Annotated in this window: 52 protein-coding genes (2 of these 52 only partly in view); 9 read left to right on the top strand and 43 right to left on the bottom strand. The window is 63.5% G+C overall.

Annotation, left to right across the window (positions count from 1 at the left end; translation table 11 throughout):
• Positions 1–1,615, top strand: the 3' portion of a protein-coding gene (locus JJC00_RS19290; RefSeq protein ID WP_200467572.1) for an FAD-binding oxidoreductase. Its footprint begins 149 nt before the window's first position; 1,615 of the gene's 1,764 nt are visible here — the last part of the coding sequence; the start codon falls outside the window, past its left edge; it ends in the stop codon at positions 1,613–1,615.
• Between the two features lie 31 nt (positions 1,616–1,646).
• On the opposite strand, the gene JJC00_RS19285 is transcribed toward JJC00_RS19290, so the two are convergent.
• The gene (locus tag JJC00_RS19285) at positions 1,647–2,420 is read right to left on the bottom strand and encodes a helix-turn-helix transcriptional regulator (RefSeq protein WP_200467571.1); all 774 of its coding nucleotides are present in this window, start codon (positions 2,418–2,420) and stop codon (positions 1,647–1,649) included.
• Positions 2,421–2,527: 107 nt separating this feature from the next.
• On the opposite strand from JJC00_RS19285, the gene JJC00_RS19280 reads away from it, so the two are divergent.
• On the top strand, positions 2,528–3,607 hold the full coding sequence (locus JJC00_RS19280) for a quinone oxidoreductase family protein (protein WP_200467570.1): 1,080 nt from the start codon (positions 2,528–2,530) through the stop codon (positions 3,605–3,607).
• A 127-nt stretch (positions 3,608–3,734) separates the two neighbouring features.
• Here the strand turns inward: JJC00_RS19280 and JJC00_RS19275 are convergent, their stop codons facing one another.
• The 14 genes from JJC00_RS19275 to JJC00_RS19210 form a co-directional block, all read right to left on the bottom strand.
• On the bottom strand, positions 3,735–4,439 hold the full coding sequence (locus tag JJC00_RS19275) for an ABC transporter ATP-binding protein (RefSeq protein WP_200467569.1): 705 nt from the start codon (positions 4,437–4,439) through the stop codon (positions 3,735–3,737).
• Between the two features lie 7 nt (positions 4,440–4,446).
• Positions 4,447–5,727 (bottom strand): lipoprotein-releasing ABC transporter permease subunit, encoded by a 1,281-nt coding sequence (locus tag JJC00_RS19270; RefSeq protein ID WP_200467568.1) that lies wholly within the window; start codon positions 5,725–5,727, stop codon positions 4,447–4,449.
• Between the two features lie 73 nt (positions 5,728–5,800).
• A complete protein-coding gene (gene proS, locus JJC00_RS19265) occupies positions 5,801–7,120 on the bottom strand; it encodes a proline--tRNA ligase (protein WP_200467567.1) in 1,320 nt (439 codons plus the stop codon).
• Positions 7,121–7,268: 148 nt separating this feature from the next.
• Positions 7,269–8,831 carry a copper resistance CopC/CopD family protein gene (locus tag JJC00_RS19260; protein WP_200467566.1) on the bottom strand — a complete coding sequence of 521 codons (1,563 nt, stop codon included), beginning with the start codon at positions 8,829–8,831 and terminating at the stop codon, positions 7,269–7,271.
• Entirely contained in the window at positions 8,831–9,349 is a 519-nt protein-coding gene (locus tag JJC00_RS19255) for a YcnI family copper-binding membrane protein (RefSeq protein WP_200467565.1), read from the bottom strand. Before JJC00_RS19255 ends, JJC00_RS19260 begins: the two co-directional genes overlap by 1 nt.
• A gap of 31 nt (positions 9,350–9,380) precedes the next feature.
• The gene (locus JJC00_RS19250; RefSeq protein WP_200467564.1) at positions 9,381–9,905 is read right to left on the bottom strand and encodes a copper chaperone PCu(A)C; all 525 of its coding nucleotides are present in this window, start codon (positions 9,903–9,905) and stop codon (positions 9,381–9,383) included.
• Between the two features lie 28 nt (positions 9,906–9,933).
• A complete protein-coding gene (locus JJC00_RS19245) occupies positions 9,934–10,431 on the bottom strand; it encodes a TlpA family protein disulfide reductase (protein ID WP_200467563.1) in 498 nt (165 codons plus the stop codon).
• A complete protein-coding gene (locus JJC00_RS19240) occupies positions 10,428–11,639 on the bottom strand; it encodes a sialidase family protein (protein WP_200467562.1) in 1,212 nt (403 codons plus the stop codon). The genes JJC00_RS19245 and JJC00_RS19240 overlap by 4 nt, the downstream gene beginning before the upstream one ends.
• Before the next feature lie 26 nt (positions 11,640–11,665).
• The gene (locus tag JJC00_RS19235) at positions 11,666–14,065 is read right to left on the bottom strand and encodes a TonB-dependent receptor family protein (protein ID WP_200467561.1); all 2,400 of its coding nucleotides are present in this window, start codon (positions 14,063–14,065) and stop codon (positions 11,666–11,668) included.
• A 93-nt stretch (positions 14,066–14,158) separates the two neighbouring features.
• Positions 14,159–14,545 carry a DUF2946 family protein gene (locus tag JJC00_RS19230; protein ID WP_246773852.1) on the bottom strand — a complete coding sequence of 129 codons (387 nt, stop codon included), beginning with the start codon at positions 14,543–14,545 and terminating at the stop codon, positions 14,159–14,161.
• Between the two features lie 180 nt (positions 14,546–14,725).
• Positions 14,726–15,658 carry a copper homeostasis membrane protein CopD gene (gene copD / locus JJC00_RS19225; protein WP_200467560.1) on the bottom strand — a complete coding sequence of 311 codons (933 nt, stop codon included), beginning with the start codon at positions 15,656–15,658 and terminating at the stop codon, positions 14,726–14,728.
• A 13-nt stretch (positions 15,659–15,671) separates the two neighbouring features.
• Complete coding sequence (locus tag JJC00_RS19220) at positions 15,672–16,022, bottom strand: copper resistance CopC family protein (protein WP_027529856.1); 351 nt, start codon at positions 16,020–16,022, stop codon at positions 15,672–15,674.
• A 3-nt stretch (positions 16,023–16,025) separates the two neighbouring features.
• Positions 16,026–17,036, bottom strand: a complete 1,011-nt coding sequence (locus JJC00_RS19215) for a hypothetical protein (protein ID WP_200467559.1) — start codon at positions 17,034–17,036, stop codon at positions 16,026–16,028.
• 63 nt (positions 17,037–17,099) lie between these two features.
• Positions 17,100–17,474: a DUF2946 domain-containing protein gene (locus JJC00_RS19210; RefSeq protein ID WP_200467558.1), complete on the bottom strand. Its 375-nt coding sequence runs from the start codon at positions 17,472–17,474 to the stop codon at positions 17,100–17,102.
• Positions 17,475–18,119: 645 nt separating this feature from the next.
• Here JJC00_RS19210 and JJC00_RS19205 point away from each other — a divergent pair.
• From JJC00_RS19205 to JJC00_RS19190, 4 genes are all read left to right on the top strand, one after another.
• Entirely contained in the window at positions 18,120–19,142 is a 1,023-nt protein-coding gene (locus tag JJC00_RS19205; protein ID WP_200467557.1) for a sugar ABC transporter substrate-binding protein, read from the top strand.
• A gap of 23 nt (positions 19,143–19,165) precedes the next feature.
• Positions 19,166–20,668 carry a sugar ABC transporter ATP-binding protein gene (locus tag JJC00_RS19200; protein ID WP_200467556.1) on the top strand — a complete coding sequence of 501 codons (1,503 nt, stop codon included), beginning with the start codon at positions 19,166–19,168 and terminating at the stop codon, positions 20,666–20,668.
• 13 nt (positions 20,669–20,681) lie between these two features.
• Positions 20,682–21,710: an ABC transporter permease gene (locus tag JJC00_RS19195; protein ID WP_200467555.1), complete on the top strand. Its 1,029-nt coding sequence runs from the start codon at positions 20,682–20,684 to the stop codon at positions 21,708–21,710.
• A 680-nt stretch (positions 21,711–22,390) separates the two neighbouring features.
• A complete protein-coding gene (locus tag JJC00_RS19190; protein ID WP_200467554.1) occupies positions 22,391–23,140 on the top strand; it encodes a hypothetical protein in 750 nt (249 codons plus the stop codon).
• A gap of 253 nt (positions 23,141–23,393) precedes the next feature.
• Here JJC00_RS19190 and JJC00_RS19185 read toward each other — a convergent pair whose 3' ends face one another.
• From JJC00_RS19185 to JJC00_RS19175, 3 genes are all read right to left on the bottom strand, one after another.
• A complete protein-coding gene (locus JJC00_RS19185) occupies positions 23,394–28,292 on the bottom strand; it encodes an autotransporter domain-containing protein (RefSeq protein WP_246773851.1) in 4,899 nt (1,632 codons plus the stop codon).
• Positions 28,293–28,792: 500 nt separating this feature from the next.
• The gene (locus JJC00_RS19180; protein WP_200467553.1) at positions 28,793–29,266 is read right to left on the bottom strand and encodes a hemerythrin domain-containing protein; all 474 of its coding nucleotides are present in this window, start codon (positions 29,264–29,266) and stop codon (positions 28,793–28,795) included.
• A 31-nt stretch (positions 29,267–29,297) separates the two neighbouring features.
• A complete protein-coding gene (locus JJC00_RS19175) occupies positions 29,298–29,507 on the bottom strand; it encodes a hypothetical protein (protein WP_057756747.1) in 210 nt (69 codons plus the stop codon).
• 193 nt (positions 29,508–29,700) lie between these two features.
• Between JJC00_RS19175 and chrA the strand changes: the two genes are divergently transcribed.
• Together chrA and JJC00_RS19165 are read left to right on the top strand one after the other, a co-directional pair.
• Positions 29,701–30,933 carry a chromate efflux transporter gene (gene chrA, locus JJC00_RS19170; protein ID WP_246773850.1) on the top strand — a complete coding sequence of 411 codons (1,233 nt, stop codon included), beginning with the start codon at positions 29,701–29,703 and terminating at the stop codon, positions 30,931–30,933.
• Between the two features lie 115 nt (positions 30,934–31,048).
• A complete protein-coding gene (locus JJC00_RS19165) occupies positions 31,049–31,465 on the top strand; it encodes a hypothetical protein (protein ID WP_200467552.1) in 417 nt (138 codons plus the stop codon).
• Positions 31,466–31,478: 13 nt separating this feature from the next.
• On the opposite strand, the gene JJC00_RS19160 is transcribed toward JJC00_RS19165, so the two are convergent.
• Genes JJC00_RS19160 through JJC00_RS19140 form a run of 5 tightly spaced genes read right to left on the bottom strand, consistent with a single transcriptional unit; the run spans position 31,479 to position 36,867 of the window.
• A complete protein-coding gene (locus tag JJC00_RS19160) occupies positions 31,479–32,507 on the bottom strand; it encodes an ABC transporter ATP-binding protein (RefSeq protein ID WP_200467551.1) in 1,029 nt (342 codons plus the stop codon).
• A complete protein-coding gene (locus JJC00_RS19155; RefSeq protein ID WP_200467550.1) occupies positions 32,500–33,480 on the bottom strand; it encodes an ABC transporter ATP-binding protein in 981 nt (326 codons plus the stop codon). Before JJC00_RS19155 ends, JJC00_RS19160 begins: the two co-directional genes overlap by 8 nt.
• The gene (locus JJC00_RS19150; RefSeq protein WP_200467549.1) at positions 33,477–34,298 is read right to left on the bottom strand and encodes an ABC transporter permease; all 822 of its coding nucleotides are present in this window, start codon (positions 34,296–34,298) and stop codon (positions 33,477–33,479) included. Before JJC00_RS19150 ends, JJC00_RS19155 begins: the two co-directional genes overlap by 4 nt.
• Entirely contained in the window at positions 34,295–35,218 is a 924-nt protein-coding gene (locus JJC00_RS19145) for an ABC transporter permease (protein ID WP_200474157.1), read from the bottom strand. The genes JJC00_RS19150 and JJC00_RS19145 overlap by 4 nt, the downstream gene beginning before the upstream one ends.
• A gap of 59 nt (positions 35,219–35,277) precedes the next feature.
• Positions 35,278–36,867: an ABC transporter substrate-binding protein gene (locus JJC00_RS19140; protein WP_200467548.1), complete on the bottom strand. Its 1,590-nt coding sequence runs from the start codon at positions 36,865–36,867 to the stop codon at positions 35,278–35,280.
• 303 nt (positions 36,868–37,170) lie between these two features.
• Between JJC00_RS19140 and JJC00_RS19135 the strand changes: the two genes are divergently transcribed.
• Positions 37,171–37,995: a hypothetical protein gene (locus JJC00_RS19135; protein WP_246773849.1), complete on the top strand. Its 825-nt coding sequence runs from the start codon at positions 37,171–37,173 to the stop codon at positions 37,993–37,995.
• 43 nt (positions 37,996–38,038) lie between these two features.
• Here the strand turns inward: JJC00_RS19135 and mtnK are convergent, their stop codons facing one another.
• The 20 genes in view from mtnK to JJC00_RS19035 are tightly spaced (at most 33 nt apart) and all read right to left on the bottom strand, a layout consistent with a single transcriptional unit that may run on beyond the window.
• On the bottom strand, positions 38,039–39,325 hold the full coding sequence (mtnK, locus tag JJC00_RS19130) for an S-methyl-5-thioribose kinase (protein ID WP_200467546.1): 1,287 nt from the start codon (positions 39,323–39,325) through the stop codon (positions 38,039–38,041).
• Between the two features lie 33 nt (positions 39,326–39,358).
• A complete protein-coding gene (locus tag JJC00_RS19125) occupies positions 39,359–39,706 on the bottom strand; it encodes a hypothetical protein (protein WP_200467545.1) in 348 nt (115 codons plus the stop codon).
• 33 nt (positions 39,707–39,739) lie between these two features.
• The gene (locus JJC00_RS19120) at positions 39,740–40,015 is read right to left on the bottom strand and encodes a DUF1467 family protein (protein WP_200467544.1); all 276 of its coding nucleotides are present in this window, start codon (positions 40,013–40,015) and stop codon (positions 39,740–39,742) included.
• A gap of 10 nt (positions 40,016–40,025) precedes the next feature.
• Positions 40,026–40,430, bottom strand: coding sequence for a methylmalonyl-CoA epimerase (gene mce, locus JJC00_RS19115; RefSeq protein ID WP_200467543.1), 405 nt, complete (start codon positions 40,428–40,430; stop codon positions 40,026–40,028).
• Between the two features lie 11 nt (positions 40,431–40,441).
• A complete protein-coding gene (locus tag JJC00_RS19110; RefSeq protein WP_200467542.1) occupies positions 40,442–42,112 on the bottom strand; it encodes a ribonuclease J in 1,671 nt (556 codons plus the stop codon).
• Complete coding sequence (locus tag JJC00_RS19105; protein WP_200467541.1) at positions 42,112–42,918, bottom strand: biotin--[acetyl-CoA-carboxylase] ligase; 807 nt, start codon at positions 42,916–42,918, stop codon at positions 42,112–42,114. The genes JJC00_RS19110 and JJC00_RS19105 overlap by 1 nt, the downstream gene beginning before the upstream one ends.
• 1 nt (position 42,919) lies before the next feature.
• A complete protein-coding gene (gene nuoN, locus JJC00_RS19100) occupies positions 42,920–44,356 on the bottom strand; it encodes an NADH-quinone oxidoreductase subunit NuoN (protein ID WP_200467540.1) in 1,437 nt (478 codons plus the stop codon).
• A gap of 22 nt (positions 44,357–44,378) precedes the next feature.
• Positions 44,379–45,887, bottom strand: a complete 1,509-nt coding sequence (locus JJC00_RS19095) for an NADH-quinone oxidoreductase subunit M (RefSeq protein ID WP_200467539.1) — start codon at positions 45,885–45,887, stop codon at positions 44,379–44,381.
• Positions 45,888–47,990 carry an NADH-quinone oxidoreductase subunit L gene (nuoL, locus tag JJC00_RS19090; protein WP_200467538.1) on the bottom strand — a complete coding sequence of 701 codons (2,103 nt, stop codon included), beginning with the start codon at positions 47,988–47,990 and terminating at the stop codon, positions 45,888–45,890. It lies immediately after the preceding gene.
• 8 nt (positions 47,991–47,998) lie between these two features.
• Positions 47,999–48,307 carry an NADH-quinone oxidoreductase subunit NuoK gene (gene nuoK, locus JJC00_RS19085; protein WP_008136131.1) on the bottom strand — a complete coding sequence of 103 codons (309 nt, stop codon included), beginning with the start codon at positions 48,305–48,307 and terminating at the stop codon, positions 47,999–48,001.
• Complete coding sequence (locus tag JJC00_RS19080; protein ID WP_200467537.1) at positions 48,304–48,942, bottom strand: NADH-quinone oxidoreductase subunit J; 639 nt, start codon at positions 48,940–48,942, stop codon at positions 48,304–48,306. The genes nuoK and JJC00_RS19080 overlap by 4 nt, the downstream gene beginning before the upstream one ends.
• A 9-nt stretch (positions 48,943–48,951) precedes the next feature.
• Complete coding sequence (gene nuoI, locus JJC00_RS19075; protein ID WP_027529879.1) at positions 48,952–49,440, bottom strand: NADH-quinone oxidoreductase subunit NuoI; 489 nt, start codon at positions 49,438–49,440, stop codon at positions 48,952–48,954.
• A gap of 14 nt (positions 49,441–49,454) precedes the next feature.
• On the bottom strand, positions 49,455–50,522 hold the full coding sequence (gene nuoH / locus JJC00_RS19070; protein WP_200467536.1) for an NADH-quinone oxidoreductase subunit NuoH: 1,068 nt from the start codon (positions 50,520–50,522) through the stop codon (positions 49,455–49,457).
• Between the two features lie 5 nt (positions 50,523–50,527).
• Entirely contained in the window at positions 50,528–52,603 is a 2,076-nt protein-coding gene (gene nuoG, locus JJC00_RS19065) for an NADH-quinone oxidoreductase subunit NuoG (RefSeq protein WP_200467535.1), read from the bottom strand.
• A 5-nt stretch (positions 52,604–52,608) separates the two neighbouring features.
• Positions 52,609–53,934: an NADH-quinone oxidoreductase subunit NuoF gene (gene nuoF, locus JJC00_RS19060; RefSeq protein ID WP_200467534.1), complete on the bottom strand. Its 1,326-nt coding sequence runs from the start codon at positions 53,932–53,934 to the stop codon at positions 52,609–52,611.
• A gap of 15 nt (positions 53,935–53,949) precedes the next feature.
• Positions 53,950–54,153 carry a hypothetical protein gene (locus tag JJC00_RS19055; protein ID WP_200467533.1) on the bottom strand — a complete coding sequence of 68 codons (204 nt, stop codon included), beginning with the start codon at positions 54,151–54,153 and terminating at the stop codon, positions 53,950–53,952.
• A complete protein-coding gene (gene nuoE, locus JJC00_RS19050; RefSeq protein ID WP_200467532.1) occupies positions 54,153–54,764 on the bottom strand; it encodes an NADH-quinone oxidoreductase subunit NuoE in 612 nt (203 codons plus the stop codon). The genes JJC00_RS19055 and nuoE overlap by 1 nt, the downstream gene beginning before the upstream one ends.
• Positions 54,765–54,774: 10 nt before the next feature.
• Complete coding sequence (locus JJC00_RS19045) at positions 54,775–55,737, bottom strand: FkbM family methyltransferase (protein ID WP_200467531.1); 963 nt, start codon at positions 55,735–55,737, stop codon at positions 54,775–54,777.
• On the bottom strand, positions 55,737–56,933 hold the full coding sequence (locus JJC00_RS19040) for an NADH-quinone oxidoreductase subunit D (RefSeq protein WP_200467530.1): 1,197 nt from the start codon (positions 56,931–56,933) through the stop codon (positions 55,737–55,739). Before JJC00_RS19040 ends, JJC00_RS19045 begins: the two co-directional genes overlap by 1 nt.
• Positions 56,934–56,935: 2 nt before the next feature.
• Positions 56,936–57,469, bottom strand: the 3' portion of a protein-coding gene (locus JJC00_RS19035) for an NADH-quinone oxidoreductase subunit C (protein WP_200467529.1). It continues 78 nt past the right edge of the window; only the last 534 of its 612 coding nucleotides appear in the window; its start codon lies beyond the right edge, outside the window; the stop codon is at positions 56,936–56,938.

Raw genomic sequence — 57,469 nt, 5'->3', positions numbered from 1 at the left:
AGCAACGTCGGGACGCCTCACCCGCGTGACGCCTCCGAACCTCGCCCCGGCTGACGCGAAACAGCTCCTGGCGAATCCGTTCTACATTGGCGATCAACCAGGCCTGACGGAAAGTTCGGGCTGGCTTGACGCCTGGCGCTCCGAGCCCAGCGCCTACATGGTCGCGGCCGAGAGCTCGGCAGATGTTGTCGCGGCCGTACGCTTCGCCAAGGTACACAATCTGCGCCTCGTCGTGAAAGGCCGCGGCCACAGCTATTTTGGCGCCTCCTGTGCACCGGATTCGCTTTTGCTGTGGACCCGCAAGATGGATGCCGTCACCGTTCATGACGGTTTCATTCCCCAAGGCTCAAGCTCAGAGCCGGTTCCAGCTATCACGGCGGGCGCGGGCTGCATGTGGCTCCACGCCTACCAAGCTGCCGCCAGCGCCGGGCGATACGTTCAAGGCGGCGGCTGCACCACGGTTGGTGTCGCGGGTCTGGTGCAAGGCGGCGGGTTCGGCAACTTTTCCAAGGGGTTTGGAACGGCGGCGGCGAGCCTGCTCGAGGCCGAGATCGTGACCGCCGACGGCGAAATTCGTGTGATCAATGAAACGCGCGAGCCGGAGCTGTTTTGGGCGCTCAAGGGCGGAGGCGGCGGCACTTTCGGCGTCACCACACGGCTGACGCTCGCAACCCATCCGCTGCCCACATCCGTCGGTGCGGTCAACGCCACGTTGCGCGCCCGCTCCGACGATGCCTACCGCAAGCTGCTGGCCCGCTTCGTCGAATTTTGCGCGACAAGCCTCTGCAACCCGCATTGGGGTGAACAAGTTCGGGCGCATCCCGACAACCGCCTCGAAATTCACATGGTCTTCCAAGGCCTGACAACGGACGAAGCGCGCGCCGCTTTCAAGCCCCTGATTGATTTTCTTGCCGCCAATCCGGACGACTACGCCGGCAAGGACTCGCTTGAAGTCGTGGGTGTGCCTGCCCGCTACTTCTGGAACGGTTGGCTTTATCGCCTGTTCGCCCGCTCGGCGGCCAACTTCGACGGACGTTCCGGGGCGCCATGGACCGATTATTGGTGGAAGGGCGATGGCGAGCAGGTCGGCGCTTTCTGGCATGCGTACACGTCGGCCTGGTTGCCGAGTTCGCTTCTTAGCCCGGAGAACCGGACTCTCCTTGTCGACGCGCTATTCAACGCAAGCCGCCACTGGGCGGTCGGCCTGCATCTCAACAAGGGCTTGTTCGGCGCACCGCCGGACGTGATCGCAAAAGCAAGGAACACGGCGACGCATCCGGACGCATTCGATGCCTTCGCTCTTGCGATCATCGCAGCCTCAGGCCCGACCACCTTCGGTGGTCTTGCTACGCCCGATCCTGTTCTCGCCAACGCCCATCGAGACCGCGTGAACGCTGCGATGGAGGCGTTGCGTGTCGCGGCGCCGAACACCGGTGCGTACGTCAACGAGTGCGACTATTTCCAGTCAGACTGGCAGAACGCATTGTGGGGTCCGAACTATCAACGGCTGCTCGACGTCAAGCGTCACTACGATCCAGATGGATTGTTTTTTGTGCATCACGGCGTCGGCAGCGAAGGCTGGAGCGCGGATGGATTTACTCGCCTGCCCTCGTAGGGCGAGACCAAATCGCTCCAGCACGCGACGCCTACACCGGCGTGTAGATCACGAGCTTCAGCGCCGGATCGTCATTGGCCTGAAAACTCGTGTGCTCGAAATGCAGCACGCCCTTGGTGGGATGGGTCATGGTCTTGCGGCCCGACAAGGTGCCATGCACCTCGTGCGCGCCCCACCATTTGACGAATTCGGGACTGCCTTCGCGCAACCGCGTCAGCAATTCCGCAAAGGCGGGATCGCCGGCCCAGACGTCGTGCGTGGCGCGAAACATCGCGACCATGCGCTTGGCCACATCAGCCCAGCCCGCGCCGTAGGATTTTCGGGTCCGCTTGTTGGTCATCATCAGCAGCAGCGTGTTGCGATCCTCTTCCGGCAACCGACCGAACGCGAAGATTTCCTCGGCAGCTTCGTTCCAGGCCAGCACGTCCCAGCGCCGCCCGGTGATGTAGGCCGGATGCGGCAGGCTCTCGACCAGGCGCAGGATCGGCGGCGGCACCACCTCGCGGGTGAACGCGCCCCTCGCGCCATCGCGCGCGAGGTCCTTCAGATGCGCATGCTCGGTCTTGCTGAGGCGCAACGCACGCGCGAGCGCATCGACGGTGGTGACCGACGGGCTGACGGTGCGGCCCTGCTCGAGGCGGATGTACCAGTCGACGCCAATGCCGGCGAGCTGGGCGACCTCCTCGCGGCGGAGCCCTGCGGTGCGCCGCCGCCGGCCTGCGGGAAGGCCGACGGTCTTCGGCGACAGCTTTTCGCGGCGGGAGCGGAGGAAGTCGCCGAATTCGATACGGCGCGGGTCGGCCATGGCGTGTTCCCGTGATGGGGGGTTTTGGAATACTAGGATAATACCAGGCCTTCCTGTCCCTTCAAGGGCGCCGCATATGGGTGTCACCCGACTTTGAGGTGAACATCATGAAAGCTGCCGTACTTAAGTCCTTCGGATCACCGCTTGCGATCGAGGACGTACCCGCCCCGGTGCTCGGCACCGGCGAGGTCATCGTCGACGTCGTCGCCACGCGCGTGCTGTCCTACATGAACGAGGTTTTCAGCGGCGAGCGCAATTACGCGCTCGATTTGCCTGTTATCCCCGGCCCCGGCGGCATCGGCCGGGTGCGCGCGATCGGCCCGGACGCAACCAAGCTCAGCGTTGGCGACTGGGTGTTCTGCGACCCGACGGTGCGATCGCGCGACGATGTCGTGGCGCCCGATATCGCCCTGCAAGGGCTCACGGCCGCCGGCCCCGGCGGCATGCGCCTGCAGCAGCATTTTCGCCACGGCTCCTATGCCGAGCAGATGCGGGTGCCGACCGAAAATGTGAAGAAGCTTGGCCAGATCACGGCCGAGGAAGCCTCGCAATGGTGTGCGCTGGGGACCGCGCTGGTGCCCTATGGCGGCTTTCTCGCCGCAAAGCTTCAGCCGGGCGAGACCGTGCTGGTGAGCGGGGCCACCGGCAATTTCGGCAGCGCCGCCGTCTCCGTCGCACTCGCGATGGGCGCGGCCTGCGTGGTGACGCCCGGCCGCAACGAAAAAATCCTGGCCGACCTCGTCCGCCGCTTCGGCGCGCGGGTTAAGCCGGTCAAACTCACCGGCAACGAGGACGACGACCGCGAAGCAATGAAGCGCGCTGCGGGCGGCCCGATCGACTGCGTGTTCGACATCATGCCGCCCTCGGTGAGCCCCGAAGTGGTGCGCGCGGCAATCATGACGGTCCGCGCTTACGGCCGCGTCGTGTTGATGGGCGGCGTCGGCATGGCCGGGGGACCGGGCCTCGAACTGCCCTACCCCTGGATCATGCGCAATTGCATCTCCATCCACGGCGTCTGGATGTATCCGCCGGATGCGGCAAGCCGCCTGATTGCGCTGGTGCGCGCAGGGCTGCTACGGCTCGACGAATATTTGACGACGGATTTCAACCTCGACCACGCCAATGAGGCCGTGGCCCATGCCGCAGCCAATGGCGGACCGTTCAAGTTGACGGTGATCCGACCGTAATTGGCCTGCCCGCTGCGGCGATGCGCTGCTGCAGCGGGTTTGCCTGATTGATCAGATAGCTGGGACACGTCACCCCGACAGTAGCCGGCAACGGCCGTCTACTGTGCATGGGGTTGTTTTCGTGTTTTTATTCGAGCTCGATGACCTGGCCGTCGGACAGCGAGACGCGCCGGTCCATGCGGCCGGCGAGCTCCATGTTGTGGGTCGCAATCAGCATCGAGACCTTGGTTGCCTTGACCAGCTGCATCAGGGCCTGGAACACGTGGTCGGCGGTGTGCGGATCGAGATTGCCGGTCGGCTCGTCCGCAAACAGGACGCGGGGCGCATTGGCGACCGCGCGCGCGATCGCGACACGCTGCTGCTCGCCGCCCGACAGCTCCGCGGGACGATGGGTGATGCGGTCGCCCAAGCCGAGATAGCCGAGGATTTCCTTGGCGCGCTTGACGCTCTCGGACTTCTTCAGGCCGCGGATCATCTGCGGCATCATCACATTCTCAAGCGCCGAGAACTCCGGCAGCAGCCGGTGCGACTGGTAGACGAAGCCGATGTCGGTGCGACGGAGCTGGGTCCGCTCGATGTCGGGCAGCTGCGAGGTCGGCGCGCCATTGACGTAGACCTCGCCGGAATCGGGCGCCTCGAGCAGGCCCGCAATGTGCAGCAACGTCGACTTGCCCGAGCCCGACGGCGCGACCAGCGCCACGGATTGTCCCGCCCACAGCGCGAGCTTGGCGTTGTCCAGGATCGTCAGCGCCGCCTCGCCCTGCAGGTACTGCCGTTTTATCTCGTGGAGATAGATGACCGGTACATCTTCCGCCCCCTGCGCCTGCTCCATCAGCCCCTCACTCGTACCGCAGCGCTTCGACGGGATCGAGGCGCGCGGCGCGCCACGACGGATAGAGCGTCGCCAGGAACGACAGCGTCAGCGCCATGATGACGACGGCCGTGGTCTCGCCGACGTCGATCTCGGCGGGCAGTTTCGACAGGAAGTAGAGCTCCGGCGAAAACAATTCGGTGCTGGTCAACCATGACAGGAATTGCCGGATGGATTCGATGTTGAGGCAGATCACCAGCCCGACGAAGAAGCCGACCAGCGTGCCGACCACGCCGATCGAGGCGCCCGTGATCAGGAAGATCCGCATGATCGAGCCCTGCGAGGCGCCCATCGTGCGCAGGATCGCGATATCGCTGCCCTTGTCCTTCACCAGCATGATCAGGCCCGAGACGATGTTGAGCGCAGCGACCAGCACGATCATGGTCAGGATCAGGAACATCACGTTGCGCTCGACCTGGAGCGCGTTGAAGAAGGTCGAGTTGCGCTGCCGCCAGTCGACCAGGAACACGGGCCGGCCCGCGGCCTCCGTCACCGACTTGCGGAAGGCGTCGATCTTGTCGGGATTGGTGGTGAACACCTCGATCGAGGTGACGTCGCTGCTGCGGTTGAAATAGGCCTGCGCTTCGGCCAGCGGCATGAAGACGAAGCCGAGATCGTATTCCGACATGCCGATCTCGAACACCGCGACGATCTTGTACGGCTTGATGCGCGGCGTGGTGCCCATCGGCGTCACTGCGCCCTTCGGCGCCACCAGCGTCACGCTGTCGCCGGCATGCAAGGACAGCTGGTCGGCGAGCCTGCGGCCAATCGCGACGCCCTGCCCGTCGTCAAAGCCCTCGAGCGAGCCCTGCTTGATGTTCTTGGCGATCGAGGTGAGGTTGTTCAGGTCGTCGGAGCGGATGCCGCGCACCAGCACGCCCGAGGCGTTCCAGGGCGAGGACGCCAGCGCCTGGCCGTCGACCACGGGGGCCGCCAGCCGGATGCCCTGGACCTGGCTGATGCGCTCGGCGACGTCCTTCCAGTCGGTCAGCGGCGATTCCAGCGGCTGGACCAGGATGTGGCCGTTCAGCCCCAAGATCTTGTCGAGCAGCTCTTTCCGGAAGCCGTTCATCACGGCCATCACGATGATCAGCGTGGCCACGCCGAGCATGATGCCGAGGAAGGAGAATCCGGCGATGACCGAGATGAATCCCTCCTTGCGGCGCGCCCGCAAATAGCGCGCCGACAGCATCCACTCGAAGGGCGCGAAAGGCGCGGTTTGAACGGTTTCAGTCATGGTTTCATCCATCGCTCGATAATCCCATGATTCGGGGTCAATTGTGGCCGGATTGGCGGCCGCGATCTCGGGCGATGAACAATATTCAGCCGACCAGGCGGGCGACCGCGTCCGCAGGCGACATCGTCTCGCGGGAGCCGTCACTGCGCTTCTTGATCTCGACCTTGCCGTCGGCCAGCCCCTTCGGCCCGATCATGATCTGCCAGGGGATGCCGATCAGGTCAGCGGCGGCGAATTTGGCGCCGGCGCGCTGGTCAGTGTCGTCGTAGAGCACGTCGACGCCTTTGCCGGTGAGCTCTGCATAGAGCTTCTCGCAGGCCGCATCGACCGCCGCATCGCCCTGCTTGAGGTTGAGAATCGCGACGCGGAACGGGGCCACCGCCTCCGGCCATTTGATGCCGGCATCGTCATGGCAGGCCTCGATGATGGCACCGAGCAGGCGCGAGACACCGACGCCGTAGGAGCCGCCATGGATCGGCACGTCGACGCCATCGGGCCCGGCCACCAAGGCCTTCATCACGTCGGAATATTTGGTGCCGAAGTAGAAGATCTGGCCGACCTCGATGCCGCGGGTGTTCACGCGCTTCTCTGCCGGCACTTCCTGCTCGAACCGCGCGGAATCGTGAACGTCCTCCGTCGCGGCATAGACCGAGGTCCATTGCTTGATGATCGGGGTCAGGTCGCTCTCATAGTCGACATCCTCGCCCGGCACTGGCAGGTCCAGCACGTCGCGATTGATGAACACGCCAGACTCGCCGGTTTCGGCCAGCACGATGAACTCGTGGCTGAGATCGCCGCCGATCGGGCCGGTCTCGGCCCGCATCGGGATCGCCTTCAGCCCCATCCGCGCGAAGGTGCGCAAATAGGCGACGAACATCTTGTTGTAGGCGACGCGCGCCGCGGCCTCGTTGAGGTCGAAGGAATAGGCATCCTTCATCAGGAACTCGCGGCCGCGCATCACGCCGAAGCGCGGACGCTGCTCATCGCGGAATTTCCATTGGATATGATAGAGATTCAGCGGCAGGTTCTTGTAGGACTTCACGTAAGCGCGAAAAATCTCGGTGATCATTTCCTCATTGGTCGGCCCGTATAGCAGCTCGCGCTTGTGGCGGTCGGCGATGCGCAGCATCTCTGGGCCGTAGGCGTCGTAGCGGCCGCTCTCGCGCCAGAGGTCGGCGAGCTGAAGCGTCGGCATCAACAGTTCCAGCGCACCGGAGCGGTCCTGCTCCTCGCGTACGATCTGCTCGATCTTCTTCAGCACCCGGAAGCCCAGCGGCAGCCAGGCATAGATGCCGGCCGCCTCCTGCCGGATCATGCCGGCGCGCAGCATCAGCCGGTGCGAGACGATCTCCGCCTCTTTCGGATTTTCCTTCAGGATGGGCAGAAAGAACCGCGACAACCGCATGGTAATACTCTGGGAATCAGCAAGGGGTTGCAGTGAAACCGGATTGAGAGCGAAAACACAAGGCCGGGAATGAGGAAAAGCCGCTAACGCGTCGGAATTCCTGTCATTTTTCCGTTGCCTTCAGGTTCGACTTGAACCGTGGCAGACCTCACGGCGGCGCGACCTCGAGCTCGTCCTCGAGGGTGATTTTCTCGAAATCGGTCACCAGCGCGTCGATCCGGACATGCCAGCGGCCGGCGAAGGGCAGCTCGACCTTGCGCACGTGCCAATAGCCGTCAGAGCCGAGTTCGGCGTCGCGCTCCATCGGCTCGATGCCGCGCTCCGGCAGGCTCAGCGTCAGCGTCGTCTCCTTGGCCTTCAGCGGCGTCGCCTCGCCGGTCATGAGCTGAAGCACAAAATCGTCCACGCCGGCCTTGCCGGGGGACACCAGCACCTGGAACATCGCCTTGTCGGTGTGGATGTGGATCGCCAGCGGCGTCTCCGGGACGATGATCCGCGGCGGCGGCGTAAAGCGCCAGCCGGCGACGGCGGCGAAGATGCCGAGCGCGGCCCCGCATTCGAACAGGATCGAACGCCTGAGCGCAGACGCCGACCCGTGATCTTTTGCCAGCGTCGGCGTCAGCCGATAGCGATTGAGCGCAGCGAGTCCCAGCAGGAACAGGACCAGCGCCAACTTGACCGAGAGAATGAGGCCATAGCTGGTCTCGACCAGCGCGGATGGCTTTTCGAGCTGGATGATCGCAAGCGTGAGACCGGTCAGCGCCAGCGCGGCGACCACCGGCACGGCGACGCGCGAGAAGCGGTTCAGGAGCGGCAGCACCGCCGGCGTCGGCTTCGACAGCAGCGCAGCAAGCGGCGCCAGCGCCCCGATCCAGAAGGCGACGGCGAGGCCATGGAAGAAGACCGCCGGCCGCGTCAGCACCTCGGGCGAAGCCGTTGCGGCGTGCCCAGTCATCGCGAGCGACAAGCCGACGCCAGCGAACGCGACCACCGCAAGAGCGCGCGCATACCACGCGCGGCCCAGCGCCATCAGCGCGAGCAGCATCGCCGCAATGGCGACGAGCAAGGCCGGGCCGGCGCTGGTTGCCAATGCGATTCTCCAGGGAGCCGCCGTCACGATCGCTGCGGGCGGCAGGCCAAGGAGATCGAGACCCAACACGCCCAGCGAGGCAACGGCGCTTGGGAGACCGACAAGCAGCGCTGCGCGCGGCACGCGCATGCCCGCCATCGACCACGCGATCCAGCGGCCAAAGAACACGCCACCGACACCGACAAACAGCCCGAGATAGAGACCGATCCTTGACAGCCAGATCAGCGCGTTCAATCGGCCGTCCGCATTGGCCGGAGGCTGCGTGGCCGTCGGCGCGCCAACCGAAAAGATCACCGATCCCGCGACGGGATGACCGTCCTGCGAGATCACCCGGTAGCTCACAACCGCCGTGCCCTGCGGCAGGTCGGGCGGCATCGCAACCGAAATGCCCTCGCCCGATGTCGTGACTCGCGCATCGTCGCGCGCCCTGCCCGCGCCGTCGATCAACTGGATCGCGCCCGGGGTCACCGCCTCGTTGAAGCGCAATTCCACCGCCTTCGGCGCGGTCGCAAGGATACTGCCGCTCGCCGGCTCGACCGAGATCAGCGCCGCGTGCGCTGATGCACCGGTCGAGTAGCCAACGAGGATGAGCAGGGTGACGAGCGCAGCGAGACGACGCATTACGGCTTGGGCAGCAGCTTCACGCCGGGCGCCGGCGACTTGTCCTCATGCGACTGCGCTGCCCCCTCCGCCGGAATTTCAATCCAGCGGCTGACACCCTTCTCGCATTCCTGCACCACCGGGAAATACAGCGTGGTGTTGGGCTTCAGGCTGTCGGTGAGGAAGCTGCTGACGACGAACTCGTCGTAATTGTGGTCCGGCAGCTTGCCGCCGGACCACACCACTTCCTTCACGCCCGAAGTCAGCTTGTTGCCGTGATAGTCGTATGCGCTGGCATACTGGCCCTCGACGACATCGACGTTCCAGCCGGCCTCCGGCATCGGTTTCACCGCGACGACGCCTTCGGGGACCTGAACGCGAATCTTGACCGTCGGCGAGCCGGAACAGCCGTGCGGCACGGCGAAGACAGCCTTGTAGGACGCACCGACCGTGGCCTGCTTGCCTTCCAGATAGACATGCGCCGCCGCGGGCGATGCGGCGAGCGCAGCCATCAGGATCAGCGAGGGCGTCTTCAACATGCTCGATCTCCCGGAGAGTAGATCACCTCAGTCACATTTTCATTCCCGAATGATCGGGCATTTTCTTCATCCTCTTGCTTCCACCGCCGCCGGGCGCCTGGGCGCCGACGCCCTGGACATCGAGCGATACGGCGACCTTGCCGGCCTTCTCGAACTCGAGGGTGACCGGCACCTTCTCGCCCTCCTTGAACGGGCCCTTCAGATCCTGAAGCATCAGATGATTGCCGCCCGGTGCGAGCTTCACGGTCTGGCCCGGCTCGATGACGAGGCCCTTGTCCAGCGGGCGCATCTTCATCACGCCATTGTCCATCGCCATCTCGTGGACCTCGGTCTTGCCAGCAATCTCGGCAGAAACGGCGATGAGCTTGTCGGGCGCCGAGCCCTTGTTCTCGATGGTCAGGAAGCCGCCGGCGACTTTTGCGCCACCAGGCGTCGCCCGGCTCCAGGCCTGCGAGATGACGAGGTCGCCCGCCTTGACGTCGTCGGCGCGGACGGGAGCTGCGCAGAGCGCGAGAGCGAGGCCTGCGAGCGTCACATATTTCAAGATCTTCTTCATATCGGTCTTCCTGTTGGCAGCTTGAATTTCAGTGCGTGGAGAGTTGCTGAGCCGACCATTTTTCAAGATCGGCAATTTCGGCTGAACCTTCGATCGTCGTAACGGTCCCCTCCCGAGAGAGAAGCATTGTCCTGGGAATATCGCCCTGCCAGGCGGGATCGATCTCGAACCGCAAGCGCTCGACAAAGCCGTCGCTAAAGATGAAATTCTCAGTCGAAGATAGCCCCGCCTTGTCGAGCATTGACTGCGTGGCGGCCGGCAGGTTCGGCACCAGGTCGGCGCTGATCGTGACCACGTCGATCTCAGGGTGGTCCTTTGCAAATTGCCCGAGCAGCGGCAGCTCGACTTTGCAGGGACCGCACGTCACGCCCCAGAAGTGCACGAGCGTCGGACGACCCGCGTGGCTTTTAAGCACGCCTTGCCAAGTCCCACGTTCGAACGGCTTGAGAGCCAGCGGCGCTCCTAGAGCAGACGCCGACACGATGAGGATACCCAGACCCAGAATGCCTGCAAATCCACGTCTCATGGCTGCTCCTCGATCGCTGCGAGACGATATCCGTCCGCCTTCGTCATCCATGACAAATAAATTTGACGACCATTGGAGACCAGCAAGGGATGGTCGGACGTATCGGTCGTGCTCGATATCGTCTTCGGCGGTGACCACGTCTCGCCATCGTCACGCGACATCGTCATCTGGACCGAGGTCTTTTCGCCGTCGAACTCCTTCCAGACCATTGCCGTTCCCACCGGACCTGCGAGTACGAAGGGTCGCGTCGGATTGCGATCCGGCCGTCCCAGTGCCATAGGCGCAGAGAAGGTGCGGCCTTCGTCGCGCGAGTGAGCGTAGAATAGCCCCTTCCGCACCTTCCCGTTCGTGTACCAGGCGACGTGATAGGTTCCGTTCGGCGCGACCGTGAGGCTCGGCCCATGATGCGGGCAGGCGTTGATCTGCCAATCGTCGTTGCTGACCCGATGGACTTCGCCCGGTGTCGAAAGATCGGCGAACGTCATGACTGCGTGGTCGCGTACGCCGCCCTCGAAGATATTTCTGAAAATCACGACAGGCCGCCCAGGCGCTGCAAACGTCAGCCCCAATCGGCAGCATTCGCAGGTGTTGTCGTGCGCGAGACTGGCCTCTGTGTAGGTCATACTTCCGTCGCGTGACGAAGCAAAGAACAGCCCTGCCCCATCGTACTTCCGGCCGGCCTCCTTCGCAGGGACACGATTGCGTTTATCGAGCCAGGCCGCAAAGATCGTCCCATCCTGATCGAGGGCCAGGGCCTCAAAACGTTGGCTTTCGTTGTTTGCGGTGATGGGCTTCAGCTCCGCAAAGCTCTTTCCGCCGTCGGACGATCGCGTGTAGAGCACCTGCCCGTTGAAGGCCTCATCCCTGAAGATCGAGAACGCAAGGGCGATTCCGCCGTTGCGATCAATCGCAATCTTCGGCCGGGCATCCGGACCCCAATCAAGGTTCAGCCGCTTCGTCGTGGCCTGAGTGGGGGTTGAGAAGCTGCGGCCCGCATCCTGCGAACTCGCGACCCACACCTGCCCTCCCGCCATCCAGGCAAGCCACAGCCTTCCGTCGGGACCGAATGCAGGCGTCACCTTCGTGGCGCAGCGTAGCGTCGGCTCTTCACACGCTGCTTCGGATGTGTGCTGACCGTGCATTTGTCCGAGCGCGGGGCCCTGTAAGAGGGCGAGAGCGGCTATCCCGAGCAAGCCAGTTCGGAGCATGGCCTAATTCCTCTCGAAAGCGCGGATCATTTGAACGCCACCTTCATACCCGCAACGAACGTGCGCGGCGAGCCCGCATAGATCGATCCCTTCGTATTTGCTAGCACGCTCGCAGGATTTTGAAGACCGGCCGCAGTAACCGAATTGGTGATGTTGTTTGCCGACGCGACATACGTGCTGTCGAAGACGTTTCTGACCTCGAGAAACAAATTCAGGGACCTGAAGGACTCGGACACCAGGTCGGTCTGGTAGTGGACGTTTACGTTGACCAGTTCATAGCCCGGCGCTTTCAAGAGATTCGCGTTGTCCATGTAGAAGGAGTCCTTCCACTGGACCTCCACGAAGCCTCCGAGACCCGCTAACGCTCCGGCAAACTCATCGTAGCCGATCCTGGCTGTCAGCTCGTTGGGAGAGATGCCGGGAATCTTGTTGCCCGCCCGGTTGAAGCTGAACACCGCGCCGTTGGTGATGTTCTCGACATACTCCGTGTAGACCTCGTCGAGGTAGGTGTACGCCGCCATCAATCGCCAGCCCGGATAGAACTTCCAGTCGGCGGCAAGCTCAATGCCGCGATGCTCAGAGCGCGGTGCATTGAACGAATAGGTTATGCCGGCGACCGGCGTTGCCTGATTGACGATCTCGTTGCGGAAGAATTCGTAAAAGCCGGTCGCGCTGAGCCTGACCGAGTTGTTCGGCGTCCAATCGAAGCCCACGTCATAACCGAGATTCTTTTGGGTCTGGAGCTGGGTGTTGTTGCCCGAGAGCCCGGTCGGAAGAACGAAGAGGTTGGAAACCTGCGGAGTGCCGTACCCAGTCGCAACGCGGCCGCGGAACAGCCATTCGTTGTTCAGATTGTACAGCAGTGCCAACTCCGGAGCGATGTTCTCAATCTGGCGGTCTGCGGTCGTGAGTGCCGTAGTCGTGATGCCGGTGGGACCGGCATAGGAATACGCCGTATTGATCCCCTTCAGAACGGTCGTTTCCCATCCGACGCCCGCGACGGCCGTCAAGGACGTCGTGAGCTTAAGCTCTTCTCGCGCACGAACACCGTAATTGGTCGTTTTGCTATAGAGATTGCTCGACAGGCTACCGATTGTGGCGTTGCCCCCCGGCATGACATTCCGGTTATCGCTCGACGCGGTCAGAGTGTTGTAGAAGGCGCCGAAGAACGCAGTCGACTCCAATCCGAAAATCTCGCCACGCTTTGTCAGATCGCTCATGTAGTTGTACGAGGGGAAATCTCCGATCGTGCTGGTCGGGCCTGTCGGCTGGTTGATGTTCCTGTCGTCAAAGGTGAACTGATTTCGCCATGTCGTCGTATTGTCGAAGTCATGCTCCCATCGGCCGCCGACAATGGTCCGGCGGTCGTTGCGGCCGAGCCCGGCCTGCACGGCCGTCTCCGTGTCCGTGCCCGCCGCCGTGTTGAACCCGTTATTGAACAACGTCACTGTACCGCACCCGGCGGCCGCCGTAGCCCCCGTCGCGCAGCCCTGCTGGAAGGGGTTTTGATAATACTGGTTCAGCGACTGCCGGAGCGGCAGCCGCGCACTCAGGTCGTTGTTGATGATTTTGACCGTGAAGCGATCGTCCGGCGTCGCCTTGAGCGTCCCGAGGAAGTTGACTGTCTGCGTATTGAACCAGCTATTGCCGATATAGCCGTCACCCCTGGTGTCGCTGGCGAACAGCGATCCCTCGAAATTCCCGACCTTCTTGCCAGCGGCCAGGTAATTGTTGAGGTAGCCATAGCTACCCCCATCGACTCCATATTCGACGCCATCGATCGTGCCGCCTGGCCGCGTACGGAAATTGAGCGCGCCGCCGGTTGCGTAGTTGCCATACAGCGCGGACGAGGGTCCGCGGACGACGTCGATCGCACCATAGGCGTGAGGATCGATCAGGTCGCTTCGCGACAGGCCGTCCGGCTGTGTCACCGGAAAGCCGTCATCAAAGATGACAAGATTGCGGATGCCAAAGCCGTTCCGAGCGTTGGATCCGCGAATGGAGATGCCAAAATCGCGCGGCCCGTTTCCTTGTTTGACCGAAATACCTGGACTGTCGCGCAGGACGTCGCTCACGGAAAACGAGGGCCGATTGTCGAACTGGCTGCGATCGATCGTCGTCGCAGTCTGCCCGGCAGGCGCCTGATTGAGGCCGTCCCGCGCGGCACTCGCGGTCACTGTCTTGCTCTGGGTCGGAGCGCCAACGGTCGGGTTCGCTGCAACCCGCCGGGTCGAGCGCGCCGCCGAGACGGAGCGTGATCTCGATTGACGCATAAGAGGCTTGGGGCGAGCCGCCTGAGGCGCGTCAACGGTTACGGGAGGGAGCGCCTGCTCGGCGACCTGGGCTTGCGCGTCGAAGCTGATGGATGACAGCGTGCAGCAAAGCACGGGGAGGCTTGCGCTGCTGAGCGTACGAAGACGAAACATCACTTGGATTCCTGACGTCCGGCTTGTCGGCCGGTTCATTAAGCACGCCGTTGGCACAGCATCGCCGCACCAACGGTTCGATCCGTCGTTAGGTCAGGAAAAGTGGGGAGGTCCTCGCGCCTGGGCGCTTGAGCCCTTATGGGCGACGAGAGCGGACGGATCCGCCGCGTGCCACACCACGCGCTCGGCGTGGCGGAAGGGAACGGAGAGCGTCGCGTGCGATGGCGAATCGAAGGACGCATTGGCCTGCGCCAGGCAACACAGCGCGCAGGCACCGGCATGCGCGGTCGGCGCGCCGTTCTGGTCGCTCGGAGTCCCCTGCTCGCTGACGCTGTGGCAGATGGCACCGATGCCAAGCGGATCGACAACGGCCTGGCCGGCCGCCCAGCAGGCGGCAATCGGCGCCAGCACCTGCATCACCAAAGCGAGCAGGACGATGGGTAGGAATTTTTGCAGCCGTGCGCGCATCCGCCGAACCATTCGTTCGCCTACCAACTAAACACCAAGTGAGAGCAGTGTCGAGATCGCATCTTGGCCCTGATTGCCTCAGGACAATCTTCTCGGGAAAGACTATCCCTCACCCTCGCCAGCCAAGCCGCCCGTGAGCCGGCCTGGCGCGGTTCGCGCATGCTGCACCGATAGGCTCTTCCTCTCATTGATTCACGTCACGAGGTGAATGGCGGGATGCAGCGTGCCGAGCAGCCCAACAATGGCGAAGATGGCAAGACCAAAGGCCAGTTCGATACTACTATTCCGTGTTAGCCCGCGCAGCCCACCCGCGCCCGGCTGGGCAAGCCGCGGCGTCAACAACAGCCGGTTGATCGTTGCGAACGCCAGCATGACCGCGAACAGAGCGAGCTTTAGCAGCAGCAATTGTCCGTAGCTGGTGGCGAACAGCGCGGTAACAGACCCAACCAGGATTACAGCATTAATCAAGCCCGAGAGCATGAGCGCCGTTACGCTAATGATGCCCAGCGTCGAAAACCGCTCGACCGCATCGCGGACGAACGGTTTCGCGTTGTCACCGTTGGCGGTGGCCAGTAGCAGGATCAGCGGCACCAGGCCGCCTACCCATGCCGCGGCGGCAATCAGATGGAGTGCATCCGCGACAAGATGGAGATACCCCATTGCGCCGATCGTGGCGGCGGAATGGCCCGTCCAGGCAAGGCTTGCCGTGAACGCGAGCGAGGCTGCCAGTCCAAGCCGTTGTGCGATCGTCACGTGGTCAGAGGCCAAGCAAGCGGCTACCAAGATTGCAAGGCCCACTCGGACGATCATCACCTGCCCGAACTGGGTTTCGTAGACGACCGTCGATAGCACATCCGCGGTCAACGCATCCTCGAGCTGCAACCCACTCATTGCGGCGGACTGAAGCAGCAACCAGATCCCGCCGGAGATCACGGCAACGGCCAGACTGATGCACGAGACCAGTTGTGTCTGGGTACGGAACGCGGCAGCCACTGTCGCTTCCAGGGCCAAAACAGGCTCGGCAACCACGGTACGAAAAAGGATGTTTCCCGCCATGATCGCCGTGGCCGCGAAATGCACAGCACGCGTCGCAACCAAAGGCGCCCCAGCGGCGGACCAATCCATTGCGGCGACGCCCTTAAGGACCAACCTCGAAGGTGAAGTTCCCGTCGGTCGTATGGGTATCCACCGACAACACGCGCCAGTTGACGTGGTAGGTGCCCGCACCACCACCTTTCAGCGAGACGGACATCTGATTGCCGCTGACGCGCGTCTTGCCGGCTTCGATGCGTTGTCCAGAGGGACCGGTAACCGTTACGGAACTGAACGCCGGCTCCAGTTTCTGCGTGAACCAGAGTGTTACCTCTCTCGGAGGGCTTCCGACCTTGTTGCCGACACGTGGCTCGGCATGATCGAGAAAAGCGTGGGCGCATGCTTGGCCGGTCGTCAAAGAAGCCAGCAGCAGGAGTCCTAGTGATGAGACGCGCATGGTTCAATTCCTTGCAAATGGGCTGGCAGGCTGAACCGCTCCACCGAAGATCGGCTTGCCGATGCCGTGCGGGTCAATGTCGTCCAGGTACAAATGCAATTGAGCGATGAAGCCAACATTGGTTCCGCTTTGCCGATTGATCGGGATCAGCGCCTCCGCGGCGATCTGAAACTTGTTGCCAACCCAGATGACTCCAGGATTGATCGTACCCGTTGTCATCGTGCCCGAGGTGAGCGTATTCGCCACCGGCGTCTGCAGGATGGCTTCGACGAGCGGGACCAGGTGATTGATGAAATCCGGCAGACCGAGATCGACGACCGCCGATTTCAGATAGGGCATGCTGTACTGGATGGTGCCGCCCCAGTTCAGCACCCGTGGATGGAATTCGGTGTCGGCAACGCTCAGCCCCGTGTCCGGATCAATTCCGAAGGTGGTGGTGAAATTCCGGCCCGGGATGGCGTAGCCGACCTGGCCCGTGACAGCTACCGGCCGAAGCCAGGAGATCGTGTCAGGAAGATCGCCAAAGCCTTTGCCGAAATAGATCGTAGGCGTGTAGGTGTTGAACGGATCCGCTCCCACGCTTTGCGCGCCCGTGCCGCCCCATTCCACGCTCAAACCTACCGACATCACAAATTCATGCACGGGGTCCTTGAATACCCGATACTTGAACGTGGTCTCCAGATTCTGGAATCCGTTGGCCCCGGGAACCGTTGCGTCGATCGGACCGAGGAAAGTGTAGGTCGAGCCAAACGAGATCGCGAAATCCTCGGTGATCCGCTTGGAGAACTCGCCGGACACGTCGTGCTGCCGAACGGGCGGAACGTCACCAGTTTTGAAGCTGTCGAAGGTGGGAAGCGAGAGTTCATCGTTGACGCCGGGATCGTCGATTCCGAGCGTTGCCGGAAAGAAGCGGTTGCCAACGATCTCGTGGGCAAGGCTTCTGGAAACCAGACTTGGGGAAAGAGAACAAAGCGCAATAGCGAGGCCCGACAGGCCCGCGCGACCGATAGACATGGAAAATCTCCGCAAGAAAGCAAAGCGACATGCAGGTTCAAGCGGCCGGTCCGGCCCCGAAGCTCACGTCGAATACGGAGGCGCGCGCGCTTGGACGTTGGACCCGCCATGTGAAGTGACTACGCCTGCGTCGGCGTCGCGCCACACCACGCGTTCGGCGTGGCGGAAGGGAACGGAGAGCGTCGCGTGCGAAGGCGAATCGAAGGACGCGTTGGCCTGCGCCAGGCAACACAGCGCGCAGGCACCGGCATACGCGGTCGGCGCGCCGTTCTGGTCGCTCGGAGTCCCCTGCTCGCTGACGCTGTGGCAGATGGCACCGATGCCAAGCGGATCGACAACGGCCTGGCCGGCCGCCCAGCAGGCGGCAATCGGCGCCAGCACCTGCATCACCAAAGCGAGCAGGACGATGGGTAGGAATTTTTGCAGCCGTGCGCGCATCCGCCGAACCATTCGTTCGTCTACCAACTAAACACCGCGCCGGTCCCGAGTCGAGATCGCTTCACGAGCTTGGTTGGGTTGGCGCAAATTTCTCGAAGAATGTGTTCGGAGCGGTCCATGCCGAGGCCGCGTCCGGCATTTGAGGCAGTCCCTCCGTCCTGCCACATCCACAGATTTCTTATATTTGTCATATGCTTATAGGGTTAAAAGCCCGATCATTTCGTCAACTGCTCGAATTTTGAACAATCGTTGCCGAAAATGATGACAAGTGAGAAAAGTTGATCTAGCATCCCTCTTGCTCAGGCTAGCCGCGAGGTCAAAGTCTGGTGGTCCAAGTCTCGGGAGGAGCCCCTGGCGCGCAAAACGCAGCGTCGCCCCGCCAATCAAGATCAAATCTTAGAATCGGGGATAATAGGGTCGACACAATTTTTGAGCGGGGCTAGGGCCCCGCTCTTTTTTTGCCTGCGCGGCTGATCTGCCGATGAGTAATTCTCCCAATCCGATCGAGCAGAGCTTTGAGCGTGCAGCATCGCGCTGCGCCGATCTGACGTGGCTGGTTGAGTGGCATCAACTCTTGTGACAGACTTTCCGAGATCGGTAGCGCAACCAATGACGCGCCGACGATAAGATATATGGGAGCGAGCGATGTCCGGGACCAAAGATTTCTCGACGACGAGGCGCGATCTTCTTCAGGCGGCAGCGACCGCCGGCGCTGCAACTGCCATCCTCGGCAGCATGGGCATAAACCCAGCACTTGCAGCCGAAGTCGGACGATCCGAGAAGCCGCTGAAGGCGGCCTTCTCCAATGCCGGCCTTCAGGCGACCTGGTGCGCACAGGGCAAGCAGGCCGCGGAATTCTGGGGCAAGCTGTTCAACGTCGAGGTCACCTGGTTCGACGGCCAGCTTGATGCGGTGAAGCAGCGCGCGGCGATCGACAACATGGCCTCGCAGAAATGGGACTTTGTTGCGATCCAGGCCTTCGGCATCGGCACCCTCACCCAGCCCGTGCAGAAGATGATCGATGCCGGCACGCCTGTCATCGACATGGACACGCTGATTGCGCCGCTCGATCAGATCAACGTCCATTCCTTCCTCGCCCCCGATAACGAGTTCATGGGCGCCTCGGTGACGCAGGCGCTGTGCAACGCCATGGGCGGCAAGGGCAAGATCATCATGACGCAAGGCGCGCTCGGCCATACCGGCGCGCAAGGCCGCGCCAAGGGGTTCAACAACGTCGTCAAGCAATTTCCGGGCATCGAGGTGCTCGACACCCAGCCGGCCGATTGGGACGTCTCCAAGACCGCGCGGCTCTGGGAAACCTATCTGACCAAATATCCGCAGATCGACGCGGCGTTCTTCCACAATGACGACATGGCGCTCGCGGCCGCCAACATCATGAAGGCGCACAACCGCACCAACATCCTGATCGGCGGTGTGGACGCGATGCCGCCGGCGATCCAGGCGGTGAGCGAGGGCCGCATGTTCGCGACGGTGCGCAATCCGTCCTGCCGCATCCATGGCGGCGCGATCATCGCCGGTGTCGCGGCCGTGGTCGGTGGCGAGAAGAGCGGCCAGGGCATCCCCAAGAACGTCGTCACCGACGGCCCGGTCGTAACCAAGGCCAATGCCGCCGGCATGCAATGGATGGAAGATCACTTCCTGATCTGAAATCGTCCAAGACTTGAACTTTCATGCCTGAGGGTCAACAGCCCATCCTGGAACTGCAGGGCATCACGAAGAGCTTCGGCGGCGTCGAAGCGCTTCGTGGTGTCGACTTCGCGCTTCTTCCCGGCGAGATCCACGGTCTCGTCGGCGAGAACGGCGCGGGAAAAAGCACGCTGATGAAGATCATCGCCGGCGTGCACACCGAGTTCTCCGGCCGCTTCCTGATCGAGGGGGCGGAGACGCATTTCCGTTCGGCGCGCGATGCGCATGCGGCCGGCATCGCCATGGTGCATCAGGAACTCAGCGTCGCCCCCGATCTCACGGTCGCGGAAAACGTCTTTCTGGGCAACCAGCCGACCAACCGGCTTGGCCTCGTGCAATGGCGGCGCATGGCGCGTGAAGCCGGCGAGCAGTTGTCTCGATTCGGCATCGACGTCGATCCGATGTCGCGGCTCGGCGACTTGCCGATCGGGCTGCAGCAGCTGATCGAGATCGCCCGCGTGCTGTTCTCGGGCGCACGCATCGTCATCCTGGACGAACCGACCTCCGCCCTCTCCCCGCCGGAAGTCGAGCGGCTGTTTGCGACGCTGCGGCGGCTGCGCGAGCAAGGCACGGGCATCGTCTTCATCTCGCATTTCATCGAGGACATTCTCCGCGTGTCGGACACCGTCACCGTCTTCCGCAACGGGCGGAAGGTCGCCGAGACCGCGAGCGCCGCGACCACCAAGGGGGCGCTGATCGAGGCCATGATCGGCCGCGGCGGCGAAGCGCTCGAGCACAGCTACACCGACGATCTGATGCTGCCGCGGCCGAGCGACAGCTCGGTGGTGCTGCAGGTCGACCAGCTCTCGCTGGCGCGCAGCCTCCAGGACGTCTCCTTCGAGGCCCGCGCCGGCGAGGTGCTCGGCATCTACGGCTTCATGGGCTGCGGCCAGCAGGAATTGTCCCGCATCCTCTTTGGCAAGCTGAAGCCCGACGCCGGCACGCTGATCGTCGAAGGTATACCCAAGTCTTTCGCCAGCACAGCGGCGGCGCGACGCGCCGGCGTGGCGCTGGTGCCGGAGAGCCGGCGCGCCATGCTGTTTCACCAGGAGCCGGTCTACAAGAACATCTCGATCAGCATCCTGGACCGCATCTCGTCCCTGCTGCTCAAGCCGGCGCAAGAGCGCGATATCGCCAAGCGCCAGATCGAGCAGTTGCAGATCAGGCCACCGGTGGTCGGCCTCGATCTCGGCATGCTCTCGGGCGGCAACCAGCAGAAGGTCGCGCTGGCAAAATGGCTGACCTATCCGCCCAAGCTGCTGGTGCTGTGCGAGCCGACCCGCGGCATGGATGTCGGCGCCAAGAACGACGTCATCAACATCGTCCGCGACCTCCGCGCCAAGGGGCTCGCGATCATCGTGCTGTCGACCGAGCCGGAAACGGTGCTGTCGCTGGCCGACCGCATCCTCGTGCTCAAGCGCGGTGCCGTGGTGCGCGAATTCAAGAACGAGCCGGTCAGCAAAGACCGCCTGCTGGAGGCGGCGTGACGGAGAAGCACAAATGGTGAGCAGTGAGACGGCACCAGCGGCGGGCCAGCGCGCCAAGGGCCTTGCGCCCTTCCTGCGCTCGCAGATGCGCAACATCGCGCCGTTCCTGACGCTGATCTTCCTGTCCGCGTTCTTCGCCTTCGCCAGCCCCTCTTTTGCGACCATCGACAATCTCGGCAACATCCTGACGCAGGTGTCGGTCACAGGCATCATCGCGGTCGGCCTCACCTTCGTGATCCTTTGCGCGGAGATCGACCTCTCGATCGCCAGCATCGCCAACGTCACCGGCATCGCGGTCGCCTACTTCACGCTGCAGGAATCCTACGTCAACATCCCCAACATCCCCTTGCCGGGCGCGATTGCAATCATCCTGTCGATCCTGCTCTGCGCGGCTCTCGGCCTCGTCAACGCGCTCGGACTGACCGTGATCGGCATCCCCTCCTTCATCATGACCCTGGCGATGATGCAGATCGCGGCCGGCATCTCGGCGCTGCTGGTGCGCGGCCAGATCGCCTACAAGGTGCCGAGCCTGATCTCAACGCTGGGCTCCGGCTCGATCGGCGGTATCCCCTGGATCGTGATCGTCGCAGCCATCATGCTGCTCGGCGGCCATCTGGTGCTGACCTACACGCGCTTCGGCCGCTACATCTACATGGTCGGCGGCAATCGCGAGGCGGCCGAATATTCCGGCCTCAACGTCAAGCTCATCCTCGGCGCTGTCATGGTGATCTCGGCTGTGTGCTCCGGCATCGGCGGCATGCTCGGCGTCGCCCATTTCGGCAGCGCGCAGCAGAACGAGTTCGACACGTACCTGCTCGACTCCATCGCCGCGGTCGTGGTCGGCGGCACCAGCCTGTTCGGCGGCCGCGGCGGCATCGGCAACACCATCGTCGGGCTCTTCGTTCTCGGGGTCCTGAATAACGGCCTCGACCACGTCAACATCGACAGTTTTTTGAAGATCCTGATCCGCGGCGTGATCCTGCTGGCAGCGCTGATCATCAACGTCTACGCGCAGCGGTTGAGAGAAAAAGCGGCGGATTAATCAACCCGCGAACAAAAACGCGAAAACAACCCCATGCACAGTACAAATCATTGGGGAATTTGGCGCGGCCTGATTCGAACGCCTGCGGCCGGGACGTTTGACACGTCGGGCAAAACAGGGGCACGATGGCATCATGGCGGCCGGCGCGTGTCGGGTGAAGATCAGCTCAAGACGCGGACGCCCTACTCGTTCGTTCGAGCCGCGTTCGCCCTTCGATCCCGAGCTTGAATCGCGGCTCTGTCCATACGCCGACGTCGGCTTTTGCGGTGTAAGCATAACTTTTCTCGACCAGAGTAGTGCTGGCCCTAGGCCGACCTTCGCGACACTGCTATCGATCATCGGTTCTCCGCGAGCTATATTCCCGCTAAGAGACTGACGAGACAAAGATTCGTCGTGCGCTCGCCCGAGCCTCGCGAGTAGTCACGTTGATGACGGGCGACCATTGGGGTGAATTCAGAGGAAAATCGGAATGGCGAATGAGGAATTGGTCCAGCGAAAATATCTTGCCACCGGTGATCTGAAAGGCGGCAAGTTTGGGCCATTTGAGGAACTGAATATAGGCGCAACTTCCATCACCGAGTTGGCATCGGTTGGGGTTTCGTTCACAAGCCCCGCGTCCGTCGATTACCCGTTTAAACTGTATAGACCTCAAATCGGTCCGCGCGGCCAAGCCGGATCGCGTGTTTCTACGTCGCAGCGGTGGTGGGCTAGTTCCCGTTGCCGTGGGCGAGCACAAAGCGAAGGCGAAGCTTAAGGATGAAAAGGCTCAGTTGAGGGCCGCGGAGCAAGTCCTATTCGCTGCGGCCGGCCTTGGTGTGCGCATCGCCGTTACGACTGACGGCGCAAAGTGTCGCTACGTCGACGTCGAGGCCTCGTTAGCGAAGGGCGAAATCATTCACTTTGCCGAAAAACGGGATCTGAACCCTGCTGTTCTTGAGAATCTAATTGCCGGCGATGCCGCTGTGGCGAAAAACCCTAGGGCTCTCGCCGAAACAGTCTGGCAGATCATTTGGCACGCAACAAAAGAGGAGCCGAAGCTTTGCCTTCTCACGTTCGTTGAGATTTTTGTTCTCAAGTTTCTCTCGGACAACCTACCCTCGACCACGTTCCCCGAAGCCTACCGTTTCTATACTTTGCTCGAAGGCCAGGACGTGTTCAAGAAGCGTCACGGCAAGACGGAAATCGCGTATTACGTCGCAACAATCCGGCCTTTCATTAAGCAACTTTTTCCAGACAATGTGATTTCGGAAGACCCACAACTCGCTGAACTCTTCGGCCTAAAGACGATCGTATCGAAGACCTCCGTTATCAACGGTTTTGCATTCCTTAAATCATCCACTGAGACCATCGATAATTTCAATAGAGTATTCCTTCAAATCCTGGACGCGTTCCAGAAAATGGCCTGCGACCGGACGAGTTGGCGACAATAGCCAAAGCAGACCTGTTGGGCTCAGTTCGAGTTTTTGTCGTTCATGACCACAACGGACGTCCCCTCCATCCTAGAGATGTCCGCCCTCGGCCGACGCCATGGCCGTCTGACAGGTCCCGCAAAACAGGCGCACGATGTCATCATGGCGCGATTGTCGCGGGTCAGGGAGCGACTGCGCCTCGGGTCGTGCGCAGCCTCATGTTTCGAGAGACGGCCGGGGACTCGGCTCGACCGGTTCTCTCGCCGTACTCCGCTTACCACGCATAGCGCACGGCACCCTTGCCGGCGTAGGAGCGGGTCACGTTGGAGAACTCGCCCTCGAACGTGGCGACTGCGGTCCAGCCACTCAACAATTTTACTTCGGCCGATGCAGTCGTGAGCGCCGAATCGGCGGCTTGTGCTGCACCGTTGGCGACGAAGCTCGCCCCCGGCAGGGCCTGGAAGGTCGCGGCAACTGAACGATTCGGGTCGAAGTCATGCGCCCACGCGAACCGGCCGCGCAGGGTCAGGACTGCGTTCGGCAAGGCGAAACTCTTGTCAGTGCGGAGACCGATCTCGCTGCGGCTGTCGGTGACGGTCCTGGGACCATAGGTCAGCGCAAAGGTCCCCGCCCCCGATACGACGCTTTCCGCGTAACCAGGCAGTGTGAAGGTCGTCACTTGCGCTGCGGCGTAGGGGGTGATGCCAATGCCGCCTGACCATGGCCCCACGAAGCGGTAGCCGCCCTCGATCCGTCCTGAGAAGGCATTGGCGTTGAATTCCGCGCGCAACCGATCGGTCCCGGCGATTGTCACGGTGCGGTCACTGGTGACGTCCTGCCAACCATATGCAAGGGCGGCGGAGATATAGGCCGGCCCATTGAAGTGACGGACGTAGGCGCCAGCCTGGAACAGATCCGAGCGTCCCGAGCCAAGATTGGCGACGCTGAAATTCGTTCCGCCGCCGGCCAATGCAAAGCCGGCGAGCGTCGTCGGCGAGAATAGATAGTCGGCGCCGACGGCGGTGCCAAAGATGCGGCTGGTGGCACTGTTCGAGCCGACGGCAGAGTTGCCGTCGGTCGATTGCGAACCGCCAAATCCTGCGGCCCACACGCTCCAGCGTGGTTGATAGACGCTGCGCAGCGGCGCCTTGGTGAACATCGCATAGGCTTCGCGTTCCCCGGCGAGCCGCCGCCGCTCTCTCGCAGCATAGCCGAGTACATCCTCATCATCCGTAGCAGCAAAGGACTGGTGACCGGGAGCCGGCGATGGCGCGCCTTCCCGCTGCATGAAGGGATCGGTGAGAAGCCCGGCAAACATGCCCATCGCATCAAACGTGGCTTGCTGCGATCCAGTGGCATGTTCGCCCGATGCCTGGGTCAGCGCGGGCGGCGAGAGAGCACCATAGACGATGGGGATCGAGCCGTTGCTGTTGAAATAGCCGGTCAGCGCATTGCCGACCGCCTGCTGGTTACCGGTGAGGCCGCCTGGCACGCCGAATCCGAATGACAGCGCCAGATCGAGATAAGCGTTTTTGGCGTCGTAGCTGAGCGATGTGTTGAAACCGCTCGGCAGGTTCGTATTGACGGGGCCCGAGAACCTTCCGCTGACGCCGCCGCCCGCCGTCAGGATAGTATACTTTTTGGAAACGTAGACGCCGTTGGCGAAGATTGCATCGACGGTGTTGCCGGCAAGCGTTGCCGTGCCCGTGACGCTGGCAAACGACGCCGTCGTGGGGTTGAGCTGTATCATGTACAGCGCCCCCGACTGGAACGCCAAATTGCCGACAATCGTCATCGAACTGGCCGGCGTGCCGTTGCCTGGAGCCAAGGTGCCGCCGCTGGCGATGCTGACCAGGAGTGGATCGACCGTGCCCGCGCCCGTCAGCGCACCGCCGGCATTGACCGTGACCGACGACGTTCCCGTGATCGATCCCTCGACGTCCAGCACACCGCCATTGACATTGGTCGCGCCGGAATAACCGTTGATGCCGAACAGGGATGTGACGCCGCCGAGCGTGGTCAGGCTTGCCGAACCGCCGATGCCGTTGAGGCTACCTCCGATCGAGCTGATCGGTGCGTTCAGGTTTCCGTTCTTGATCAAGCCGCCGGCGAGATTCACGGCTGCCTGCGTCTGCGTCGTGCCGGCGAGGTCGAGGGTGCCGCCCGTCGACACCACCGTCGCGCCGGCCGCGGCGCCCAAGGTGCCGACGCCAGAGAAGGTCAGTGTACCACCGGTGACGAACGTCCCTCCTCCATAGGTGTTCACGGCCGAGAGTGTCGTCGTCCCCGAACCGGCCTGCTGCACGGCACCCGATCCGGAGATCGCGCCGGACAAGGTGAAGGCATCCGACCTGTTGAAGGAGAGCGCCGAATTGTTGACGATATTGCCGCTGACAGATCCGGAGGTCCCGCCATTGCCGAGCTGCAGAATGCCGCTGCTGATGGTCGTGTCGCCGCTATAGGTGTTGTTCGCCGTCAGGATCAGCGTGCCGCCGCCTTCCTGGAGCAGTTGGCCTGGACCGCTAATGGCGCCGGCGAACGTCAGATTGTTCGAACGGTTGAAGGCAAGCACCTTGTTGGCGCTGGCGTCGCATAGCGGATCGCCTGCATTGGAGCAGAAGGCCACGTTCCCCTGAACGCTCCCGGTCGTGCCGCCGTTGCCGATCAGCATGGTGCCCCCATTGATCGTCGATCCGCCGGTGTAGGTCGCATCTCCCATGATCGCCAGGATTCCCGAGCCGTATTTGATCAGCGGACGATTGCCGAACAGGATTGAGGGATCCGGCATCGAGTCATTGTTTGCGAGACCGAACTGGAGCACCGAGGCGCTCGCGTAGTTGCTGGTCGTGTCGTAGAGCAGCCAGGCGCCGCGGCCGGCCGTCGCAATCGCCAAGGTGTCGGACTTGGCATCGTATTGCAGCCCTGTGATCAGTGCGTTGGGCAGACCTGCGCCGAACCGCCGCCAGCCGGACAGATTGCCGCCTGAATCGCTATCGGCGGTAACAAGCGGATTGCCGGCATTGTCGGCGTTGTTCAGGCCGCCGACCAGCAGCGAGGCGACACCGTTGCTGTCGATGAATCCGAGCGCGGTCGGCCTGATAAAGTTGGCTGGCAGATTGACGGTCAAAGTCTGAAAACTTGCGCCTTGGTTGGTGCTGCCGAAGAGGTTGGCACTATCGGCAACGAAAAAGCGCGAATCCGACCGTGTATCGAACTTAACCGAAGTGGGAGCGAGACCCGCATAGGCTGACATCTGGACCAGCGAACTCGCGGATGCGGTCGTGCTCAGCCAGAGCTTGCCGTTCGGGGCGTTGCCCGGTCCCGCGCCCACGAGCAGCGCATTGACGTTGTTCCGGGTGCCATAGTCGAGGGCATTGGCCGTCTGACCCGTTGCGCCAACCTGGGTCGGCGTGAGCGTGATGATTGATTGTGTCACGGCCTGAGCGCCGGACAACGTATCCTGGGTCACATAGACGTTGCTGCTGGCCAGCGCCATGCGCGTCGGATCAATGTTGTTCAAGACCAGCGGCGCGCTGAAGTTGCCGATCGAGAGGCCTCCGAAACTGATGCTCGCCGAGTGCGTGATCGTGCCGGTGCTGTCGACAATGGTCCGCTTGGCACAGCTCAGGTACTGGCAGGTCGTGTAGAGCGCACTGCTGGTGCCCAGCGTCACGTCGTTGACGCGGGCATTGATACCATCCCCGCCGCCGATCTGGTTGAAGGTCTTGCCGCCCGTCGCGGATTGATAGGAGCTGCCGTTGTCCTGAGCAGACACGACGATGCGCTTGCTGTTGGCATCGAACGAGGCCGAGTACAGCTCCATCGTCGAGAAATTGTTGAGCGGCACGAAGGCGCCGCTGCTCGTCAGCGGGGACGTGCGCGCGTAGAGGCCGCCGTCGGTCGCGATCAGCAGCCGTCCCGAGGCATCGAGGGTCAGCGCACGGCTGTCGGGGTGGGCCGTGGTTCCGTTCGACGTGTTGACCGGCGTGCCATTGTCGTCGCTCATCAGGGAGCTGCTATTGTTGCTGGCGTTCACCCGGGCGATCGACAGCGCATTCACGAAACCGTTGCCGGCGCTAAAGTTATTGTCACCCGAAACATAGATGATGTTGGTGCTGGTCGGATCGATGGCCAGCGCGATATTGACCGGAGCCTGCCCGCCTCCATTGACATTCGGGGCCGTGAGCGTGGTCCAGGAACCGCCATTGTTGCCGGAGTAAAAGAGCCCCGCCAGCTTGCCTGTGCCGAGATCGACGAGGCCAGCCGCTACCGTTCCTCCGGCGCCGGCCGTCAGCTTGATCGTGGTCTGGCCGGCGCCCGTGATGAGGCCGCCGCTGTTCGCCGACGTGAACACGGCGGACCAGGTCGCGCCCCCGTCCGTGCTGCGGTAGACCGCGGTCTGGGCGTAGGTCGCATTGCTGCTGGCGGTGACTGCGGCATAGAAGGTGTTCGGATTGTTGGGATCACCGACCAGGGAGGTCACGGGTCCAGATGGCAATCCATTGCCGGGTCCGACAGCCGCGAATGTCGCACCGCCGTTGGTGCTGCGGTAAAGACCGCCGGAGAAAAAGGATGCTCCCGCCGCCATGGTGCGCGGCTCGGCGGTGGCCGCCAGAATGGTCGAGCCGCGCGCTGCGACGTCGATGACGCTTTGTCCGCTGAAGGTGGATGCCCCGAGCCGCGTGAACGTTGCGCCGCCGTCGTTGCTGTACAGCAGCCCAGCTTGCACTCCGCCGAAGTTCTGCGGGGTCGAGAACACCGATGTCGAGGCAAATCCGCCGTTGGAGACATTGCCGTTGCCGGCAATCAGCGTCTGGTGAGAGGCGTCCGTCGGGTCGAGCGAGAGACTGCCGATGGATAGCGACAGATTCTGGTCGGTCAGTGCCGCCCAGCTCGTACCGCCATTGGTTGTCTTCCAGATTCCGCCTCCGACCGAGCCGATGTACATAACATTGTTATTGGACGGGTCCGCCACGATGGCCTGGACAGCGCCGCCATAGGCTTGGTTCGCCGGGCTGCCGCTGCTTCCGGTGAGGTCGGGACCCGGTCCTTCGCTGTTGAAGGTTGAGCCGATCTGGACTTCAGCGACTGCCACTTGCGATTGTGCAATCCAGAAACCGATCAGCGCGATCGGCATGATCGCGGAAAAATATCTCACGCAACGAAATGACACGACCCCGCCCCTCAATCCCGTGAGAAAATATGCGCAAAAAATAGACAGAACCGGCCAGCAGACCGAAACGTCGTCAGGCTAGATCAAGCACCGCAAGGATGTCGATTCATTTCAAGGTTTTGCCAGTTGTTTCCATGTGAATCGAAGTGCGATGTTGCCGATCCGCAACTTCGGGTGTTGGCCTCACGTCATAAGTTTGTTGCGGTCGGTGACGCCGGAGGACTCAAGTTAACATCGGCGCTTCATGCGCCCGCGCCCCAGCAGCATACTTCAATGCTGTAAGGTCTGCGTGAGCCGGGTTGCCTACCAAACGAGACAGTCGAGCCGCATTCGTGGGCAGCATCGCCTCATTGCAGACAAAGCTCTCAGCCGGCGAACTCAGGCATCCAGGCGCGCAACTCGCGGGCGGCCGCCGTCACGTCCGCGATGTCGCGAAATTCTGCGGTATTGACCATCGTCGCGAGCCTGCGCGACGGACCGCGCAAGCAAATGCTTGGTTTTCAGGCCACGCCATTGCGATCGCGGGATCGAACACCACGCAAAGCTTTCGCATCCTCCACCAGATCAGTCATCTGTCCGGCCTTCTTGAAGCGCGGAAAGACGTGCTCCTCCTCGGACTTCTCATGGTAGTTGTTGATGAAATCGCGGATGATCTCGGCTGACTGCGAGATCAGGCCTGGATCGAAGTCCCCATTCGACGAGAACTTCCGGATTCCGGCCTCGTAGAGCAGCAACACGCGATCGAGCACGCCGTGCTCCCGCATCAAATCTTCGGGCGGGGTAACTGCCTCGTCTTTCTTTTCCGCGCCCTTCTTGCGCTCCCCGCCAACAGCCTTTCGTTCGGCAAAGGCCGGCCTGGTGAGAAGGGCCGGAGCCGCCGCCAGCGCTCCTCCGAGCAAAAGGAGACGACGCTTGCCTGGCATAACCACTTCCATGGCGGCATTCCTGTGGATGCGCGGGATCGCACGTGTCATGGCGCCGGTATCTGCTCAGCGCCAGACCTTTTCAGCGCCAGGCCTTTTCGTTCTTCTGCTCGTAGTCCTTGAAAGCCTTCTCGAGCCCACCCAGAACCTCGGCGGACGTCTCGAACATCGCCTTCAACTGCGGCTCGTCGACCTTCTGGATGTCTTCGCGCAGATGGTTCCGGATATCGTGGAGGGCCTTCTGCATCTTCTGCGTATGGTGTCGGGGATCGCGGTCTGCCGCGCTTGCCATGGCCAGTCTCCTCGCTGCTAATATGCGCCGCCGGACCTGGAAAAAAGCGTCCGTCGCGACGGCGCACCAACGGACGACTGGAGACGTCGTTCCAAATTCGATAGGACCGCATGAAGTTCAAGGATTTGCTGACTGGGTTGGATATCGTTTATCGAAACCGGATAAACGCGTCCCGAAATCGGATCGAACGTCCTTGAGCAACCTCAATCCGCCGACCGACATCGCCGTCAACCAACGGCCCCACGCCGGTTCGCCGCTGGAGGTTCTGCGGATTTTCCTGAGGCTCGGCCTGACCTGCTTCGGCGGTCCGATCGCCCACATCGGGTACTTCCGCGACGAGTTCGTTCTACGGCGGAACTGGATCGACGAGCGCGCCTACGCCGATCTGGTCGGGCTTTGCCAATTCCTGCCTGGCCCCGCCAGCAGTCAGGTCGGTTTCTCGATCGGCTTGATGCGGGCCGGCTATCTGGGCGCGCTCGCCGCCTGGACCGGGTTTACCTTGCCTTCGGCCGCGATCCTCGTTCTCTTCGCTTACGGCGCCGGTGTGTTGGGCGGCCCGGTCGGTGTCGGCCTGTTGCACGGACTGAAGCTCACGGCAGTCGCCATCGTGGCGCAAGCGGTCTGGGGCATGGCGCGCAATCTTTGTCCCGACCGTCAGCGTGCGTCGATCGCGGCGGTTGCAGCGCTCATCATCCTCCTCAGCCCGGCGTCGATCGCCCAGATCGGAGCGATCGTCCTCGGCGGGCTCGCCGGTCTGTGGCTGTGCCGCCGCGACGCGCCGGCGCCGTCCGGGCACGTCGAGATTCCGGTGTCGCGAACCATGGGGCTGATCACCCTTGGGATATTCTTCGTCCTGCTGGCGGGCCTGCCGGCGCTGCGTAGCCTGACCGGATCCACGGGCATCGCCTTGTTGGATGCCTTCTATCGCTCCGGCGCGCTCGTCTTCGGCGGCGGTCACGTCGTCCTTCCCCTCCTCCGTGAAGCCTTCGTCGCACCGGGCTGGGTGAGCGTCGATGCCTTTCTCGCCGGATACGGTGCAGCCCAGGCCGTGCCGGGTCCGCTGTTCACCTTTGCCGCTTACCTCGGCACTGTGGTCTCTCCGGAGCCGCATGGAGTCGCCGGGGCAGCGCTCGGCCTCGTCGGCATCTTCCTGCCGGGAATCCTCATCCTGCTCGGCGCGCTCCCGTTCTGGGACTCGTTCCGGAAGCGCGCAGGCGCCCAGGCCATGATGCGCGGCGTTAACGCGGCGGTGGTCGGCGTCCTGGGGGCTGCACTATATGATCCCGTCTGGACGACCACCGTGCATTCACCACGGGATTTTGGCGTCGCGCTCGTCGGCTTCGTCTTGCTGGTCGCCTGGCGCGCGCCTCCGCTGGTCGTCGTTGCTTTCAGCGCGGCCGCTGGAACCGCGATGGCGTTCCTTTGATCGCTCCCGAATTGACCCGAACAGGCCACGTGCGGCGCGCCAAGCTCAAGCTGGGGACCCCCGACTCCGTCGTTCCCGCTTGATCCCGCCACTCTGGAACGCCTATGGGACGCTGTTGCGTGGCCGGGTGTTCGCCCTCGAGGGCCAGGACCGCGCCGCCGCCGACACGATCGAGGCCGGGATTTCGGCGATGCGATCCACCGGCGCGACGGCCTATGCGCCCTGGTATCTCAGCACTTTGGCCGCGGCCTACGCCCGGATCGGACGGCTCGGCGATGCGCAACGCTGTAGTGAAGAGGCGTTGCTGACGATCCGCGAAAGTGGCGAATGCTGGCAGGAGGCCGAGGCACGCCGCATCGCCGGAGAGGTTGCGCTGGCGTTCGAACCGCCTGATGTTCCGCAGGCGCAAGCGCATTTCGAGCGGTCGCTCGTTGTCGCGAAACAACAGATGGCCACATCCTTCGAGTTGAGGGCTGCCGAAAGCCTGGCCGCACTTTCAGCAACTGGGCCGTCGCCCTTCGAGGGCCGCTGAAGAAGCGGCCATCTCAGGGTGACCGGGATAGAGCGACGCTCGCCGCAACAATCTCGTCAGCGCGCCAGCACCTCACCGCATGTCCATCGGCGCGCGTCTCCAACGCCGGTCCCGGCTCTCGCCGGCACACATCCTCGGCATAACGACATCGCGGGCTGAACGCACACCCGTTCGGCGGATTGAGCGGGTTGGGAAGGTCGCCGCCGGTTGTCGCCAGCGGGGCATGGCGCAGCGGATCGGGGATGGCCGCGATCAGGGCCTGCGTATAGGGGTGCGCGGGCCGCTCGAAGATTTCGCGCCAGTCGCCGTTCTCCACGATGCGGCCGAGATACATGACCGCGACCCGGTCGCTCATGTGCTCGACGACGCCGAGATCATGGCTGATCATGATGTAGGAGAGACCGAGCGTGTCCTTCAATTCCAGCAGCAGGTTGATGATCTGGGCGCGGATCGAGACGTCGAGCGCCGAGACCGGTTCGTCGCAGATGACGATTTTGGGATTGAGGATCAGCGCGCGCGCAATGCCGATGCGCTGGCGCTGGCCGCCGGAGAATTCATGCGGGTAGCGGTCGGCCTGTTCGGGCCGCAGGCCCACGTGGCGCAACATGGTCGCGACGCGGTCCTCGATTTCGCTTTTTGCGGTCACGCCATGCACATGCAAGGGATCTTCCAGCGTGCGGCGAACGGTCTGGCGTGGATTGAGTGAGGCGTAGGGATCCTGAAAGACGATTTGGACGGTGCGGGCGAGCGATTTGCGATCGCCGGACTGCCTGCCCGTCACGACCTGCCCGTCCAGCACGATGCGGCCGCGCGTCGGCGTCAGCAGGCCCAGGATCGACAAGGCCACCGTCGACTTGCCCGAGCCGGACTCGCCGACCAGCCCGAGGCATTCGCCGCGCTTCAGCTTGAGATCGACACCGTCGACGGCACGGAGCAGCCGCCCGTTACGGCCCAGCAGGCCGCCGCCGAGCGGAAAATGCACCGCGAGATCCTCGACGCTGAGAATGAGATCGTCATCCGGCCTTCCCTGCGGTTCATGCATGATGGTGACACCTCACCAGGCCACCGGCCTCCAGAAAATCCGCCGTCGGAACGACGGTCCTGCAAATATCAGTCGCCTTCGCGCAGCGCCGATTGAACCGGCAGCCATCGGGGAAATTCGTGATGGCCGGGACGACGCCCGCGATCTCCTGGAGCCTGCTCCGGCCAAGTGCAGCGCGACTGCCCAGCCGCGGCAGCGAGTCGACCAGCCCTTGCGTGTAGGGGTGCGAGGGCGCGCGAAAAATATCGGCGGAGCCGCGCTCCTCGACGATGCGGCCGGCATACATGACGGCGACGCGGCGGCAGACATTGGCGACCAGGCCGAGATCGTGGCTGATCATCAGGATCGCCGTGCCGCGTTCGGCGCAGAGATTGCGCATCAGCTCGATGATTTCGGCCTGCACGGTCACGTCGAGCGCGGTCGTGGGCTCGTCGGCGATCAGGAGATCCGGACCGCAGGCGAGCGCAATGGCAATCATCACGCGCTGGCGCATGCCGCCGGAGAGCTGGTGCGGGTAGTCGTTGACGCGCCGCTCCGGCGCGGGGACGCGGACACTCGCCAGCGCCTCGACCGCCAGCTGGTTGGCCTCCCGCCAGCCCTTGCCCTTATGCAGCACGAACATCTCGGCGATCTGCCGTCCCACGGGCGAGACCGGATTGAGCGCCGTCATCGGCTCCTGGAAGATCATGGCGATGCGGTTACCGCGCAAGTCGCGCTGGGCGGCTGCGGACAGGTGCTGGATCTCCCGTCCGTCGAAGCGGATGACGCCGCTGCCGATCGACAGCGGCTGCCGCAACAGGCCGATCAGGGCGAGCGCCGTGATGCTCTTGCCGCAGCCGGACTCGCCGACCAGGCCGAACGTCTCGCCGCGATCGATGCGGAATGAAATGCCCTCGGCCGCCGCAACGCGCCGCGATCCATCGTCGAGATCGATGCGCAAATCCTCGACTTCGATCAGCGGCGCGTCCGTCATGTCCGCCGGCTTCGCGATTGGGGATCGAGAATGTCGCGCAGGCCATCGCCGAGCAGATTGAGGCCGAGCACCGTTAGGAAGATGGCGAGGCCCGGGAAAACCGAGAGCCACGGCGCCGTCGTGATCTGGTCGCGGGCGTCCGACAGCATGCTGCCCCAGCTCGGAAACGGTGGCCGGACGCCGAGGCCGAGGAATGACAGTGCGGCCTCGGAGAGCACCGCGCTGCCCATGCCGAGCGTGCCGATGACGACGATCGGCCCCAGCATGTTCGGCAAGAGCTGCGTGATCATGATGCGCAGATCGCCGTAGCCGAGCACGGTCGCGGCCTGCACATAGCCCTGGCTCCTGAGCGACAGCGCCGAAGCGCGCGCGATCCGGCAGGTGAAGGACCAGTTGGTCAGCCCCAGCGCGATCAGCAGGCTGGTCAGGCCCGGTCCAAGCACCGCCATGATGGCCAGCGCGAAGATCAACGACGGGATCGCGAGCATGACATTGGTCAAGGCGTTGACCACATCGTCCCACCAGCCGCCCCAATAGCCGGCGCTCAGGCCCAGCGCCACGCCGATGACGCTGTTGATGAGCTGCGAGACGATGCCGACCGTCAGCGAGACACGCGCGCCGTAGACGACCCGGGAATAGATGTCGCGGCCCTGGTCGTCGGTGCCGAACCACCAGGCCCAGCTCGGAGGCTCCTCAGCGTTCATGAGATTGGCGTCGAGGACAGGATCGGTATGCGCGAGCCAGGGCGCGAGCACACCGACCAGGATCGCGAGCACGAACAATGCGCCGCCGATGATGAGATTGGCGCGGAGCTTCATGCGTATCTGATCCTCGGATCGATCACGCCGTAGAGCACGTCGATCAGCAGATTGATCGCGAGAAAAGCCAGCACCACCACGAGAATGGAGCCCTGGACCGCCGGAATGTCGCGCTGCAGGACGCTGTCCACGAGCAGCGAGCCGATGCCCGGCCAGGAAAACAGCTTTTCGACGACGACCGCCTGCCCCATCAGCCCGCCGAACTGCAGGCCGACTGTGGTGAGAATGATGACGAGCGCGTTACGCATCACGTGCCACTTCACCACGCGCGTCTCGCTCATGCCCTTGGAGCGCGCGGTGCGGACGAAATCGGCTGTCATGATCTCGAGGACAGCGGCGCGCGTCGTCCGGGCAAAGAGCGCCATCGGCGAGACGCCGAGCGTCACGGCCGGCAGCAGCAGATATTTCAGGCCGCCATCGCCGTAGCCGAAACTCGGCAGCCAGCCGAGCTTCAACGCAAACAGATACATCAGCACCAGTCCGAGCCAGAATTTGGCGATGGAAAGCCCCGAGACAGCCACGACCATTGCGGCGCTGTCGACCAGGCCGCCCGGCCGCAATGCGGCGATGAAGCCGAGCGGCACGCCGAGCACGACGGAAAACGCCATGGCCGTGAAGATCAGCTGCAGCGTCGGCCAGGCCCGCTTGGCGATCATGGCCGTGACAGGCTCGCGGGTCCGGAACGACGTGCCGAAATCACCGGTGGCGAGCTTGGCGATATAGGCGCCGAAACGCACATAGACGGGATCGTCGAGGCCAAGCTGCTTCTTCATGCGCAGCTCGACCTGAGGATCGGCGTCGTCGCTCATGGACGAGACGATGCTGCCGGGAACGACGCTGAACAGCACGAAGACCAGCAGCACGACAGCGAGCACGGTCGGAATGGTTTGCAGGAGACGGCGGATCAGGAAGGAGAGCATCGGCACTTTCTTCGCTCCCTGCATCGTTCATCGCGATGGAGGGAGCACGAGAACGCGTGTCACTTCGCGGGCGAGGTCTCGTCGACCCAGACGTCCTCGACATTCTGGTGGGTCAGCTCCGTCGCGTTCAGCTGAACTCCGTGGAGCCAAGGCTGCACGGCCATGACCGCCTTGTTGTAGTTGAAGAACCATACCGGCGCCTCGTCATAGAGCAGCGCATTGGCCTTTTGCAGCAGCTGCGTGCGCTTGGCGGTGTCGTCGGCCTGCCCGGCGTCATCGATGATCTTGTCGAACTCGGCGTTTTTGTAGTTCATGTAGTTGCAGGCCGATTGCGGCGTCGACGAATGGAAGCATTTCAGCGCAGCCAAGGGGTCCGGGCCGGTTTGCTGGGAATAGATGAAGGCCTGGTAGTCGCCGGAGCGAACCACCTCCGACAGCACCGCGGCCTCGACCTGCTTGACCTTCGCCTTGATGCCGACCTTGTCCAGCATCGGGATGACGGCCGAAACGATCGGCAGGCCCCAGCTTTCATTCTGGCTGGTGGTCCATTCGAATTCGAAGCCGGAGGCGTAGCCGGCGTCAGCAAGCAGCTGCTTGGCCTTGGCGGGATCGTAGGGGTACGGCTTCATCGCCTTGTCGTAGGCCGACGAGGTCAGCGGCAGCCAGCTGGTGGCGCGATAGGCCTTGCCCTTGACCAGCTTGTTGATGATCAAATCGGTGTCGATCGCATAGTTGATCGCCTGCCGGACGCGCTTGTCAGAGAACGGCTTGAATGCAGGGTTCATCCCCATGTACCGCGTGAACACCTCAGCGACCTCGGCGATGGTGCCCTTGAGGTTGGGATCGGCCTGATAGGCGACATATTGCGCCGGCCCGAGCACGGAGGTGTCGATCTCCTTGTTGCGGAAGGCGACATCGCGCGCCGCAGCCTCGCCCATGACTGACACGATGACCTTGTCGGCATAGGGCTTGCCGGGCTTGTAGAACCTGTCCCAGCGCTCCAGCACGATGCGCGATCCCGGCACGTGCTCGACGAATTTGAATGGTCCGAGACCGATCGGATGCTGGATGAAGCTGTCCTTGGCGGCCTCGTCGGCGGGATAGATCGAGGTCAGCGCGGTGAAGAAGTAGAAGCCCGGATCGACCTTCTCGGTCAGCTTCATCTCGATCGTGAAGTCGTCGATCTTCTTCAGGCCGGAGATCTCCTTGGCCTGGCCCTTCTCAACCGCCGCCGCGCCCTCGATGATGCGGACATAGCGCGCGCCCGGATAGGCCTTGGTGCCATCCATGATGCGGTTGTAGGACCAGATGACATCGTCAGCCGTCATCTTGCGGCCGTTGTGGAAATAGGCGTCGTCGCGAAGCTTGAAGGTTTGAACGAGACCGCCGCCCGAGACGATGACCTCCTTCGCAAGTTCCGGAACCGGCTTTCCTTCCGCGGAGTCCCAGATGTAGAGCGAGCGATGCATGGCCTTGGCGTAGATCTCGTCCTGGGCGCGCTGGGTGGTGTGAATGTCCAAGCTGGTGAAGCTCGAACCGTAAGGCGCGGTCATACGGATGGTTCCGCCCTTGCGCGGTGTCTGGGCCTCTGCCGGGGCGGCCAGCGCCAGTCCCAAACCCGCGACGATCGCAATCATCCTGAACATCATGTGTCCCCCAAACGCAGGTATTCCGATCAGGGATTTGATCATTCACAGCCCGTCGAACGCAAGCCTCGTTTTGATGGTCGACGATTCCGGTTCCGGGCCTCTGGTGTCAGGCTGCACCCGCCCAGCGCAGCAAGCCGCCGATTGACGCGGTGCGTCATCGCGCGACCCCGACAGTGAACATTTTTCGTGATCAACGCGACCAAGCTCAGGATCGTCATCTGAACCCCAGGGATCGCGGAAAAAATGAAGCGCCGAACGCTAGGTGTCCTGCTCGCCGGCAGTCTGGTCGTCGCGACAGCCGCGATGGCGATCCCCGTCACGCCGGACCCGGCCCGGGACAGCCCTGCGGATAGCATCCAATTCGGCTGGCACCGCACCTCGCGGTCAAACGACTACATCGACCAAACCTGGTGGGCGGTCAGGGACCGCTGCTCCGCGGACTATCTCGGTGAACGCCTGCTCTGCGACGCCGTCGGGGTCCTGGCACGGGCCGCGAGCCGGAAGGTCGAGACCGAAATGTCCGAAGACATGGGTTTGCCGCTCCCCGACGGGTGGGGCCTGATGACCGCGAAGAATTCGCGTTTCATCAGGTCAGCTCACGTCGAAACGCCGCTCGATCTCGCCGCAGTGCTCGGCTTCTATCGCGCCGCTCTCGAACAGCGAGGCTGGGCCGAGAATGATGGTGCTGTGGTCGAGCCCGACCGGGCCGTGATCGCCTTCACGACCACCGATGGGCCGGCGCGGCTCCGGCTCACCCGACAGGACAACCGGACAATCGCCGATCTTTCGCTGCGCAAGCCGGCCGTCGCGACGGCCGGGCTCCTGCCGAAGCCGGGCCAAGTGAAGCTAATGCTTGGCAACAAGACGGATGATGCGGCTGTTATCACCGTCAACGAGAGGACCATCAAGCTGGCGGCGCACGCCGGCGAAACACTGCCATACTTTGACGACGTTGCAGCCGAATTGCCAGACAGCCAAAAGATCGATTTGCCGCCGGGCAAGTACAAGGTGACCCTCAGGGTGGACGGTAGCGCGGCGCAAAAGCGGGAGTTCGAGGTCGCGGCCAACGAGACCTGGGGTCTGCTGGTCGGCCCGGACGGCGCGCCGCTTCCGGTGCGGCTCTATTGAGGCCTTGCTCGCTCCGTTGTCATTGCGAACGCGGAGGCGCGCGTCAGCCGGATAGCTCGGGCTGCCAGTCCCGCAATTTTCGCGCGGCGCCGGTGACGTCGGCGATCGTCCGAAACGCCGCCGCCTCCACCATCATCCCCCGCGCGAGGCGCACGGCGCGGGCTTCGCTGATGGCGCGCTTCTGCGGATCCTCGATCAGCTCGAAGTCGATGTTGTGGGCGAGGCCGAAGATGCGGCGGATGGTCTTGGCGGCGGCGAAGCCGACGGTGTCGGTGAACAGCCGCTGCATGTAGGCCTGCCGCTCGATCTCCAGCCGCGCCGCGCCCTTCTCGCCGGCGAACAGCGAGACCGGATAGGCGTCGCCGCTGGCCTCCGACCGCCAGAGGTCGAGGAATTTGCCGGCGAACCTGCCCCAGACCTGCTCGACCGTCTCCAGCACCCACCCCTCGAATTCGCGCCGCTCGCCCGGCGCGCGCTCATGGCCGGCGGAGGCGAAAAAGGCCATGAGCAAATTGGCCAGCACCGCGCCGACATCAAACCCCATCGGGCCGTAGAAGGCGAACTCGGGGTCGATCACACGGGTCTCGCTCTCCGTCACCATGATCGAGCCGGTGTGGAGGTCGCCATGCAGCAGCGCTTCGGGGTTCGCCATGAATTTCAGCTTCAGCCGGGAGATCGCGACATGCAGCTCCATGTCATCGCGCATGGACGCGGCCAGGCCGTCGAGATACGGCGCGGTCCAGCGGTTCTGCTCGGCGATGCGATAAGGATCGGTAAAGATCAGATCCTCGGTGATCTTGCACAACGCGTGGTTGCCGGCGAAGGACGCGATGGCCTCCTTCTTCTCCGCGGCGGTCAGCGCGAGATCGGAGGTGAAGAACAGCGTCCGCGCCATGAAGGCCGTGATGTCATCGACGAAGCGCGGGTAGCACGTAGCAGCCACCAGCCCCTTGCGCATGATGATGTGGGGCTCGAGCAGCTCCATCACGGTCAGTGCCAGCGTCTCGTTGTGGTGCAGCAAGGCCGGCACGAGGCCGGGCGCGAGCTGGGCCTGCCGGGTCAGCGCGAGATATTCGTAATGGGCCCGTGACAACGGCAGCGGCCAGCTCTCGCCGACGAGGCGGACGTAAGGCAGTGCCTGCTTCACGGCGATACCGCCGTGCGCGCCCTTCACGATGAACACGAGATTGAGATTGCCGTCGCCGACCTCGGTGATCGCCCAGGCGGCCGGCGCGCCGCCGAGCCGTGCCGCGATGTCAGGCAAGCCCGCGAGATAGTCCCGCAAGGCCCCTTCCTGCAGAATTCGATAGTCCCCCTGCCCTTGCGTCATGACGATCCCATCCCATGTGCAGGAGCCGGATCGTTACTCCCGCTCCAGGAAGCTCGAGCCGATCTCGGCCTTTCTTTTGATGGGATCGTAGTCACAATAGACGTTGTCCGCCACCAGCGTGTAGCTGGCGCTGACGGTGTATTTGTCCAGCTTGACCGAGTTCAGCCCGATCACCGAGGTGCTCTTGCCGCCGTTCCATTTGAACGGTGTCGAGGTCTTGGCCTGCTCGCAGGCCATCACGGCCTCGTTGAAGACATAGCCCTCGACGAACGCCTTCAGTGTTCGCACCTGCACGGCCATCTTCCACTCGACATAGCCGATGGCCCCAAGGCCGGCGACGATCAGCACCAGAAGCGCGACGACGATCCTCTGAAAACTCATTCGTTCCCCCAACAACGACGCAACACAAAATCGCTAAAACGGCATTCCCATCAATTTCGACAGCCGCTCGATCGAGAGATAGCCGGCCTGATAGGCGAGCATGCCGAGGCCATAGATGATCGCCGAGATGATCGTGGTCCAGATTAGCTTGCGCTTCATGCCGGTCAGGATCGGTGCGCCGGGGTCGGTGCCGGGCGCGCCGACGCCGTCCTCATGCTGGCTGCGCACGCCAAATGGCAGCGTCAGGAACAGCGCGATCCACCAGATCACGAAATAGATTGCGAGCCCGGTCGATATCTGAGCGGCCATGATCCCGGCCCTATGCCTGCTCGATTTCGACCAACGCGCCCGAAAAATCCTTCGGATGCAAAAACAGCACCGGCTTGCCGTGGGCGCCGATCTTCGGCACGCCGTCACCGAGCACGCGGGCGCCCTCCTTCACCAGGGTGTCGCGCGAGGCGATGATGTCGACGACCTCGTAGCAGACGTGGTGGATGCCGCCATCGGCATTGCGCTCAAGAAACTTTGCGATCGGCGAGGACTCGCCGAGCGGCTCGATGAACTCGATCTTGGTGTTGGGGAGCGTCGCGAACACGGTGGTGACGCCATGCTCGGGCAGAGCGACGGCTTCCGAAATCTGCGCCCCGAACGCCGCGCCGTAGATCTTGGCGGACTTGACGGCGTCCCTGGTCGCAATCGCGACGTGGTTGAGGCGACCCTGCATTTGCTTCTCCCTTACACTGTCAGGACGTGTACCAGACAGGGGGGCTTTTTGCCCCAATGTTCGTTGATGACGGCCCGGACAGCGCGTCGCACCGATTCCGCCAGCGCATCCGCATCCCTGCGCCGGGCCTTCGGCAGGCCTTCGATCGTGGACATCACGGCATCGAAGACGATGTCGTCGAGGGGCTCGCCCGCCCTGTTTTTCTCGGGGATGCCCACGAGATCGACCTCGGGCTCGTCGACAAGCTCACCCTGCGCGGTCATGGCGACGGCGACGAAGGCGCAGCCGGAGAACGCCATGCGCCGGCGCTCGACCACCGCACGGGATTTCGAATCCTCCAGGATCGTGCCGTCCTTGTAGAGCCGGCCCGACGGCACCTCGCCGATGATGCCGGGATCGCCGGGACCGAGCTTGACGAGGTCACCGTTGCGGATGACCAGGACGCGCGGCACGCCGGCGGCGCGCGCGAGCTTGGCGTGCTCGTTCAGGTGCAGGGCTTCGCCATGGACCGGGATCAGGAGCTGCGGCTTCACCCAGGAGATCATGTCGCGCAGCTCGTCGCGGCGGGGATGGCCGGAGACGTGAACCAGATGGTCGCGGTCGGTAAGGACCTCGACGCCCTGCAGCACCAGATTGTTGATGATCGAGCCGACCGCCTTCTCGTTGCCCGGGATGGTGCGCGAGGAGAAGATCACGCTGTCGCCGCGGTTGAGCGTGATCTCGGGATGATCGTCATTGGCGATGCGGGCAAGTGCTGCGCGGGGTTCGCCCTGGCTGCCGGTGCAGAGCGCCAGCACCTTGTCCTGCGGCAGATGGCCGTAGACCTCGGGCGAGCGGAAATTCTGCACGCCGTCGAGATAGCCGGTCTCACGCGCGACCTGCACCACGCGCTCCATGGCGCGGCCGACCACGACGACCTCGCGGTCGGCGGCTTTCGCCGCGTCGGCGACGGCCTTGATGCGGGCGACGTTGGAGGCGAAGGTCGTGACTGCGACGCGGCCCTTGGCGGCCTTCACCAGGTCTATGATGGTCCGCGCGACCTCGGCCTCGGAAGGCGAGCGGCCGTCGCGCACCGCATTGGTGGAATCGCCGATCAGGGCGAGCACGCCCTGCTCGCCGAGCTCGCGCAGCCGCTTCTCGTCGGTGGGGCGGCCGAGCGTCGGGGTCGGATCGATCTTCCAGTCGCCGGTGTGCAGCACCGTGCCGGCCTCGGTGTGGATCGCGAGCGCATGCGCTTCCGGAATCGAATGCGCGACCGGGATGAACTCGACGTTGAACGGGCCGACATCGATGCGGCCGCCGGACGGCACGATGGTGACCGGGATCTTCGGCGCATTGCGCTCGGCAGCACATTTGGCCTCGAACAGCGCCGCGCTGAACTGCGTCGCATAGATCGGGCATTTCAGCCTGGGCCAGAGGTCGATGATGGCGCCGAAGTGGTCCTCATGGGCGTGGGTCAGCACCAGCCCCATCAGGTTCTTGCGCTCCTTCTCCAGGAAGCTGATATCAGGCATGATCAGGTCGATGCCGGGCAGATGCTCCTCATCGCCGAAGGAGACGCCAAGATCGACCGCGAGCCAGGACCGCTGCTGGCGGTTACCGAGGCCGTAGATCGACAGGTTCATGCCGATCTCGCCGACGCCGCCGAGCGGCGCAAATACCAGTTCGTCCGGTCTCGCCATCACGCAGCTCCCACCGAACGAGCCGGGCCGAAGAACACCTCACCCGCGGCGATCGGCACGCGACGGCCCTCCGCGGTGCGGACGATCAGGCAGCCGGTGTCGTCGATCGTGTCAAAAATGCCTTCCAGCACCATGGTTCCCGTGTGGATCGCAATCGGCTCGCCAAGGCGCGCGGCGCGCTCCAGCCAGAGTTTTCGGATTTCGGCAAAGCCACGGCCATTGTCCCAGATGCCGCGGAATTCGACCCAGGCGTCCGTCAGGGCCGAGAACAGCTCTTCCGCGCTGATCTGGACGCCGAGCGCTGCCAGCGACACCGCCGGCGTCGGCGTGCCCTCAGGCGCCGCCACGATATTGGTGCCGATGCCAACCACGATGGCCAGGCGATCGCCGACGGCTTCGGCCTCCAGGCCAATGCCGACCAGCTTCTTGCCGTTGGCGAGGACGTCATTCGGCCATTTCAGCGCGTATCGGGGCCGGTCAGGGCCGAGTCGCATCGCGGCCTCGATACTGACCTTCTCGAGGGCTGATTCCTCCGCCAGCCCCGCGGCAAAACCGATCGTGGTGGCCACCGCAGGTGCGACGTCCACGACCTCGAGGACGCTGGCCGCGAGATTGCCCCGGGGCGAGACCCAGGCGCGCTGGCGGCGGCCGCGGCCCGCCGTCTGCTCCGCTGTCACGAACCAGATCGGACCTCGCTCGCCGGCGCGTGCACTTTCGATCGCGTCGGTATTGGTCGAGCCGGTCCGCTCCGAAGCTGCGAGCTTGTAGCCCGCCGCGATTGCACGAGGACCGAGCGCGAACCCCATCCTAGAACAGCGACTTGGCGGCGGCGGAGGCGACGCTCACCACCGGACCCGCGAACAGCGCAAACAGGATGTTGAACAGGCCCGCGACCGCCAGCACCGTCTTGACCTCGACGCGCACCGGATCGACCTGGCCGGCCGGCTCGTCGAAATACATCGTCTTGACGATGGTGAGATAGTAGTAGGCGCCCACAACGCTGGAGAGCACGCCGATCACGGCGAGCGTGAACAAATTCGCCTTGATGGCGGCGACGAAGACGTACCATTTGGCGAAGAAGCCGGCGAGCGGCGGGATGCCGGCGAGCGAGAACAGCAGCATCGCGAACATGAAGGCGAGCAGCGGATTGGTGCGCGACAGACCGGCGAAATCGCTGATCTGCTCCACGGCCTGGCCGTTACGCTTCATGGCGAGGATGATCGAGAACGAGCCGAGCGTCATCGCGACATAGATCACGATGTACATCAGCACGCCCTGCGCGCCCTCGACGGTGCCGGCCGCGAGCCCGACCAGCGCAAAGCCCATATGGCCGATCGAGGAGTACGCCATCAGGCGCTTGATGTTGCTCTGGCCGATCGCGGCAAAGGAGCCGAGCACCATCGAGGCGATCGCCACGAACACCAGGATCTGCTGCCACTGCGAGACGATGCCGGGGAACGCGGTCAGCGTGACGCGGGTGAAGACCGCAAGAGCTGCGACCTTCGGCGCGGAAGCGAAGAAGGCGGTGACCGGCGTCGGCGCGCCCTCATAGACATCAGGCGTCCACATGTGGAACGGCACGGCCGAGACCTTGAAGCAGAGGCCGGCGAGCAGGAAGACCAGGCCGAAGAGCAGCCCGATATTCGAGATCGTCGCCGTAGTCGCGATACCGGCGAAACTGACCGTGCCGGTGAAGCCGTAGATCAGCGAGGCGCCGTACAGCAGCATGCCCGAGGACAGTGCGCCCAGGACAAAATACTTCAGGCCGGCCTCGGTCGACTTGGCGTTGTCGCGGTTCGAGGTCGCCACGACGTAGAGCGCGAGCGACATCAATTCGAGGCCAAGATAGAGCGAGATCAGATCGCCGGCCGAGATCAGCACCATCATGCCGAGCGTCGAGAGCAGCACCAGGATCGCGTATTCGAAGATGCGGCGCGACGGGTCGGCCAGGAACTCGGTCGACAAGATCAGCGTCACCGCCGAGCCGATGAGGGCCAGGATCTTCATGAAGCGGGCGAAATCGTCGACGATGAAGCTGCCGCCGAAGGTCACCTGCTTGCCTGCCGGCAGCATGTATTCGAGCAGGCCTACTGCGATGAGGAGCACGACCGCCAGCGTAGTGACCGTGCTGGTGGTCCCCTGCCCGCGATAGGCGCCGAGCATCAGAAGCGCCATGGCGCCGATCGCGAGCACGAGCTCGGGCAGCACCGGCGCCAGTTGATAACCTGCAGTCGTAAAGCTCATGGCGATGTCCTGACCTGCCCGATCAATGGAGCAGTGCGGCGGCCTTCACGGCCGTCACAGCGGTGTTGTAATTGTTGACGAGTTGCTGGACCGAGGCGGCCGACATGTCGAGCACCGGCTTCGGATAGACGCCGAACAGGATCGTCAGCGCGATCAGTGGGAACAGCGTCACGCACTCGCGCAAAGTGAGATCCTTCATGCTCGCCAGCGACGGCTTGACCAGCGCCCCGAACACGACCTTGCGGTAGAGCCACAGCGCGTAGCCGGCCGACAGGATCACGCCTGATGTGGCGAAGAACGCGGTCGGGATCGAGACCTTGAAGGTGCCGAGCAGCGTCATGAACTCGCCGACGAAGCCGGAGGTGCCGGGCAGACCGACATTGGCCATTGTGAAGACCATGAAGGTCAGCGCGTAGAGCGGCATCCGGTTGACGAGGCCGCCATAAGCCGCGATCTCGCGGGTGTGCAGGCGGTCGTAGACGATGCCGACGCAGAGGAACAGCGCGCCGGAGACGATGCCGTGCGAGATCATCTGGAACACGCCGCCGGCGACGCCCTGCATGGTGCCGGCGAAGATGCCCATGGTGACGAAGCCCATATGCGCGACCGAGGAGTACGCGATCAGCTTCTTCATGTCCTCCTGCATCAGCGCCACCAGCGAGGTGTAGATGATGGCAATCGCAGACATGGTGAAGATCAGCGGCGCGAAGTCGTGCGACGCCAGCGGGAACATCGGCAGCGAGAAGCGCAGGAAGCCGTAGCCGCCCATCTTCAGCAGGATCGCGGCGAGCACCACGGAACCCGCGGTCGGCGCCTCGACGTGGGCATCGGGGAGCCAGGTGTGCACCGGCCACATCGGCATCTTAACCGCGAACGAGGCGAAGAAGGCCAGCCACGCCCAGGTCTGCAGCGACCGCGGCACGGCGGTATGCATCAGGGTCGGGATGTCGGTGGTGCCGCCGTTCCAGTACAGCGCCATGATGGCCAGCAGCATCAGCACCGAGCCGAGCAGCGTGTAGAGGAAGAACTTGAACGACGCGTAGACCCGGCGCGGACCGCCCCAGACGCCGATGATCAGGAACATCGGGATCAGGCCGCCCTCGAAGAACAGGTAGAACAGCACGAGATCGAGCGCCGAGAAGGTGCCGATCATCAGCGTTTCCAGGATCAGGAACGCCATCATGTATTCGCGAACGCGGTTGGTGATCGCCTTCCAGCTCGCGATGATGCAGAACGGCATGATCGCGGTGGTGAGGATCACCAGCGGCAGAGAGATGCCGTCGACGCCCATGTGGTAGGTGATGCCGGTGGCGAGCCAGTTCGCCTTCTCGACGAACTGGAAGTCGGCATTCGACGGATCGAAGCGCATGACCAGGAGCACCGACACCGCGAAGGTGATCAGCGTGGTCCACAGCGCGATCCAGCGCGAATTGCGCTTGGCCGCCTCGTCATCGCCGCGGCTGAGATAGACGATCAGCGCGCCAACCAGCGGCAGGAACGTCGTGACCGAAAGGATGGGCCAGGTTGTCATTTACTGGCCTCCAAAGCCGAACATGAACCAGGTGATCAGGCCGGCGGCACCGATCAGCATGGCGAAGGCGTAGTGGTAGAGATAGCCGGTCTGGATCTTCACGACGTTGCGGGTGACGTCCAGCACGCGGGCCGAGATGCCATCGGGACCCAAGCCGTCGATGATGAAGCCGTCGCCCTTCTTCCAGAGCTGGTAGCCGATCCACTTCGCCGGACGGACGAAGATGATGTCGTACAGCTCGTCGAAGTACCATTTGTTGAGCAGGAACTTGTAGAGCATCGGCTGCGTGTTCGCGAGCTCGACCGGCAGGTACGGCTTGCGAATGTAGAATGTGTAGGAAACCAGGAAACCGCCCACCATCATCACGAAGGGCAGCCAGCCCAACAGATGCGGCATGTGCTCCATATCCTCGAGGATATGCGGGTTCATCTTCACGGACTCGCGGAAGAACTCTTCCACGCCGTGAGGTCCGGTGAACAGCTCCTTGAACGGGAAGCCGGCAAGGACCGAGCCAACCGCCAGCACGCCGATCGGGATCAGCATCCAGATCGGGCTCTCGTGCGCTGCCTCGTAGTGCTCCTGGTCGTGCGGCTCGCCGAAGAAGGTCTTGAACACCAGACGCCAGGAATAGAACGAGGTCAGACCGGCGGCCACGACCGTCAGCAGATAGGCGTAGGTCGAGAGTGGATTATGCGAGGCATAGGCCGCCTCGATGATCGCATCCTTGGAGAAGTACCCGGCGAACAGCGGGAAGCCGGTCAGCGCCAGCGTGCCGACGGTCATGACCGCGAACGTGTACGGGATCTTCTTCCAGAGTCCGCCCATGTTGCGGATGTCCTGCTCGTGGTGCATCGCGTAGATCACCGAGCCGGAGCCCAAGAACAGCAGCGCCTTGAAGAAGGCGTGCGTGAACAGGTGGAACATGCCGACCGAATAGGCCCCTGCTCCCATCGCCACGAACATGTAGCCGAGCTGCGAACAGGTCGAATAGGCAACGATGCGCTTGATGTCGTTCTGGACGAGACCGATGGTCGCGGCGAAGAACGCCGTGGTCGCACCGAAGAACATCACGACGGCCTGCGCATTCGGCGCGAGTTCGAACAGCGGCGACAGGCGCGCCACCATGAACACGCCTGCGGTCACCATGGTCGCGGCGTGGATCAGCGCCGACACTGGCGTCGGGCCTTCCATCGCGTCCGGCAACCAGGTGTGCAGCAGGAACTGCGCCGATTTACCCATCGCGCCCATGAACAGCAGCAGGCAGGTCAGCGTCAGCGCATCGGCGTGCCAGCCGAGGAAGTCGATGCTCTTGCCGGTCAGGCCGGGAGCCGCATGGAAGATCGTCTCGAAATCGGTCGAGCTGGTCAGGTAGAAGATGGCGAAGATGCCGAGCGCGAAGCCGAAATCGCCGACGCGATTGACCACGAAGGCCTTGATGGCCGCCGCGTTCGCCGACGGCTTCTGGTACCAGAATCCGATCAGCAGATAGCTCGCCAGACCCACGCCTTCCCAGCCGAAGAACATTTGCACGAGGTTGTCGGCAGTCACCAGCATCAGCATGGCGAAGGTGAACAGGCTGAGATAGCCGAAGAAGCGCGGCCGGTACGGATCCTGATCCATGTAGCCGATGGAATAGAGGTGTACGAGCGAGGACACGGTCGTCACCACCACCAGCATCACGGCGGTGAGCGTGTCGACGCGCAGCGTCCACCAGACCTCGAGCTCGCCGGAGAATATCCAGGGCAAGAGCTGGATCCGGGCGTCATGGCCATTGAAGCCGACATCGACCAGCGTCATCCAGGACAGCGCCGCCGCGACGAACAGGAACGCCGTCGTGATCAGCTCGGCGCCCCGCGAGCCGGCGGCTGCCGGCTCGACCAGGCCGTGGCCATCGTGCCCGTCGCCGGGCTCGTGGTGGCTCTCGTGGATGACCGAGGCATCCTCGTTGATCGTGTCGGACGCATGGGCGTGCGCGCCATGGCCGTGATCGCCGTGATGCTCGACCTTGTCGCCAGAGGGGTTGCGGGCATGCGCGCCAAACAGGGCGATCAGGCCAGCAAGAATGGCGCCCAGCAGAGGCAGAAAGACAATTGCCTGGACCATGACTGAGCTCAGCCCTTCATCAGATTGACGTCCTCAACCGCGATCGAGCCGCGGTTGCGGAAATAGACCACCAGGATGGCGAGACCGATCGCGGCTTCGGCGGCTGCAACGGTCAGGACCAGCAGCGCGAAGACCTGGCCGACGATGTCGCCGAGGAAGGTCGAGAATGCCACCAGGTTGACGTTGACCGAGAGCAGGATCAGCTCGATCGACATCAGGATGACGATGATGTTCTTGCGGTTCAGGAAGATGCCGAGGATGCCGAGCGTGAACAGGATTGCGCCGACCGCCAGGTAATGTCCAAGCCCGATCGTCATTTCACCCACTCCGCCGCATCGCTGTCCTGGAGCCCCTGCCCCGGCGCGACTTTGCGCATCGCCATCGCCATCTCCGGCGTGCGCGCGTTCTGAACGTTGATGTCCTGCCGCTTCACGTTCGCCTTGTGGCGCAGCGTCAGCACGATGGCGCCGATCATGGCGACCAGCAGCACCATGCCCGAGAGCTGGAAGTAGTGGACATACTTCGTATAGAGCACCAGGCCGAGCGCCTCGGTGTTCGAGACGTTGGTCGGGATCGGCGCCGTGATGGTCTTGCCGACGCCGGGGTTGATGACCCAGAAGCCGACGGTGAGCAGCAGCTCGAACATGAAGATGCCGCCGATCACGAGACCGACCGGCAGATATTCGATGAAGCCCTCGCGCAGCTCTAGGAAATCGACGTCGAGCATCATGATCACGAACAGGAACAGCACCGCGACGGCGCCGACATAGACGACGATCAGGATCATCGCCAGGAATTCGGCGCCCATCAGCACGAACAGGCCGGAGGCGTTGACGAAGGCCAGGATCAGATACAGCACGGAGTGCACGGGATTGCGCGAGACAATCACCATCACCGCCGAGGCGACGCAGACGCCGGCGAAGAGATAGAAGAAAAGCGCGGGAAGGATCATGCTCTCATCTCACCGGTACGGCGCATCGAGCTCGATCGCTTTCGCGATCTCGCGTTCCCAGCGGTCGCCATTGGCGAGCAGCTTGGCCTTGTCATAGAACAGTTCCTCGCGGGTCTCGGTCGCGAACTCGAAGTTCGGACCTTCGACGATGGCGTCGACCGGACAGGCCTCCTGGCAGAGGCCGCAATAGATGCACTTCACCATGTCGATGTCGTAGCGCACGGTGCGGCGGGTGCCGTCGTTGCGGCGCGGGCCGGCCTCGATGGTGATGGCCTGCGCCGGGCAGATCGCCTCGCACAGCTTGCAGGCGATGCAGCGCTCTTCGCCGTTCGGATAGCGGCGCAGCGCATGCTCGCCGCGGAAGCGTGGCGAGATCGGGCCCTTCTCGAACGGATAGTTCAGCGTCGGCTTCGGCTGGAAGAAATAGCGCATGGCGAGGAAGAACGCCGAGACGAATTCCGACAGCAGGAGCGAGCGTGCAGTGGCGTTGATGTTGATACCCATGACGGCCCTCACTTCGGCGCGATGCCGGCGAACTGCAGCACGCCAGCCACCACGACCACCATCGCCAGCGACAGCGGCAGGAATACCTTCCAGCCGAGACGCATCAGTTGGTCGTAGCGGTAGCGCGGCACGATCGCTTTTGCCATCGCGAACAGGAAGAACATGAAGAAGACTTTGAGCGCGAACCAGATGATCCCCGGCACCCAGTTGAAGGGCGGCAGGTCCACCGGCGGCAGCCAGCCTCCAAGGAACAGGATGGTCGCCATCGCGCACATCGTGACGATCGCGACGTATTCGCCGAGCATGAACAGCAGATACGGCGTCGAGCCGTATTCGACCATGAAGCCGGCGACCAGCTCGGATTCCGCTTCGACGAGGTCGAAGGGCGGACGGTTGGTTTCCGCCAGCGCCGAGACGTAGAACACCACGAACATCGGGAACAGCGGCCAGACGTACCAGTTCAGGATGGTGAGCTGCGGCAGCCCGATCAGGCTGGCAAGGCCACGGATATGCTGGGCCTCGACCATGGCCGAGAGGTTCAGCGTGCCGGCGCAGAGCAGCACCGTGATGATGACGAAGCCAATCGAGACCTCGTAGGAAACCATCTGCGCCGCCGAGCGCAGCGCGGCCAGGAACGGGTACTTCGAGTTCGACGACCAGCCGGCCATGATGATGCCGTAGATCGACAGCGACGAGATCGCGAAGATGAAGAGGACGCCGACATTGATGTCGGAGATCACCCAGCCGAGATTGGTCGGGATCACCGCCCAGGCCGCGAGCGCGAGCACGCACGAGACCAAGGGAGCAAGGAGGAACACGCCCTTGTTGGCGCCGGCCGGAATGATCGGTTCCTTCAGCACGAACTTCAGAAGGTCGGCGAAGGACTGGAACAGGCCCCAGGGCCCGACCACGTTCGGGCCGCGGCGGATCTGCACCGCCGCCCAGATCTTGCGGTCAGCGAGCAGGATGTAGGCGATCGCGACCAGCAGGACGACGAGCACCAGCACGCTCTCCGCGATCATGATGATCAGCGGCCAAAGAAAGCCGGTCCAGAATGCGCTTGCGAAAAATTCCATCTAGCTCACTCCGCTGCGGTCAGCATCTGCCCGGAGGCAAGCCGCGAGCATTCCGCCATCACGGCGGACGCACGCGCGATCGGGTTGGTCAAGTAGAAGTCCTCGATCGCCGCCTTGAACGGCGCCTTCTCGGGCGAGCCGCCCTTCCCCGCCAGTTTCTTGATCTGGTCGGCGGCACCTGCCTCGATCTGGTCGAGACGGATCAGATGCGGCACGGCCTTGAAGATCGCCTGGCGCAGCGCGGCAAGCGAGTCGTAGCCGAGCTTCTTGCCGAGCGCCTCGGAGAGCGCGCGGACGATCGCCCAATCCTCGCGGGCTTCGCCGGGCGGGAACGCGGCGCGGCCGGTCATCTGCACGCGGCCTTCGGTGTTGACGTAGATCGCGGACTTCTCGGTGTAGGCGGCTGCGGGCAGGATCACATCGGCACGATGCGCGCCGCGGTCGCCATGGGTGCCGATGTAAACGACGAAGGTGCCGTCCGGCGCCTTGATCTCATCGGCGCCGAGCAGGAACAGCAAATCGAGCGTACCGAAGGTCGTCATCTGTGCGGCGTTCAGCCCGCCCTGGCCGGCGACGAAGCCGATGTCGAGCGCGCCGACCCGCGAAGCGGTCTCGTGCAGCACGCCAAAGCCGTTCCAGCCGTCCTTCACCGCGCCGACGTCGAGCGCGAGCTTGGCGCTAGCGGCGAGAATGGCGGCGCCGTCGTGACGCGAGGCCGCGCCCGCGCCGACCAGAATGATCGGATTCTTGGCGTTCTTCAGCACGTCCATGAAGGAGTGCTTGCCGGCTGCAAGCTCGCCGAGCGTCTCGGTGCCTGCGCCGAGATGGTCGTAATCATAGGTCAGGTCGGCCTTGGCGCCGATGACACCAACCTTGAAGCCGCCGGCGCGCCAGCGCTTGCGGATGCGGGCGTTGAACACCGCCGCTTCCTTGCGCGGATTGGCGCCGACGATGAGCAGCGCATCCGCCCGCTCGACGCCCGCGAGCGTCGGGTTGAAGATGTAGGCGCCGCGGCCGAGCGCGGGATTGAAGGCGTCGCCGCCCTGCACCGCCAGATTGGCCGAGCCGAACTTGGCGAGCAGATCCTTGATCGCGAACATCTCTTCGACGCCGGCGAGGTCGCCCGCGATCGCGCCGATGCGCTTGCCGTCGGTACGCGCCGCCTTGGCCGCGATCGCAGCAAAGGCTTCCGGCCAGCTCGCCGCGCGCAGCTTGCCGGCTTCGCGGATATAGGGCCGGTCGAGGCGCTGGGTGCGCAGGCCATCGACGACGTGGCGGGTCTTGTCGGAGATCCACTCCTCGTTCACGGCCTCGTTGATGCGCGGCAAAATGCGCATCACCTCGCGGCCGCGGGTGTCGACGCGGATCGCAGAACCCACGCCGTCCATGACGTCGATCGACTGGGTCTTGCCGAGCTCCCACGGACGCGCCGCGAAGGCATAGGGTTTTGAGGTCAGCGCGCCGACCGGGCAGATGTCGACGAGATTGCCCTGCAGTTCCGAGGTCAGCGCGTGCTCGAGATAGGTCGTGATCTCCATGTCCTCGCCGCGCCCCGTCGCGCCCATCTCGGGGGCGCCGGCGACTTCCGCCGAGAAGCGGACGCAGCGCGTGCACTGGATGCAGCGGTTCATCGAGGTCTTGACCAGCGCGCCGAGATATTTGTCCTCGACCGCGCGCTTGTTCTCGGCGAAGCGGCTGGTATCGACACCATAGCCCATCGCCTGGTCTTGCAAGTCGCACTCGCCGCCCTGGTCGCAGATCGGGCAGTCCAGCGGATGGTTGATCAGAAGGAACTCCATCACGCCTTCGCGTGCCTTCTTCACCATCGGCGAACGCGTCGAGATTTCCGGCGGCTCGCCCTTCGGGCCCGGACGGCAGTCGCGCACGCCCCAGGCGCAGCTCGCGACCGGCTTCGGGCCGCCCTTCACCTCGACGAGACACATCCGGCAATTGCCGGCGATCGACAGCCGCTCGTGATAGCAAAAGCGCGGAATCTCGGCACCAGCCGCTTCGCACGCCTGAAGCAGCGTGTACTCGGCGGGGACATCGATCTCTTTGCCGTCGATGATGAGCTTGGTCATTGTCTCTACTCCGCCGCGACCATGTTCACGGGATCGCGGACACCGGCATCGTCGATGTCGGCCTTGTGCGAATACTGGTCGATGCGCGCTTCGATCTCATGACGGAAATGCGCGATCAGGCCCTGGATCGGCCAGGCGGCTGCGTCGCCGAGCGCGCAGATGGTGTGGCCTTCGACCTGTTTTGTCACTTCCAGCAGCATATCGATTTCGCGTTTATGCGCGCGACCGTCGGCCATGCGGCTCAGCACGCGCCACATCCAGCCGGTGCCTTCGCGGCACGGCGTGCACTGGCCGCAGCTCTCGTGCTTGTAGAAATAGGAGATGCGGGCAATCGCGCGGATCAGGTCGGTCGACTTGTCCATCACGATCACGGCCGCGGTGCCGAGGCCCGACCGCAGCTTGCTCAAGCTATCGAAATCCATCGGCGTGTCGATGATCTGCTCGGCCGGCACCATGCGCACCGACGAGCCGCCGGGGATCACGGCCTTGAGATTGTCCCAGCCGCCACGGATGCCGCCGCAATGCTTGTCGATCAGCTCACGGAACGGAATGCCCATGGCCTCTTCGACGTTGCAGGGCCGCTCGACATGGCCGGAGATGCAGAACAGCTTGGTGCCGACATTGTTCGGACGGCCGATGCCGGCAAACCACGCGGCGCCACGGCGCAGGATGTCCGGCGCAACCGCGATCGACTCGACGTTGTTGACGGTGGTCGGGCAGCCGAACAGGCCGACGTTGGCCGGGAACGGCGGCTTCAGGCGCGGCTGGCCCTTCTTGCCCTCGAGGCTTTCGAGCAGCGCGGTTTCCTCGCCGCAGATGTAAGCGCCGGCGCCGTGCGCGACGTAGATGTCGAACGGCCAGCCGTTGACATTGTCCTTGCCGACCAGCTTGGCCTCATAGGCCTGGTCGATCGCGGCCTGGAGATGCTCGCGCTCGCGGATGAACTCGCCGCGGACATAGATGTAGCAGGCATGCGCGTTCATCGCGCAGCTCGCGATCAGGCAACCCTCGATCAGGAGATGCGGATCGTGCCGCATGATCTCGCGATCCTTGCAGGTGCCGGGCTCGGACTCGTCGGCGTTGACGACGAGATAGCTGGGACGACCGTCGGTGGACTCCTTCGGCATGAAGGACCATTTCAAACCGGTCGGAAAGCCGGCGCCGCCGCGGCCGCGCAGGCCGGACGCCTTCATCTCGTTGATGATCCAGTCGCGGCCCTTGTCGATGATAGTCTTCGTACCATCCCAGGCGCCGCGGCGCCGCGCGCCCTCGAGCCCCCAATCGTGGAGGCCATAGAGGTTCTTGAAGATGCGGTCCTTGTCCTCGAGCATATCAGTGCTTTCCGATCAACGATTGGCCTGCTTGTAGGCAAGCCCGGCGGCGCAGACGGCGAAGGTCAGCGCCCAGAGCAGACTGGTTTCCTGCGTCGCGTTCATCACGAAGCGCTGCAGCAGGAATATGAAGGCGGCCGCGAGCGCGGCATGCATGGCGACGAAGCCCCATTTCTTCACGGCTTCGCTCCCCCGGTTCGCCTGAGACGGAAGACCCATCAGGAGGTCTCCTTCAGCGTGGTCGGCCCGCCCGCCGGCGCGGAGAACTGGCGGCCGTTCTGCGGACCGGGCTTCGGCGGATTGCCCGAGGCAAAACCGTCGAGCACCTTGCCGAAGGTTTCCTTGGTCAGGTCCTCATAGGTGTCCTTGCCGATCAGCACCATCGGCGCGTTCACGCAGGCGCCGAGGCACTCCACCTCTTCCCAGCTGAAATTGCCGTCCTTGGAGAGATGGAAGGGATCGTGGTGGATCCGGCTCTCGCAGACATGGATCAGGTCTTCGGCGCCGCGCAGGCGGCACGGCGTGGTGCCGCAGACCTGGACGTGGGCCTTCTTGCCGACCGGGGCGAGCTGGAACATCGTGTAGAAGGTCGCGACTTCGAGCACGCGGATATAGGGCATGTCGAGCAGATCGGCGACGACGCGGATCGCGGCTTCCGACACCCAGCCATCGTGCTGTTCCTGGGCGCGCCAGAGAATGGCGATGACGGCCGAGGCTTGCCGGCCGGCCGGATATTTCGCGATCTGCTGCTTGGCGAAGGCAAGGTTCTCGTCCGTGAACGCAAAGCTCGCGGGCTGGACTTCCTTCGGTGCTAATCGGCGAACGGACATGTCTTATCTCTCACTGCATGCGGCGCGCGGTTTTCGCATTCAGGGCATTGATCCTGTCCTGCCAGAATGCGCTTGCGGTGCCGAAAACGTTGTAGCCGACGTGGGTCGAGACCTTGATGCGGTCGAGAATCGACAGCTCGGTCACGGTCTCCAGCCGGTTGCTGCGCGGATCGAGCACGAGCAGCTTCAGCGGGGTTTGTTCGAGGATGTAGCGCGACACCGCATGAGAGCGATCGCTGCCGTGCTCCTCGCACATGATGACGCTGTCGGTCTGAAGCAGCCGGGCGCCGCCCTTGATCGCCTCGATCTCGACGCCTTCGACGTCGAGCTTGATCAGGTATTTGCCGGTGCCTGCGACCTTGCCGTCGTCGATGAGATTGTCGAGCGCGAGAACAGGCACGTCCTCACCGCCAGCTGACGCGTCGCCGGCGATGCTGAACGCCTCGTGCTTAGTGCCCGACAGCCGCGCGGTGCCGCGCGAGGCGCCGATCGCGCATTTCATGGTCTCGAAGCGGTTGCCGTTAATGCGCGCATTGGTGGCGAGCTTCGGATAGTTCTGGCCCGACGGCTCGATCGCGATCGCCTTGTGCGAGCCGAACGGCTTGCTCGACACCAGCACCGACCAGTAGCCGTAATTGGCGCCGCAATCGAGCAGCGTGTAATCGACGTCGATGGAGTCGGCGAACAACAGCTCCAGCTCATCCTCGTAGCAATAAGAGCGGTTGAGCAGCTTGCTCCAGTAACCGTCGCCATAAGGGAATTCGAACACGGCGTCCGGGTTGAGCTTGATCGCGATGTTGCGCTCGGGCAGCGTTTTCCGCAGCAAATTCGCGCAGGCGATGTAGCCCATATGCGAGAAATGCGACGAGATCTTCGATCCCGTCACCAGCGCCAAGGCAGCCGTCCGCTCCCACAGGTTGGCCCCTTCAAGGGCCCCCGAGGCACGGTCAAACTGGATTGGCGCCTGCGCCATCACCGATCGACCTCTCCGAACACGATGTCGAGCGAGCCGAGAATGGCCGAGACGTCGGCGAGCAGATGGCCGCGGCAGATGTGGTCCATCGCCTGCAGATGGGCAAAGCCCGGCGCGCGGATCTTGCACTTGTAGGGCTTGTTGGTGCCGTCGGAGATCAGATAGACGCCGAACTCGCCCTTGGGCGCTTCGACCGCGGCATAGACTTCGCCGGCCGGCACGTGAACGCCTTCGGTGTAGAGCTTGAAGTGGTGGATCAGCGCTTCCATCGAGCGCTTCATCTCGCCACGGCGCGGCGGGGCAACCTTGTTGTCCTCAACGACGACGGAGCCCTTCCCGTCCGGCGCATTCAGCTTCTGGATGCACTGCCTCATGATGCGCACGGACTGGCGCATCTCTTCCATGCGGATCAGGTAGCGGTCGTAGCAGTCGCCGTTCTTGCCGATCGGAATGTCGAAATCCATCTCGGCGTAGCACTCATAGGGCTGCGCCTTGCGCAAATCCCAGGCCGCGCCCGAGCCGCGCACCATCACGCCCGAGAAACCCCACTCCCAGGCTTCCTTCAGCGACACCACACCGATATCGACGTTGCGCTGCTTGAAGATGCGGTTGGCGGTGAGCAGCCGATCGAGGTCGTCCACGACCTTCAGGAACGGATCGCACCAGGCCTCGATGTCGTCGACCAGCTTCTGCGGCAGGTCCTGATGCACGCCGCCGACGCGGAAGAAGGCTGCGTGCATACGGCTGCCCGAGGCGCGCTCGTAGAACACCATCAGCTTCTCGCGCTCTTCAAAACCCCACAGCGGCGGGGTCAGCGCGCCGACGTCCATCGCCTGCGTGGTGACGTTGAGCAGGTGCGAGAGGATGCGGCCGATCTCGCAATAGAGCACGCGGATCAACTGTGCGCGGCGCGGCACCTCGATGCCGAGCAGCTTTTCCGCCGCGAGGCAGAAGGCGTGCTCCTGGTTCATCGGCGCGACGTAATCGAGCCGGTCGAAATACGGGATCGCCTGCAGATAGGTCTTCTGCTCGATCAGCTTCTCGGTGCCGCGGTGAAGCAGGCCGATATGGGGATCGACGCGAGCGACGACTTCGCCGTCAAGCTCGAGCACGAGGCGGAGCACGCCATGGGCCGCCGGATGCTGCGGGCCGAAATTGATGGTGAAGTTACGCAAGCCTGCGCTTTGTTCGTTCATGATCAGCTCTTTGGCTCCGCCTTCTCGTCCCCAGGCAGCGGATAGTCCGCGCCCTCCCATGGCGACAAGAAATCAAACTTCCGGAATTCCTGGTTGAGGCGGACCGGCTCGTACACCACCCGCTTCTCCTGGTCGTCGTAGCGGACCTCGAGGAAGCCGGTGAGCGGAAAATCCTTGCGCAGCGGATGGCCCTCGAAACCGTAGTCGGTGAGGAGCCGGCGCATGTCGGGGTGGCCGACGAAGAACACGCCGTAGAGGTCGTAGGCCTCGCGCTCGAACCAGTCGGCGCCGGGGAACACCTCGATCAGCGACGGCACCTGCGTGGTCTCGTCGGCCTGGGCCTTGAGCCGGATCCGCGCGTTCAGGGTCGGTGACAGGAAGTGATAGATCACGTCAAAGCGCTTTTCGCGCGACGGATAGTCCGCGGCCGTAATGTCGGTGAAGTTGACGAAGCGGCAGCTCGGATCGTCGCGGAGGTACTTGACCACCTCGACGATCTTGCTGGCCTCGACCTCAACCGTGAGTTGATTGAAGGC

It is taken from the genome of Bradyrhizobium diazoefficiens, assembly GCF_016616885.1.
Classification (GTDB): Bacteria; Pseudomonadota; Alphaproteobacteria; order Rhizobiales; family Xanthobacteraceae; genus Bradyrhizobium; species Bradyrhizobium diazoefficiens_F.
Note: the sequence above shows the minus strand (reverse complement) of the source record. Positions and strands in the feature narration are given on the sequence as shown.

Bases quoted from the DNA above. Each gene is read 5' to 3' on its own strand.
- JJC00_RS19280 (WP_200467570.1), top strand. From the start codon at position 2,528: ATGAAAGCTGCCGTACTTAAGTCCTTCGGATCACCGCTTGCGATCGAG.
- copD (WP_200467560.1), bottom strand. From the start codon at position 15,658: ATGGATTGGTCCGCCGCTGGGGCGCCTTTGGTTGCGACGCGTGCTGTG.
- JJC00_RS19195 (WP_200467555.1), top strand. From the start codon at position 20,682: ATGGTGAGCAGTGAGACGGCACCAGCGGCGGGCCAGCGCGCCAAGGGC.
- JJC00_RS19120 (WP_200467544.1), bottom strand. From the start codon at position 40,015: ATGGCCGCTCAGATATCGACCGGGCTCGCAATCTATTTCGTGATCTGG.
- JJC00_RS19260 (WP_200467566.1), bottom strand. From the start codon at position 8,831: ATGCGTCGTCTCGCTGCGCTCGTCACCCTGCTCATCCTCGTTGGCTAC.
- JJC00_RS19245 (WP_200467563.1), bottom strand. From the start codon at position 10,431: ATGAGACGTGGATTTGCAGGCATTCTGGGTCTGGGTATCCTCATCGTG.
- JJC00_RS19220 (WP_027529856.1), bottom strand. From the start codon at position 16,022: ATGCGCGTCTCATCACTAGGACTCCTGCTGCTGGCTTCTTTGACGACC.
- JJC00_RS19255 (WP_200467565.1), bottom strand. From the start codon at position 9,349: ATGTTGAAGACGCCCTCGCTGATCCTGATGGCTGCGCTCGCCGCATCG.
- JJC00_RS19200 (WP_200467556.1), top strand. From the start codon at position 19,166: ATGCCTGAGGGTCAACAGCCCATCCTGGAACTGCAGGGCATCACGAAG.
- JJC00_RS19160 (WP_200467551.1), bottom strand. From the start codon at position 32,507: ATGCATGAACCGCAGGGAAGGCCGGATGACGATCTCATTCTCAGCGTC.
- JJC00_RS19040 (WP_200467530.1), bottom strand. From the start codon at position 56,933: ATGAACGAACAAAGCGCAGGCTTGCGTAACTTCACCATCAATTTCGGC.
- JJC00_RS19155 (WP_200467550.1), bottom strand. From the start codon at position 33,480: ATGACGGACGCGCCGCTGATCGAAGTCGAGGATTTGCGCATCGATCTC.
- JJC00_RS19110 (WP_200467542.1), bottom strand. From the start codon at position 42,112: ATGGCGAGACCGGACGAACTGGTATTTGCGCCGCTCGGCGGCGTCGGC.
- JJC00_RS19125 (WP_200467545.1), bottom strand. From the start codon at position 39,706: ATGAGTTTTCAGAGGATCGTCGTCGCGCTTCTGGTGCTGATCGTCGCC.
- nuoF (WP_200467534.1), bottom strand. From the start codon at position 53,934: ATGCTCGAGGACAAGGACCGCATCTTCAAGAACCTCTATGGCCTCCAC.
- JJC00_RS19215 (WP_200467559.1), bottom strand. From the start codon at position 17,036: ATGTCTATCGGTCGCGCGGGCCTGTCGGGCCTCGCTATTGCGCTTTGT.
- JJC00_RS19145 (WP_200474157.1), bottom strand. From the start codon at position 35,218: ATGCTCTCCTTCCTGATCCGCCGTCTCCTGCAAACCATTCCGACCGTG.
- JJC00_RS19135 (WP_246773849.1), top strand. From the start codon at position 37,171: ATGGCGATCCCCGTCACGCCGGACCCGGCCCGGGACAGCCCTGCGGAT.
- nuoN (WP_200467540.1), bottom strand. From the start codon at position 44,356: ATGAGCTTTACGACTGCAGGTTATCAACTGGCGCCGGTGCTGCCCGAG.
- proS (WP_200467567.1), bottom strand. From the start codon at position 7,120: ATGCGGTTGTCGCGGTTCTTTCTGCCCATCCTGAAGGAAAATCCGAAA.
- JJC00_RS19250 (WP_200467564.1), bottom strand. From the start codon at position 9,905: ATGAAGAAGATCTTGAAATATGTGACGCTCGCAGGCCTCGCTCTCGCG.
- mtnK (WP_200467546.1), bottom strand. From the start codon at position 39,325: ATGACGCAAGGGCAGGGGGACTATCGAATTCTGCAGGAAGGGGCCTTG.
- JJC00_RS19205 (WP_200467557.1), top strand. From the start codon at position 18,120: ATGTCCGGGACCAAAGATTTCTCGACGACGAGGCGCGATCTTCTTCAG.
- JJC00_RS19275 (WP_200467569.1), bottom strand. From the start codon at position 4,439: ATGGAGCAGGCGCAGGGGGCGGAAGATGTACCGGTCATCTATCTCCAC.
- JJC00_RS19230 (WP_246773852.1), bottom strand. From the start codon at position 14,545: ATGGTTCGGCGGATGCGCGCACGGCTGCAAAAATTCCTACCCATCGTC.
- JJC00_RS19175 (WP_057756747.1), bottom strand. From the start codon at position 29,507: ATGGCAAGCGCGGCAGACCGCGATCCCCGACACCATACGCAGAAGATG.
- nuoE (WP_200467532.1), bottom strand. From the start codon at position 54,764: ATGTCCGTTCGCCGATTAGCACCGAAGGAAGTCCAGCCCGCGAGCTTT.
- nuoL (WP_200467538.1), bottom strand. From the start codon at position 47,990: ATGGTCCAGGCAATTGTCTTTCTGCCTCTGCTGGGCGCCATTCTTGCT.
- JJC00_RS19180 (WP_200467553.1), bottom strand. From the start codon at position 29,266: ATGACACGTGCGATCCCGCGCATCCACAGGAATGCCGCCATGGAAGTG.
- JJC00_RS19235 (WP_200467561.1), bottom strand. From the start codon at position 14,065: ATGTTTCGTCTTCGTACGCTCAGCAGCGCAAGCCTCCCCGTGCTTTGC.
- JJC00_RS19055 (WP_200467533.1), bottom strand. From the start codon at position 54,153: ATGGGTCTTCCGTCTCAGGCGAACCGGGGGAGCGAAGCCGTGAAGAAA.
- JJC00_RS19270 (WP_200467568.1), bottom strand. From the start codon at position 5,727: ATGGATGAAACCATGACTGAAACCGTTCAAACCGCGCCTTTCGCGCCC.
- JJC00_RS19240 (WP_200467562.1), bottom strand. From the start codon at position 11,639: ATGCTCCGAACTGGCTTGCTCGGGATAGCCGCTCTCGCCCTCTTACAG.
- JJC00_RS19140 (WP_200467548.1), bottom strand. From the start codon at position 36,867: ATGATGTTCAGGATGATTGCGATCGTCGCGGGTTTGGGACTGGCGCTG.
- JJC00_RS19210 (WP_200467558.1), bottom strand. From the start codon at position 17,474: ATGCGCGCACGGCTGCAAAAATTCCTACCCATCGTCCTGCTCGCTTTG.
- nuoK (WP_008136131.1), bottom strand. From the start codon at position 48,307: ATGACGATCGGGCTTGGACATTACCTGGCGGTCGGCGCAATCCTGTTC.
- JJC00_RS19105 (WP_200467541.1), bottom strand. From the start codon at position 42,918: ATGGGGTTCGCGCTCGGTCCTCGTGCAATCGCGGCGGGCTACAAGCTC.
- JJC00_RS19150 (WP_200467549.1), bottom strand. From the start codon at position 34,298: ATGAAGCTCCGCGCCAATCTCATCATCGGCGGCGCATTGTTCGTGCTC.
- nuoG (WP_200467535.1), bottom strand. From the start codon at position 52,603: ATGACCAAGCTCATCATCGACGGCAAAGAGATCGATGTCCCCGCCGAG.
- mce (WP_200467543.1), bottom strand. From the start codon at position 40,430: ATGCAGGGTCGCCTCAACCACGTCGCGATTGCGACCAGGGACGCCGTC.
- JJC00_RS19095 (WP_200467539.1), bottom strand. From the start codon at position 45,887: ATGACAACCTGGCCCATCCTTTCGGTCACGACGTTCCTGCCGCTGGTT.
- nuoH (WP_200467536.1), bottom strand. From the start codon at position 50,522: ATGGAATTTTTCGCAAGCGCATTCTGGACCGGCTTTCTTTGGCCGCTG.
- JJC00_RS19080 (WP_200467537.1), bottom strand. From the start codon at position 48,942: ATGATCCTTCCCGCGCTTTTCTTCTATCTCTTCGCCGGCGTCTGCGTC.
- JJC00_RS19285 (WP_200467571.1), bottom strand. From the start codon at position 2,420: ATGGCCGACCCGCGCCGTATCGAATTCGGCGACTTCCTCCGCTCCCGC.
- JJC00_RS19045 (WP_200467531.1), bottom strand. From the start codon at position 55,737: ATGGCGCAGGCGCCAATCCAGTTTGACCGTGCCTCGGGGGCCCTTGAA.